The sequence below is a fragment of the Undibacterium sp. Ji83W genome, from assembly GCF_049340385.1.
Taxonomy (GTDB): domain Bacteria; phylum Pseudomonadota; class Gammaproteobacteria; order Burkholderiales; family Burkholderiaceae_D; genus Undibacterium.
Window position 1 is genome coordinate 115,344 of sequence record NZ_JBMPOZ010000012.1, and the last position, 57,671, is coordinate 173,014.

Consider the following 57,671-nt stretch of genomic DNA (forward strand, 5'->3'; position numbering starts at 1 on the left):
ACAAGGTGCTGGCTTTCGCCGTATCGACATAAAAATTCCCATCTGCAAACTTCACATAATCTGCCGTACTGATATGCAAACCTGCAGGCACATCGATGGCAGCACCTGCACCAACAATCACACCAGCAGGATTGATGAAATAAAAATGCGGCTGGTTACCAGAAGAGGCACTGAGCTTCAGCAAACCATTGATACTCGAGGCTGCGCCACCAGTGACACGGGCTATCACATTTTGCAAAGCCGTCGTGGTTGTGAATGTGGCGGACTCACCATTTTCTATACTGAAGTTTTTAAAGCTGTGAAATAAATTAGCACCCTTGGTCGTACCCAGACTTTGTGGCACGACGAAATTGCCACTCAGGTTTTGTACGGCACCAACCGTGCCATCGGTCGTGGCACCAGCCCAGGCAAATGCAGGAAAAATCCCAAAAGCCATGGACAGGCTTACTCTGAGAAGGCTTAATCTGAGCAAGCCCATCTTATGTAATTGCTTAGTCTTCATAACCAGCTCCCTACCATGATGAATGGTGCCCAATAAAATGGATGACTGAACTGATTATTCTTCATCAATTCCAATTGTGCTTTTTGCAAAGCCTGCGCCTTGCTCGTGGCAGGTTCTGCAAGGCGGCGGTAAAACTGACCCATCAGCAAAGTTGCCGCATCATCGGATACTGGCCACAATGAACCCAGCGCACTCCTGGCCCTGGCTTTTAGCGCTGCGCCGCTCAAGCCCAGCGGTGCCCTGTCATCACCCTCTGCCGTTTCGCAAGCCGACAAAGTCAATAATTCCAACTCCTGGTTTTTCATGCCACCTGCCCGTAAAAAACCTTGCAGATTATCCATGGTGATCAGATCATCATGCGCCATGACAAAGGTGCTGTCGGCATTGCCGCCAAACACACCGTGTGAAGCGATGTGCACAATCTGGTAATCACCTGTTTTGACTTTTTGACTGAATGCTGCAACGGTAAATTTCGCATTCAACAAAGTCTGACTGCTGGTCAGTTTTTCCAGTGTATGGATTTCTTCGTCAACGCCAGCGAGAGCCAGCATCTGCTGCAATTGCTGATGCTGTGCTGGCTTGTTCAGGATAACAGCTTCGCCTACTTTGGGGATGTTACGCAGGCTACGCGTCAGCACAGCCCTGGCAACTTGTCTGCCATTTGCAGTCGTTTGTGGATTAGCTGCCAGCAGTTGCTCAACCATGGCACCGGGCAGTTTATCAACTACAGCCCCCGGTTCACTCATGCCTGCCAGCAGCGTTTTGTATGTCACCCCATCGCGACTTCGTGCACTGGTATTGGTCAAACTCAAAGCTGGTACTACAGCGATCGCATATTTTTCTATGGCAAATTGCTGGCCATCATGCAGGGCTGCAAAAGGTAAAAGGCGCAATACGCCATCTGGGACGATAACCAGTGTGCGTATACCTTGCTGCGTCAATTCAGCATCAACTGGTGCCAGCAAGGCCTGGTAAAGACGCTTGGCCTGAGGCTTGAAAGAAAGATTGTCTTTCAGGATATTGCCAAAATCCAGCACGTCGACGCGCATCTTTGCGGCAGACATAGATATGCTATGGCTGTACATACCCTTGCTCGTTTCCAGTAAAAGCTCCAGCCTGTCGGGCAAGATGATGGGATAGAGTATCGCTGTATCGTCAGCTATCACATCACTCTTGCCAGTCTTACGATTGGCCCTGGCGGTATCAACAGCGCAACGGTCGCCCAGATAATCTTGCAATTCAGTTTGCTTGAGCAATTCCAGCACATCGCGGGCGCGACGCAATTGTGCATTTTTTTGTACTTCATTCAATTGCGTGGATGTCTGCAGTAACAAATCCGCCAGCCCCAGATACACAGGCTCCAGTGTTTCGCGGAAAGAAGAACGGCCATCCTGATATTCGACTGGTATGTCGGTGCGTATGGCTTCTATATGATCGAGTGCTCTTTGATAGGCGGCGATTGCCTCGGTATTTTTTGCTAGTGCCCACAAGATGCGGCCATGCCGCCATTCGACATTGATGAGCAGGTCATGCGCTTCCTGGCCCTGTGAAGCCAATAATGCCTGATCAGTCAAGGCCAGCGCATCATCGTGGCGATGTGCTTCTTCGTAAAGCTGCGCAAGCTGATCAAGTGCTTCCAGTTGCAATCTTGCCTGGCCCTGCTTTGCGGCGAGTTTGCGCGCATGGTCGAATGCCTGGAAAGCCAGGTTCTGCCCTTCTGCGCCCAAAGCCTTGGCTTGCACACCCAGATTCAGACTATAGCTGGCAGCTTGCGGCTGCTCTCCAGCTTGCATCAGTCGCTGCCACAGCGCCTGCAGGTTTTTAAGGTTGACTGCAGCGGTTTGTTTTTTTGCTTCCAGCTTTTGCCGGTTAAGTCCTGCGCTGATGGCGATTGCGGCATCAGGTCCAGCAAGTTGCAGCGCAGTATCGTAGTAATGGCGGGCCTGTTCTGCATGCCCCTGTTGCTGCTGCCAGTTGCCAAAGTCAATCGCATAGCCAGCCTTGTCCAGCTTATTGCTGGCATGATCAAAGGCATAGGCCAAATAGGGCTCTGCCTTGGCAGCCTGATGCGTTTGCATATAAGTCTGCGCCAGTGCAGACGCTGCCTTGACTTTATTATCTGCTGTCTGATCAGTCCTGGCATAAGCAGTTTGCAAGGCCGACAGTGCCTGGGTATAGCTACCACTGGCACACTCACGCAAACCCTGACCCAGCGCAGCATCATTTGCAAATGCAGAGCTCTGAACTGAAAGTGCCAGCAGGCTGACGATCAGTATGTGTTTGGCTGGTGAAGCAAATTTGATACGCATATGCCGCACTCTCAAAATAAATGGTAAGTCAATTGGGCGTGCACACCATGGTCTTGCAAGTTGCCACTGCTCTGCCCCGGCAGGTTGATGAGTTTTCTGGCCAGGAACAAGTCCACAGCCCAGTTTTGCCATTGCCAGTTCATGCCCACACCTATCGAGGCCAGTTTTTGCGCTGCTTCACCCTGGTTGCTGGCTGTCGCCAGATCAGTAAAACCTATGAGCTTGAGTTTATGTCCCGTGTCCAGCAAGATGGGCAGAGGATAATGGTATTCTGCATTCAATAACCAGGCGCGGTCGCGCACGACAGCGTTTTCTCTGTAACCGCGAACGGTAGCGACGCCGCCCAGGGAGAATCTTTCCATGGGCAATAAGCGGTCAGGTGTTTGCTGTGCAGAAGCGCGCAAAATTATTTGATCACCGGCCTTGCCGAGATTTTTCACATACTGCAATTGCCCAGTCCAGATACGGTAATGCTGATTGGGCACCTGAAAACTGGTATCGCTACTGTCTATGTTATTGCGGCCAAAAGCAAACACACTGCGCAAGGCCAGCGCCTGGGTTTCCCAGCGTTCTGTCCATTCCTGGGAAAAGCGTACTACTTTGGTTTTTGAATAACCGTCAGGCTCACCAGGTGTGAAGGAAAACGCCTCACCCAATAAACTGGTCTGGCTATCGCGCTGGCTATAGCTGAGGCCGAGTTCGATTTTTCTTTGCAAACTATTCACCAAGGTCTGGCTCATACCCAGTTCATAACCCGAGCTACGGCTTTTGATATCGATAGCCGTCAGGGATTCACCAACAACCGATGAACTGCCTTTATCAAGGCTGAGTTTCAATGCGGTGCCACGGCTATTGACAGGCATAGTCCAGCCCAGATGTACGGGGTCAGCGCCTTCACTATGAGCGATACTGGCGTCCAGATAATCACCATAGCCACTCAGATTGCGCACCCAACCTGAAATACCCTGCACTTCTGATCCTATCGATGGTGCGCGGTAGTTATTGGCATAGATATTCAAGCCATAGGCCCTGGCACGCACAACATCAATATCCAGTATCGCAGTACCGGGCTTGTCACCGGGGATGATGCGGCTATTGATTTTTTCAAACAGCGGGTCAGTCAGCAAGAGCTGGAAACGCTGCTGCAAGACTGGCATATTGAACACTTCGTCGTCCTTGAGCAAGCGCTGTAGCAGATAAGCTGGCCGCAAGTTGCCTTCTCCTTTTACCCTGACTTCCGAGATACTCCCTTCAATCAAACGTATGCTGACTATGCCTGATGGAAAAGGCTCGCTACCCTCTGCCACGACCAGGACTGCGCCAGAATTCAGATAACCACGTTCCACATACAGGCGTGAAATGCGGGTCCGTAACTCTTCCAGATCAGCATAAGTGGTGCGCTTGCCAAGATAGGCTGCCGACATGTCCTGCAATTCTGCAGTACTGATAACGGCGTTACCACTGAATTGAAATTCTCTTACCACCACATCCCTGGCAGCAGTTTGTACCATTGGCAAATCATTTGCGAAAACGGAGTCTGGACTCAACCAAGCCAACGCAATACAGGTCGCGATTAGTGAGGTACCTGACACTGCAGGCCTTGCAAAAAAAGAATCCCACATGGTTATTGGCCGCCAGTACTGATATATCGATGTGCGGTCATAGTCTGAAGAATGAGTGACATGGAGATGGATGAAATTAAACGAAGCATGCTGCTGCAGTACAGACTAACAGTGCAGACCCGGCATGATAAGTCTATTGCCAAATCATTACAACGATACCAAGGTATGGCTTACATTTGGACACATCTGAAACAGGCGGACAAGGCTTTGCAGCAAGCTTGAATGAATATACACAGAATTGTCATGGTGAATTGACCGTGGCAGCACAGTGTTTTGCAAAGAAGTGTACCGGTACACTTGACCTGTCATGCTCTAAGATGAATCTTAATGAAGATTCAGGAGCAGCAAAAAAATGCAAACAACAGGTTCACACCCCATGCAAAACTATCAGGGCAGTTGTCATTGTGGTGCAGTGAGATTTGAAATAGAGACCGATTTTCCTGAGCTGACAATGTGCGATTGCTCTATCTGCCGTCGCAAAAATGCCTTGATGGTCAAGGTGCATGAAAGCAAATTCAAGCTGCTGTCTGGTGCCGAATCATTGAGCGAATACCAGTTTCACAGCAATACTGCCCATCATTATTTTTGCAAGACTTGTGGCATTTACCCTTTTCACCGCAAACGCGTGACGCCAGATAATTTTGGCATCAATGTGTATTGCCTTGAGGATTTTGACCCTGCCGGTATCCCGGTAAGGCAAGCCACTGGCGCAAAGATGGCATAGGACGATATTTTTAATCAATACAGGAATTAGCGATGCAAACCCAAACCCTGCTTGCCTTTACCGCCATCGCCAGCCTGGCGATACTCAGCCCCGGCCCTGCCACCTTGCTGTCTTTAAAAAACGGTGCGAGTTATGGCACGCGTGCTGTCATGTGGTCAGCCTTTGGCAATGTATGCGGCATCTTTTGCCTTTCTACTACTGCATTTCTAGGCCTGGGCGCTTTGCTGAATTCATCAGCCATGCTGTTTGCTGCCGTCAAGATCATAGGTGCGCTCTACCTGTTCTATATCGGTGCCAAGCAGTTGTTTGGAAAAAGCAGTGCACTGACGCATGACGCACAGAACGTGCAGGCAGATAGCAAGCCACGTCCTCGCAAATTATTTTCAGAAGCCTTTTTGACAGCGGCTACCAATCCCAAGGCCCTTATGTTTTTTACAGCCCTGTTCCCGCATTTCATCACACCGGGTGAAGCTTTGGCACCGCAGTTTTTTGCATTGATGGCGATCTTCATGAGCCTGTCTTACCTGACCCATCTGATGTATGCGCAACTGGCAGCACGTGCCATGCATGTGCTGGTCAAGCCGCGGTTTGTGAAGTGGATTAACCGTATAGTCGGTGCGGCCTTCATCACATTCGGGACGATGTTGCTGAGCTTGCGCAGGCAGACAGCTTAAGATTTCATGTAGATAAAATCTTTTCCATGAACACGCTCAAGGGGTCTTCTTCATAATCAGCAAAAGCAGCCCGTTCGGCATAACCGAGGCGAAAGTATAAGCCCAGCGCCTCGGGCTGTCTGATACCGGTTTCCAGTCGTGCTACACGTATATCCTGGTCCAGCAAATGATCTTCCAGTGCGCGCATGATGTGCTTGGACAAACCCCTGCCGCGAAATTCATCCGACACAAACACGCGCTTGATTTCACCGTAACTTAGCTGTTCCTCATCATCAAACAGGATAGTCACTGCACCACAGGCAGCCAGTTGTCCGTCTATGTGACAACCGAGAAAAATCACATTATCTTGCACTAATGCGTCCACGCTTAACAAGTGATTACTCTCGGCTGGATACAAGGCAGCCATATAAGCATCAGACATGGCTATCAATCTGCCTGCGGCTTCTGAAGCTGGATCTATTCTCTCTACATTCATAATCTTTTATGTGACTTTTTCCTGCATGTTGAAACTGATCATTTTCTTGAGTTCTGGCACGCAAGAACCGCAATTCGTACCGCATTTGAGTTTGCTCTGCAAACCAGTCAGGATATCGGCAGGCAAACCATCCATGCCTGCAAGTGCTCTATTAATTTCGGTATCAGTCACATTCAGGCAACTGCAAACCACTTTGCCACGGGCGGCAAAACCCTGTGGCGCTGTGGTGCTGGGCATGAGCAAGAGGCGACCCAGTCTGGCGACTGGTTCCTGCGCTTGCAGGAAGTCTTTGAGCCAGCCTTCGGCAGACACATCTCCTGCCAGTGCCACAGCAGCCAGACCGCCTTCTTTCACCAGGATATGCCTTGAAACACTGCGGCGCTTATCGTCATAACGCAAGACATCCGCCCCCTGTATGCCAAACAGCTGCTCGATTTTTTCCAGTACTTCAGTAGCTACCGCCTCTTCATTGGCAGCGCGGAAAACCACGCCCACTTTATCGCGACCAAATGGTGTGCAGGATGCATAGGCAAACTCGCGCATGTAAGGGCGCAAGGCAGTTTGGACGGCATAAGCTTCTTCACTATCCAGCCAAGCGAATACCACAAAACGCCATGGCAATTCTGCCTTCAAAATCTTGACGGCAGCAGCTTTCAGTTCTGGTTGTTTTGAGCTGGGATCTATCGCCGGTGAAGTCAGGGCATTCACCCCATAGCTGGCATTCCTGGCATGGCCACGGCCAGATACATATTCTTCACCCCAGTGCATGGCGATGAAAACCTGGCCAGCGCGCTGCTCATCGCTCTCAACTACCGGCAAAATGACAGTACCACGACGGCTGCTGACATGCACCAGATCACCTGACTTCAAGAAGCGCCTTTGCATATCTGTGGCTTCCATGCAGATGCCAGGTTCAGCCACGTGGGCAAACAACTGTGCCACAGTCCCCGTGCGGCTCATGCCATGCCATTGATCACGCAAGCGACCGGTATTCAAGGAGAATGGGTAGCGTGCATCAACTGCGTCCTTGACAGGCTGATACACAGTATTGATGAAGCGTGCACGGCCATTTGGTGTAGGGAAGATACCGTCTTCATACAAGCGCTGTTTGCCAGTGCTGGCGCCAGCCGGATAAGGCCATTGCTGTGGCCCCTGCTGCTCCAGTATGGCGTAGGATAAACCGGTGATATCCAGGTCACGTCCACGTGTACTGTCGCGGTGCTCGTTCCAGACTTGCTCGTCGCTGTCGTACTTGAAGTTTGCGGGTGATTTGCCCAGCAAGGGGGCAAGTGCTTGCGCAAACTGGCTGGCGATTTGCCAGTCGTGCCTGGCTTCACCCGGTGCGGGTATGACGGGGCGCACGCGGGATATACGGCGTTCTGAATTGGTGACGGTACCAGTCTTCTCTGCCCAGGTGCTGGCTGGCAAAAGTATGTCTGCATACGGCACGGTAGCCGTGCTTGCATACGCTTCCTGCACGATCACCAGCTCGGCTTTTTGCAGGGCTTCGCGTATCAGGTTTTGCTCAGGCATGGATTGGGCGGGATTGGTGCAGACTATCCAGATGATCTTGATCTCACCCTGCCTGACTGCCTCAAACATTTCCACTGCGGTTTTGCCAGGTGTTGCAGGCACATCATCTACACCCCAGTAGGCGGCTATTTCTGCCCTATGTTCAGCATTGGCAAGGTCGCGGTGACCCGACATCAGGTTGGCCATGCCACCGACTTCACGACCACCCATGGCGTTTGGTTGCCCAGTCAGGGAAAACGGCCCTGCACCTGGCTTGCCGATTTGATGGGTAGCCAGATGCAGATTGATCAGGGCGGCATTTTTTGCAGTGCCGGCAGATGATTGATTGAGCCCCTGGCAATACAGCGACAGACTGGCTTTGGATTGCCCAAACCAGCGCGCTGCCTGCACCAGGTCAGCTTCCTTGATGCCACAGGTCTTGGCGACAGCTGCAGGTGTGTAATCACGCACGGTTTGCTTGAGCTCGGCAAAACCTTCGGTATGCTCCTGGATATACGCCAGATCGATCAGGTCTTCCCACAGGCACAGATGCAGCATGCCATTGAACAGGGCGACATCGGTGCCTGGCAAGATAGGCAGGAATAAATCTGCTTCACGCGCAGTATCAGTACGGCGTGGATCAGCAACGATCACTTTCAGGTTTGGATTTTTTTCTCTCGCCTGCTCCAGGCGGCGATATAAAATCGGATGTGCATAAGCCGTGTTGGAGCCTACAATGAAAATAACTTCCGCCAGGTCTATATCTTCATAACAGGCAGGTGGCGCGTCCGCACCCAGTGTTTGCTTATAGCCAGCAACCGCACTGGACATGCACAAGCGTGAATTACTATCGATATTATTAGTGCCTACCAAACCCTTGGCAAGTTTATTGAAGACGTAATAGTCTTCTGTCAGCAACTGACCGGAAATGTAAAAAGCCACGCTATCTGGGCCGTGTGCCTTGATGGTGTCAGCGAACTTGTCCGCCATGCTGGCAATGACAGTATCCCAGTCACTGCGCTGACGTGTTTCTCCGTGCGTTTCGTCACGCATGGCTGGATCACGCATTTCTGGATACAGCGCCCTGACTTGTTGCTGTATCTTCGCATCCGCCGACAGATGCAAGGTACTACCCTTGCTGCACAGGCGACCAAAATTGGCTGGATGATCCGGGTCACCACGTACCCCTACAACCTGCCCGCCTTCGCTTTCAATTACTACACCGCAACCAACGCCGCAATAACAACAGGTAGATTTGGTTTCAGTCATACATGCCTTTAAATACACGCCGTATAAGATTTTTCAACGGCGTGGTGTTATGGGACTTACGCAAAATTGTCCCAGCAAGGCGCAGCGACGAAGACAGTACTTTAGTACCGAATTTTACTAACTGCTGGAGCTGCAACCATGCTGGGGCGGTTTTGCGTATGTCCTGCGCCCTACGCCTCTATTGCAAGTGTACGCAACTCATGCGCATCCAGATATACCTGATCTGCATCCACTTTCAAGCTGAATTTTTGCGTACAACCTTCGTCGGGTGCAATTGCGCAGCCAGAAGCCAATTCGATATTCCAGTTGTGCAAGGGGCAAGCGACTTTTTCACCAAAGACGATGCCTTGTGACAAAGGCCCTCCTTTATGCGGACACTTGTCCAGCAGCGCAAAGACCTTGTTTTCTGTATTCCTGAAGATAGCCACATCCGGCTTGGCGGCACGGGCTACTACCCGTGCACCCAGTACGGGGATATCTTCAACGCGACAAATAACTTGCCATTCCTGACTCATGTTTTTTCCTCTCAAAAATGGCGTTATGCTGGCAAGCGTTCAAATTGACGCGTATCGACCTGGGCTTTTTCTGGTTCATGCCACGGATCAGATTCACCTTCCAGTGCAAACAGCAGACGTTGATACAAGTCTTTGCGACGCTCGTCATCTTCCAGTATGATTTTCTTCACATAGTCCAGACCGACACGAGCAAGGTAATGCACAGTACGTTCCAGGTACCAACCTTCTTCACGGTACAGTTGCAAGAATGCACCGGTATATTCCATGACTTCTTCGTGGGTTTTCAGTTTGACCAGGAATTGCGCAACTTCGGTTTTGATACCGCCGTTGCCGCCTACATAAATTTCCCAACCGGAATCGACCCCAATCACGCCAACGTCCTTGATACCTGCCTCGGCACAATTACGCGGGCAACCGGATACAGCCAGCTTGACCTTGTGCGGCGAATACATGCGCGCCAGTTCACGTTCCAGCTGTTGCCCCATGAGAGTGGAATTTTGCGTACCAAAACGACACCATTCACTGCCCACGCAAGTTTTTACGGTACGCAAACCCTTGGCATAAGCCAGGCCAGATGGCATGCCCAGGTCTTGCCATACTGCGCGTAAATCTTCTTTCTTCACACCCAGCAGATCGATACGCTGGCCACCGGTGACCTTGACTGTCGGTATCTTGAATTTATCAACGACGTCAGCAATCCTGCGCAATTCGCCGGCATTGGTTTCACCGCCCCACATACGCGGGATGACGGAGTAAGTACCATCCTTCTGGATATTCGCATGTGAACGCTCGTTGATGAAACGCGATTGCGGATCATCCCTGGCTTCACGTGGCCAGGTAGAGATCAAGTAATAATTAATGGCCGGGCGGCAGCTGGAGCAACCGTTAGGTGTGCGCCATTCCATGAATTCCTGCACGCCGGATACTGTCAGCAACTTGTTGGCCTTGATGGCATCACGCACTTGCTGATGGCTATGATCAGTACAAGCACACATGGGTTTGACTTTAGAAGCAGTCGAATAATCACCACCGGCAGTAAACATGATGATTTGTTCTACCAGCCCAGTACAGGAACCGCAGGATGCCGATGCCTTGGTATGCTTGCGCACATCGTCGAGTGTGAACAGGCCTTTTTCCTTGATGGCCTTGACGATAGTGCCTTTGCAAACGCCGTTACAGCCGCAGACCTCGGCCTCGTCCGGCATGGCGGCAGCCTTGGTGTGTCCTTCATGGCCGACGTCACCAGTGTTTGATTCACCAAACATCAGGGAATCGCGAATTTCAGAAATATTCTTGCCTTCGCGCAGCAGCTTGAAATACCAGCTGCCATCCACGGTATCGCCATACAAACATGCACCGATGAGCTTGTCGTCTTTCACCACCAGCTTCTTGTAGACACCACCTATGGGGTCGGACAAAATGATTTCTTCTGTGTCTTTACCACCCATGAATTCACCGGCAGAAAACAGATCTATGCCCGTCACCTTCAACTTGGTAGATGTGACTGAACCCTGGTAACGGCCTATGCCAAAATTCGCCAGATGATTGGCGCAGACCTTGGCCATTTCAAACAAAGGTGCAACCAGCCCATACACTGTGCCACGATGATTAACGCATTCGCCAACAGAATAGATACGTGGATCATAAGTCTGCATGGTGTCATTGACGATGATGCCGCGATTGCAATACAACCCGGCAGATTCTGCCAGCGCAGTATTGGGGCGTATGCCAACTGCCATGACGATGAGTTGTGCCGGGATTTCCAGGCCATCGGTAAAGCGTATGGATTTGACATGACCATCATCATCACCAATGATAGCTTCGGTATTCTTTTCCAGCAGGAAGTTCAGGCCGCGGTCTTCCAGGGATTTTTGCAACATCTTGCCAGCAACAGGATCAAGCTGACGCTCCATCAACCAGCCAGGCAAATGCACCACAGAGACGCTCATGCCACGCATTTTCAAGCCATTGGCCGCTTCCAGCCCCAGCAAGCCACCACCAATGACAACAGCATGCGTATGCTTTTCTGCTGCGTCTATCATGGCATTGGTGTCATGAATATCGCGGTAGGCAATCACGCCCTTAAGGTCTTTGCCAGGCACGGGCAGCATGAAAGGTGTAGAACCTGTCGCCAGCAACAGACGGTCGTATTCAGTTTGGGTGCCATCTTCGGCGATCACCAGGCGGCGTGCCCTGTCTATCTTGACGATTTTTTTGCCCAGATGCAGAGTGATATTATTTTCTTCATACCAATCCACATCATTGAGCATGATGTCTTTGATGGTTTGCTCGCCTGCCAATACAGGTGATAACAGGATACGGTTGTAATTGGCATAAGGTTCTGCACCAAATACGGTAATGTCATACAGGTCGGGTGCGATCTTGATTAATTCTTCCAGGGTACGCACACCTGCCATACCATTCCCTACCATCACTAGCTTGAGTTTCTTCATGGCTGCTCCTTTGCTTGTCTCCCCAGACTCTAAGCAAGAGCAATGCCAGTTCATTTTCTTGAGAGCGAAGACCTGCCTGTTTTTATAAGCCTGCACCAATTTGACTACGCATTAATATGGTTTTCACAGCGAAAAACTGACAATTCCCCAGTTGGCGGCAAGGCTAATGCCACTTCTTGAAGCATGCCCCCAAAATCCTCACTAACCTCAAACAAAATCCAGCCATTCTGGTGCATTGCACCATTTAATTCAGATCACGCACAGTTTTCGCGCAGTAAGTTTTGTTTTTAATCATAAAGCAGGGCAAAGGCATGCACATTTTGATGGCACGTCCCTTGCAAGTGGCATGCGTGTTCACTATTGGAGCGATCATGCAAAAAACTTCCTTCTGGAAAGCCGGGCACACGCCCACCTTATTGGCATCTTTCTTTTATTTCGATCTGAGTTTCATGGTCTGGGTATTGTTAGGGCCACTCGCCATCCAAATTTCCAAAGACCTCGGCCTGACTGCTGCACAAAAAGGCCTGATCGTTGCTACGCCATTATTAGCTGGTGCGCTGTTGCGTATCGTGATGGGCGTATTGGTAGACCACCTGAAACCCAAGAAAGCTGGATTGATAGGACAAATCGTCGTGCTGATAGGTTTATGCTGGGCGTGGCTGGGTAATTTGCACACCTATGAACAACTACTGTTCCTGGGCGTGATCCTGGGTGTTGCTGGCTCTGCCTTTGCCGTGGCATTGCCGCTGGCATCGCGCTGGTATCCGCCTGAACATCAGGGTACGGCTCTGGGCATAGCGGGTGCAGGTAATTCTGGCACCGCTTTTGCCGCCCTGTTTGCGCCAGCATTGGCAATCGCCTTTGGCTGGCCAAATGTGTTTGGTCTGGCGCTGATCCCCTTATTTATCGCGCTGGCGGTTTACCTGATTTTCGCCAAGGATGCACCGGGCGACGCACCAAGCAAATCCCTGACTGAATATCTGGCCGTTTTGAAAGACAAGGACGCATGGTGGTTCATGTTCTTTTACAGCGTCACCTTTGGTGGTTTTTCTGGTCTGGCATCTTCCTTGACAATTTATTTCAACACGCAATATGGTTTAACGCCAGTGACAGCTGGCTACTTCACTGCCGCCTGTGTATTTGCCGGTTCGCTGGTGCGCCCTATGGGTGGTCGTATTGCCGACCGCATAGGTGGTATCAAAACCCTGTCTGTCATGTACACCGTCGCTTCGGCCTTCTTGTTTATCGCATCCATAGGCTTACAGTCGGCGACGGCAGCAGTATGCGTATTTGTGGTTGCCATGCTGGCTCTGGGCACGGGCAATGGTGCGGTATTCCAGCTGGTGCCGCAGCGTTTCCGTAAAGAGATGGGTGTCATGACTGGCCTGGTAGGCATGGCTGGTGGCATAGGTGGTTTTTACCTGGCGGCCAGCATGGGTTATTCACGCCAGATCACCGGTAGCTATCAAATAGGTTTATCGATTTTCGCCAGCCTCGCCATCGTCGCCTTGCTGGGTTTATCATTGGTCAAGAAACGCTGGCGCACGACCTGGGGTTCTGCCGCCATGACTACTGCAAAAATTTAAATAACAAATATGCCACTCACCGTCAGCACCGGACATCACAGCGTCGCTGGCTTGCGCCCGCGCAATGAAGACTTTGTCGGCATGGTCACGCCGGGTGAACCCGAACTATCCTGCAAGGGCATGGTGCTGGCAGTAGCCGACGGAGTCTCTGGCAATGAAGGTGGACGTGAAGCGGCTGAATATGTAGTGCGTGGTCTGCTCACCGATTACTATGCCACGCCCGATACCTGGGAAGTGACGACAGCGCTGGACAAAGTGCTGGTCGCCATGAATAGCTGGGTGCAGCAGCAAGGCACGGTACGTCGTGAGCTGGCAGGCATGGCCACCACCATGACTGCACTGGTCTTGCGCGGACGCATGTATTACAGCGCCCACGTGGGCGATACCCGCTGTTACCTGTTACGTGATGGCGTGCTGCAAAAACTGACCCAGGACCATGTCTGGGACAGGCCAGAGATGCAGCATGTGCTGACCCGCGCCATCGGTCTGGACAGCCACCTCGTCATCGATCATGGCATGGGTGAATTGCGTGTCAATGATGTCTTCCTGCTGGCCTGCGATGGTATCTGGGCAAGCCTGACAGAATATGATCTGACAGATTTTTTGAAGCAAGTCAGTGCGGGCAGCCTGGGCAGTGAAGCTGCCTGCGAAGCGCTATGTGCAGCCGCACTGAAAGCGGGGTCGCAAGACAATTGCAGCGCAGTGATAGCACGCGTAGAGACCTTGCCTGAAGGTGAACTGCGCGATGCCATCAGTGAACTGCATGCCCTGCCCGTGCCACCGCGCATGAAGCCCGGCCAGACCCTGGATGGCTATGCGATAGAAGAAGTCATGCATACCTCGCTGACGACAGTACTGTATCGTGTCAGCGAACCTTCCCATCACCGGCAACTGGTGTTGAAAACCCTGCACCCGGACAAGGCCAATGATGCACAAGAACGCTCGGCGTTTGCGCATGAAGCATGGCTGGCAAAACGCGTCGTGGCACGCTTCTTCCCACAGGTGATTACCCCCGATCAAAGAAATTACCTGTATTACCTGTCGACCTGGCATGCCGGTGCATCGCTGCAACAGAGGCTGGAAGCCGGCCAGCATTTCACCATACCAGAAGCAGTTGCCTATGGCGGCAAACTGGTACGCGCCATCGGTGCCCTGCACAGGCGCAGCATCTTGCACAGGGATATCAAGCCCGCCAATGTTCATCTTGGTGAAGATGATGAGATTCGCATTCTTGACCTGGGTGTCGCGCAATCCGGCTTTGATAGCCAGGATGGACAGGGCAATGCCAGCCACACCATGGCAGGCACGCCCTCATTTTTAGCGCCGGAACAGTTCCAGGGTGCTGCACCTTCAAGGTCTACGGATTTGTATGCCACCGGGGTCACGCTCTACTATTTGCTGACGCGCCATTATCCCTATGGTGAAGTGGAACCTTTTCAACGCCCCAAATTTGGTGAGGCGGCATCACCAGGTCGTTATCGCCCCGACTTGCCACACTGGCTGGAAAATGTCTTGCTCAAAGCCGTGGCGCGTGACGAAGCCGAACGCTTTGAAACAGCAGAAGAATTCTTGCTGGCACTGGAACGTGGTGCCGCCCACCCCCTGCCTGCACCGCAAGCCAAGCCCCTGGCCCAACGCGATCCGCTGGCCACCTGGCGCATGCTGGCAGTCCTGTCCATCGTCGCTAATGTGCTGATGTTGTATATACTGATAGCACGCTGATCCGCCCCCTCTGACATCGCTCCCTCACAATAGTATTGCCCTCGCTGTTAATAGTGCATTAACATAAGCCTGTAGTAGCAGGCCGTTGCCGTGCCTGTGGCTTTTGCATGAAGCAAAAAAAGCGCCTTCTGTAGCGGGCTCAGACCACATACCGACCATATTTATGTCTAACAGCTTTAATCGCCTGATTCAGCTTTTGCGCTTGCGCCGTATAGGTATGCGGCTGGCGCTCAGCTATGGTTTGCTGCTGATTTTATTCAGCATAGTCTTATTATTGCCAATTTCACAAATTCGCAACATGACTGCACGTAACGAGCAATTTGCCCGCAAAGAGGTGCAAAGTCTCTTGTATGTGCAAGAACTCAGCGTGGCAACAGAAAACGTCGGCAGGGCCCTTTTGCAATTCCTGACTGTTCCTTATGAACAACGTGTTCCTGAATACACCATCGTCGATGAAAAAAATCGCCGCATAGATCGCCTGATCAGCGATCTCGAAGCCAGCCTCAGTGATGATGAGCAATTAAAAAGCCTGAAAGTTCTCAAGCAAAAGCGGGCAATCTACAATCAGCACTATCTTGATACCGTCAATCAATTGGAAGACGAAGGCCAGGATGCTGCCAAGGCCAGTTTTATCACGCGGGTGAAACCTGCGCTGGATGCCTTGCTGGATCAGTCTAAAACTTTCCTCAAGCGCGAGCAGGAATTAATCCAGGCGCATCAGGCAGAAGCACAACTGGAATTGGAAGAAACTGGCAAGATGGTGGCCATGCTGTCAGTATTCGGCGTGATCCTGGCTGCGGTATTGGCCTGGCTGACTACCCGTAGCGTGGTCAGGCCGCTGGCACGTCTGGAAACCAGTGCCTTGCAAATTGCCAGAGGCGATTACCAGACCCGCTTCATCCCCAGCAAAACTGAAGAAGTGGCACGTGTCGGCGAAGCCCTCAATACCATGGCCGAAGCCATAGGCATACGCGAACAAGCTGTCGAACGTCTGGCGTATTACGACAGCCTGACCGGCTTACCCAATCGCACCCTGCTACTGAAAACCCATGAAGGCCAGGGCCTGCCACATCAGGGCTTTATCCTGATGGACCTGGCGCGTCTGAAAGTCATCAATGAAACCCTGGGTTTTGATACTGGCGACACTGTCATATCAGATGTGGCCCTGCGTCTTAGAACCGTTATCGGCGGCGATAATGCGCCACAAAACCCCTGGCTGGCCAGACTGGCTGGCGGCGCTTTTGCCATACTCTGCCATGATAGTTCCAAAACTGCTATTGAAGACTTGCACCAACGTATAGATGCCGCCATGGCCGATCCGGTCAAGTGTGGCCAGCATTCTGTCGATGTCAGCCTGGTATATGGCTTTGCCATCACTGCAGCCACACCGCTGCCCTTGATGACCCTGATCAGAAATGCTGAAGTTGCCCTGTACGCGGCCAAACGCAGCGCCAGCTCATCTGCCTGGTATACCGATGCACAAGAAGCTTCGCGCCTGACTCATCTCAGTTTATTGTCTGACTTGCGCTCTGCCGTCAGGGAATCAGAATTGCAAATGTGGTTGCAACCCAAGCTGTATCTGCAATCTGGCAAGGCTTATGGTTTTGAAGCACTGGTGCGCTGGCAACATCCCGTGCGCGGTTTTATTTCGCCTGCAGAGTTTGTCCCCTTTGCAGAACGCACAGGCTATATCAGCATGCTCACCATGTGGATGCTGGAACAAGCCATCGTCACCCTCAAAAACTGGCAAGAAAAATATCCTGGCCAAACCATTGCCGTCAATGTCAGCACCCATGATTTGCGTGATACCAGCTTCCCGGACCAGATTGCAGCCCTGTTGCGCCAGTATGACCTCAACCCAAAATTGCTGAAGCTGGAGATTACCGAAAGCGGCATCATGGAAGACCCCAGCAGCACCATAGAACTGCTGAACCGCCTGCGTGCCATTGGACTCGATTTGTCTATCGATGATTTTGGTACCGGCTATTCTTCCCTGTCTTACCTGCAACGCCTGCCTGTCAGCGAACTCAAGATAGACCGCAGCTTTGTCATCGATATAGACCAACTGCCAGCGACCCAGGGGCTGGTCAAGGCCATCATAGAAATGGGCCATGGCCTGGGCCTGAGCGTGATTGCCGAAGGCATAGAAACTGCGGCAGAACGAGAATGCCTGCGCCAGCTCGGTTGTGATTCCATGCAAGGCTATTTCGCCAGTAAGCCCTTGTATGGCGAAGGTCTGCAAAAATGGCTGGACGGTCTGGCAAGCCGGTCTGGCGACTGACTAACATCCATGCAAGCACCTGACTTTCCTGTCGATGAAATATTGCGCCTGCAAACCCTGCAAGCCTGCGCCATACTCGACACGCCTGCAGAAGAACGTTTTGACCGCCTGACGCGACTGGCACGCCACCTGTTCAATACCCCGATTGCCCTGGTGTCCCTGATTGATACTGACCGTCAGTGGTTTAAATCAAATCAAGGTTTGGACGTCAGCGAAACCAACAGGGATATCTCTTTTTGCGGGCATGCAATCCTGAAGCCGGATGTGTTGTATATCGCCGATGCCAGCCAGGATACCCGCTTTGCGGGTAATCCCCTGGTCAGCAGCGCTCCCTATATACGTTTTTATGCGGGTGCCCCTTTGCGCGCGCGCAATGGCCAGCGCCTGGGTACCTTATGCATCATCGATACCAAACCACGCATACTAGGCGCTGCAGACCTGGCAGCCTTGCGTGACCTGGCGGATTGCGTAGAGAGTGAATTCTCCCGCGAAGAACAGCAAAGACAATTGCATGCCTTGCTGGCCTTAACTACCATCACCTCACTGTCATATCAAAACCCTGACGCAGCATTGCAACAAACCCTTGCCATGGCCTGCGACTATCTGGGTATGGCATGTGGACAGATCAGCCGCGTGCAGACTGGTGGCAAGGTCAGCCCGGCATACCAGTCAGGTGACTCGCTGCATCCCGAAGTAGCAACTTCAAGGTCTATCCCGCTGTGCATCTTGCCGGATGATGCAGGTAAAGGACTCATCCATGCTGCCGATCTATCAGCCAGCAAATACCGGCACGCTGTACTGATGCAGGCGCAAAGCCTTATTGGGCTTCGCCTGCATATCAACGCCAGTGATGATGCCGCGCTCTGCATCTGGCATGCGGAACCCCGGCTCTTTCCATTTTCAGAAGTTGAAATAGAATTTGTACGCCTGCTGGCCGACTGGATCACCGGCGTCATGAAAAGACAGGAGCTTGACCGGCAACTGCAAAGGCAACGCGCACTCAGCGATGCCATCGCCATGGCACAGGCTCTGTTCATACGCGAGACCGACCAGGAAAAAGGTTTTGAGTCACTGCTGGCAGCGATCTTGAAACTGACAGCCAGCGCCTATGGTTTCATTTGCGAAGTCAAGAATAATACTGTCAGCAACCCTGCCCTGAAGAGCATGATGCTGGCCTGGAATACGCTGAGCTCGAATATTTCCAGCACCAGCCTGGACACCGTCGCCAGGGATATCGCCTGCCTGCAATTAAAATCCAGGTATGGTGCAGCCCTCAGATCAGGGCAAGCAGTCATCGACAATGCTGCAGATGCGCTCGACAAGGTTTTTCCTGCACATTTCGAAGCCTTGCAATGCTTCTTGTGCATACCCGTGCAATACGACGGCGAATTGATCGCCCTGGTTGGTATCGCCAACAAGCCAGATGCTTATGATCAGCAAGTCACAGAATTTTTAAAACCCCTGTTCAGTACCCTGGGCCAATTGATCAGCGCAGCGCGTGTGCAAAAACACAGGTATGAAACTGAGCGCCAACTGGTCAATGTCATCAAGGGTACCAATATCGGCACCTGGGAATGCAATATCCTCACCGGTGAAACCATCTACAACGAACGCTGGGCCGAGATGCTGGGTTACACCCTGGCAGAGCTGGAGCCCACTACCGTAGATACCTGGCTCAAACTATGCCACCCCGAAGATCTGCGGCTCACCAGTGCCATGATAGAGCAGCACTTCCGGGGCGAAATCGAATACTTTGACCTCAAAAGCCGCATGCGCCATAAAGATGGTCACTGGATCTGGATACATGACCGCGGTTGTGTCGTCAGTTGGGGGCCAAATGGTGAACCACTGATCATGTCAGGCAGCCATGCCGACATCACCAAGCAAAAAGAAGCGGAAGCAGAACTCGAACACGCCTATGAATTACTGGAAAAATCCAATGCCGCCGCCCGCATAGGTACCTGGGAATTTGAAGTCAAGTCACGCAAACTACACTGGAGTAAAGTCACGCGGCAGATACATGAAGTTGATGAGACATTTGAATGCGGCGTTGACAATGCCATTGCTTTTTACAAAGGTGCAAAAAACCAGCAAGAGATTCGTGAATTATTTGTCAGGGCGATACGCGAGAATATTTCCTTTGACAGCGAATTTTGCATACTCAGTGCCAAGGGCAATGACAGATGGGTACACGTAATCGGCTTCCCGCAATTTGAAGAAGGTGTCTGTGTACGTGTCTACGGTACCTTCCAAGATATCAGCGAAAGAAGAGCCGCCGCAGAAGACTTGCAAGACCAGGCAGCCCATACCAGCGCCGTACTAGACAATGTGCTGGACGGCATCATCACCTTTGACGACCAGGAGATCATCCTCAGCGTCAACAACGCAGCAGTAAATATTTTTGATTATGCTGTTGATGAATTACTGGGTCAGAATATACGCCAGATCATCCCCTATCCCGTGCAAGACAGCGATACAGCACAAGCGCAACAGCCTGGCATACAAAGCATCATAGGCATAGGGCGCGAAGTGGAAGCACGCCGTAAAGATGGCAGTTTGTTCCCGCTTGATTTGTCGGTATCCACCGTCTCAAGATTAGGACAACCACTGTTCATCGCTCTGATGCGCGATATTACCGAGCGCAAGCGTACTGAAACTATCAAGAATGAATTCATCTCCACAGTCAGCCATGAATTACGCACCCCACTCACCTCGATCTCGGGCGCACTCGGCCTGATTTCTGGCGGCGTCTTTGGCAGCTATCCAGAGCGCATGAAACAGATGCTTGATGTCGCCAACAAAAATTGCCAGCGCCTGACCTTCCTCATCAATGACTTGCTGGATATGGAAAAACTCACAGCAGGCAAGATGACATTCCGTCCTGAAACGATCGCCATACGCGAATTGCTGCAACAGGCGGTGGATGCCAATCAAACCTTTGGTTCAGAGCGCGGGGTCAGTCTGCGGCTGGCAAAACAAATGCCGGATATCAGTATCTCTGTCGATACCCAGCGCTTCATGCAAGTCTTGTCGAACTTGTTGTCGAATGCCATCAAGTATTCACCTGAAAATGAGGTGGTCAACATCGAAGCAGAAAAGCGCGGACACAAACAGTCAGTGCTGCGTATTAGCGTCATCGATCACGGCGTCGGCATACCGCATGAATTCCGCGACAGGATATTCCAGAAATTTGCCCAGGCAGATTCTTCAGACACCAGGCAAAATGGCGGCACCGGCCTGGGCCTGGCCATCACCCGTGAACTGGTAGAAAGAATGGGCGGCACCATAGGCTTTGAATCAATACCCGGACAAGCTACCAGGTTTTATGTGGATTTGCCGATTTCTTGAAATGCCTTGTAGCATTGCACTTCATTTCGTCAACGCATTAATTCGCGACCTCATTACTTCATCATTACTTCCTCGTCACTGCAGCACTGCATGAGCGCATCAATTTCCACTCGCCAACGCATTGTCATCAAATGAAAATTTTTCGTGCATAGATAAATAAAGCACTACCATAATTCTTGCTTTTTAGATATGCTCACTACATATCTTATGCGATTTGTTCTTTGCCAGATTCATTGCTTCACTTCTTCCACCGCGTCACCCACCAAAACAGGCGGACCAGGCAATGCGTGCGACCAGGAATGTTCAGTTCTATATCTACATCTCATACTTCTTCACAGCCCTGATCCTCATCTTTGCCATTGCCATGGGCACCGTGCAATTCAGCCGCATGAGCCAGATCATATTGGCGCAGGCCAATAGCAGCTATGCCCTGATAGGCAATGAAGTCGCCAGCAATGTCAAAGATATTTATGAACCCGTAAAAAACCAGACAGAGATACTTGCCCAATCCCATCCAATTACGGGCAAAGACCTGAACGAACGCCTGACCCACGTTAACTATCTGGCCAAGGCCATCATCAGCGTCAAATCTGCGACTTCAGCTTATGTGGGTTTTGCCAATGGTGAATTTTTCCTGTTGCGCCAGTATGCCAAATCCAATGGTGGCCAAGATGTATTCAAGGCACCGGCAAAGACTACCTGGATAGTACAAAGCACCAGCATGGATGCGGGCAAGATGGTCGAACACCTGGTGTATCTGGACGACAGGCTCAATGAAATCAGTCGCCAGCAAATTCCCCTGCGCAATTATGATCCGCGTCAACGTGGCTGGTATGAAACTGCCATGAAAAACGCCAGCCAGGCCAATGTCAGCGAACCCTATTACTTTTTCACGACTGGCCAGATCGGTGTCACCTATGCACAAAAAATTGTCGATGCCGATGCGGTCGTTGGCATAGACATAGAAATGCCCACTATCCATGAAACCATCAGGAACAGCAACGTCACCCCATCTACCAGAATCGCCCTGATAGATAGCAAGGAACAATTGCTGGCCTGGCAAAACGGCAAACAACCCGCCTACAGACCGCAAATCGTTACCAAACTGGATGGCACCCAGGGCATGCCCACCCTGGCAGAACAAAATGCGCCCGTCCTCAATAAAATCCGCGAACTCGATAGCAGTGCTGGCAACAGTAGCCAGACACTGGATGCAATCGATAAAACCTGGGCGACCTATCAGGGCAAGATACAAATTCCTGGCGGCCAGAATTTGCGCATACTCATCGCCAGCCCACATGAAGAATTGCTGGCCGATATCATCAGAATGCGCCAGCAAACGAGCTTGTTGTTCCTGGTGATGCTGATGATAGGCATAGCTGTCACCATTTATTTCTCGCGCCTGGCATCCAATCCGCTGAAACAACTCAATGACGAAGCCAGCAAGATTGCCCGCTTCGATTTCAAAAGTCCCATCAATATCCAGTCACGCATCAAGGAAATTGCCGACCTCAGCAATTCCATGCGCGGCATGAAGGCGACCATACGCTCCTTCCTCGACATTGCCAGCAGCCTGGCGTCAGAAACCAATTACGACAAATTGCTGGCGCGGGTACTCAAAGAAATGTCAGAAATCACCGAGGCCAAATCCGGTATCCTCTATCTCTATCAGCCGCAAGACAAGGCCATGCAAACCGTGCAAACCTATGTCGATCACCAGGTGCTGGAAACCATAGCACACAGCATCAGCATGGCCGATGAGACCCATCCCGTCATACAGGCCTGCAAATCCCGCAGCAGCATTTGCCAGTTGCAGGCAGCAGATCTGGCGCGCTACTTCAGCACCCTGCCCACCACCGACCACGCCACTACCCTGATCGCCATTCCCTTAAAGGATAGAAACAACACACTGGTCGGTGCAATCGCCCTGGTGATAGATGATGCAGACATAGACCCGGGCAGGCAAGCCATGGCCGAGGCAGTATCTGGCGCAGCAGCGGTAGCCATAGAAAACCAGCGCCTGATACAGGAACAAAAAGCCCTGCTGGAAGCCTTCATACAACTCATTGCCAGCGCCATCGATGCCAAGAGCCCTTACACTGGCGGCCACTGCCAACGCGTGCCGGTACTGACCAAATTATTGGCCCAGGCTGCCTGCAAGGAAACCGAGGGGCCCTTTGCCGGCTTCCAGCTCAGCGAAGCAGAATGGGAAGAACTGCATATCGCCGCCTGGTTGCATGATTGCGGCAAAGTCACGACGCCAGAATACATCGTCGACAAAGCCACAAAACTGGAAACCCTGTACGACCGCATCCATGAAATACGCATGCGTTTTGAAGTCTTGAAACGCGATGCCCAGATCGATTACTGGCAAGCGCTAGCCAATGGTGGTAATGCGACGGAACTGAAAACCCAACTCGACGCAAATATCGATAAGTTGGACAGCGATTTCGCCTTCCTCGCAGAATGTAATGAAGGCGGTGAATTCATGGCCCCAGACAAAATCGCCCGCATACAAGACATCGCCGGACGCCACTGGCTCAGGACCCTGTCCGACCGCATCGGCATTTCGCACGATGAAAAAGAACGCAAGAACCGCACAACAGAACCGAGCTTGCCAGTGCAGGAACAACTGCTGAGCGACAAGCCTGAACATATCTTCACAAGATCACCACGCGACACCATCACACCCGACAACCCCTGGGGCTTCAAGGTCAAGGTGCCCGAACATCTTTACAACCGTGGCGAGGTCTATAACCTTACCGTGGCCCGTGGCACCTTGTCAGAAGAAGAGCGCTACAAGATCAATGAACACATGATACAAACCATCATGATGCTGGAAAAACTGCCCTTCCCGCGTCACCTCGCCAGAGTGCCGGAAATCGCCGGTGGTCATCATGAAAAAATGGATGGCACCGGCTACCCCAAACGCCTGGCCGCCGCCGACATGAGCATCCCCGCCCGCATGATGGCGATAGCCGACATCTTCGAAGCCCTGACCGCCGCCGACCGCCCCTACAAGAAAGGCAAGACCCTGTCAGAAGCCATCAAGATCATGAGCTTCATGAAAAAAGACCAGCACATCGATGCAGAATTGTTTGCCCTATTCCTGAAGTCAGGTGCGTATCTGGAGTACGGGAAAACGTTCATGAATCCTGAGCAGATTGATGAGTTTGATATACATGCGTATGTGTGAATCTGTTCCAGGCGAGTTGGCGCAAAACATGAGAGATACATTGATCCAGTAGCGCGGTCACACTGGCTATCATGAAATACCGCCTGGTCCAGTTTTCATAAACTATCGAATGGTGAAGTCATCCGACGATGTAGCCGTAGCTTCAATCAACATCATTGATTCAATTTTTCTGCAAGAATCGACTTCAGGATGTTTTCTGAACGACGCTGGCCATAGCCTTTTCCATAGGCGCTGGAGGTGACGACGACGACAGCATGAAGAGATGGGATGACGTAGATTTTATTACCGCCGTTGCCAGAGGCAAAAAAGACAAGAACAGTCTTCCCTTTGATTATCTGTGTTTTCGAATACCAGAAATAAGCATAGTTGTCGGCATAATTATCTACATCAGCAATGCTTACCTGTGGTGTCAGCATGGCCTCTATCCAGGCAGCGCTGATGACACGCTGGCCTTGATACATCCCCTTGTCGAGCACCAGTTGACCAATTTTGGCGAAGTCACGCGCAGTCAGTGACAGATTGCCCTGCCCTTTGGGGTGCCCCGCTACATCGCGACCCCACTGCCAATGGCGGATACCCATTGGCTGGAACAAGCTTGTGCGGGCGAATGACTCCAGATCCTGTCCGGTGGCTTTTTCGACTGTAATGCCAGCCAGATAGGCAGTGACGGAGTTATAGCGGTAGCTTGTGCCAGGAATGCCATCTGCTGGCAATGCGAGCATAAAAGCGAGCGGATCAGATGCAGCATCGAGCTTTTCTTCATTGCCCGGAGATGCCTGGTCAGCATCATAGGCAGCCAGGCCGGAACGCATGCTCAGCACGTGGGCCAGGGTCGCCTCGCCTGCCACACTGCCTTTGCTGGCAGGCCAATAGTGCCACACTGGCTCGTTTATGCTTCGTATGCTGCCACGGTCCACGGCAGCCCCAAGCAGCAAAGATGTGATGCTTTTGCCGACAGAGCGGGCATCATGCAGAGACGCTGCCGTTGCGCCGTTGTAATAGTGCTCGGCGATCATTTTTCCTTGCTGCAGGATCAGGACGCTACGCAGGTCCTTATGTTCGTCCTGATCCCATTGCGTCAGTATGGTATTGAGTTCTTTATCAGGCCGGGATTTTTGCGCGTGCGCTGGAGAAAACAGCAGCATGAAGCAGATGAGGACGAAAACAAATTTCGCTCGTGAGCACAGGTAACATTTCATGACAGGTATCAGGACAATCAGATGATAAACCATGATTATGGCGACTATTTGCCTAGCCTGATTGTATCGGCGAAACATCCTGCTCTGCCCGCCATGAGCGCCAGTCACCAGGGGTTAGGCCAAAGGTTTGGTGAAAGCTGCGGGTCATGTGGGCCTGATCGACAAAGCCAGTCGCGCAGGCAGCATCTGCCAGGGAAGCGGTGGCAGCGCCGATGACGGTGGCGACCCTTTCCAGCCGCCTGCCACGCAAATATTCGCCCGGAGAACAATGCAGATAGCGACGAAATACACGCGCCAGGTGAACCGGGTGCACGCCGGCAAAGGCGGCGACATTGGCAACGCTCAGATCGGAATCGTCGCTGGTAAAAATCATTTCAAAAGCATCCCTGAGCCAGGCAGGTGGTTGAGATGCGCGCCCGCTTTCGTCAGTAGTCAAAGGGCTGCACGCGGCCAGCAGTTGTTGCGCACTTCCTTCCAGTTGTAACTGGCTAAGATTTTGCCTTTCAAAATCAAGCGCTACACGTTTAGCCACCTGCAAAGCATACAGATCACGCAAGGACGTGGCAAAACCAAAACCCTCGGTGTCGCCTCCAGAAATAGCGAGAAAACGTCCACGCCCACCCAGGAACCTGTCTCGATGCGTCGTACCTGCGGGGTTGAAAATCAACAACGGTGTATTTGAAATGACGGGAGCATGCTTGGCCGACGACATGTAGGCCCCGGACAAAACCAATACAAAATGCGCCTCTTCATGCATATGCGTTTGCACTTCATCTTCGGGCGGATTGGCTGCCATCAGGTGAAAGCTGAAGCCCGGCGTTTCAAGCCTCTGCGGGTCTGTGCCCCAAAATTCGGTACGGGTACGTCGGATGACCATGGTTTCGCTAACGCGTGTGAATTAAATATGAAGATAAACCTGAGGAATCTCTGATGAAGTTACTGCGCGACGCTATTTTGGGCCTGCGATGCTCCCCGTACAGTCGTACGACTATGCTTCCAGGTTTTCAATGCGTAAACTGGCGCCGCTCGCTACACTTAAGCAGATGTTACCTAAATATATATCAATAGTGTCCAAGGTTTTCACATCAGACGCTGGTAAGTCAATGATTTATTTGCATAAATTAATATTTTTATCTGGTCTCGATTTGAACGTCGAGGCACAGAATTGGGATTTTTTACAGATACTAGCCGAAGGCTCCTATGCGTCAGCGCAAACTCGTTTCCCCGCAGGTCATAACGTCTTCGCCGCTGACCACCTTTCGACGATACGTCGCAGCCCAGAGGGGCGAACACAAGAGATGCAGGTAACTCGACATCATCCACCTGGTGTTTCCATCCAGACGATGGATGAGACCAGCCGTGCGCAGCCTGATTGATATGCCCTATGCGAGATTTAAGGATTTGCCAAATAATTAGGAAAATCAAATCCCAGGGAAATGCCTTTACCACCCGTAGGAGCGGCCTCAGCCGCGAACAACCGCCCATATACACATAATGGCGATTCGCGGCTGTTGACAATCACTACCCTAGCGTTGGCGAAAAGTTCGTCGCGGAGCCTCAATTTCAAACAACAATTCTCTTTGCTTTTCCAACAAAACCAGGCGTTTGAAAAAGGCTTTTCTCCCTTGACTAGAACCACCAATTTCAGCAAACAATTGACAACGCTGTATATCAGCGTTGATTTCTTCCAATGACATGCCAGAGAACTCTTCTGAACTTTCTGCTGTCCCTGATCGTGATCTTCGTTTCATACTCTTCTTCTTGTGCTTGCAAAGTGCAATGCTATCTGATTTGATATCATTCACTTTAACTTTAAACTCTCATTATTTGAGATAATTTTAAAAAAAATTAATGCCTGAATCCATTTCATCTGATCTTACTGATATAACGAAACTTCCCTCAAATACCAGTGCCAGAAAAAACCTGCGCTACGGTCTGTGGGTATTCCGCAAACCACTGAATTTCAATCATCCTTATATCTGGAAAGAAACCGACGAATCCTATTTCTTGCCTACGCCTTTTCAACGCGACATAGGCATACGTTATTATGGTCAAAGACCGTATCGTTATCCTGATTCCAAAGGTACTTATACAGGATTAGTAAAACGCACAAACCCAAAATCCATACAGCAACTGCTGAAGGGAATGTATTCCAAACACTTGCCCAGGCACCGACTGAAAATCTATCCTGACGGCACGCGCCATATCGCAAAATGCACAGGCTTTGCGCTACTCTGGGCACCACACTTGCGCCTGCGTTCAAAAAACAAATATGTACGTCTGATCGCAACGATACGGATAGCTGATAGTATTTGAATGCGCGGCTGTTCTTGCTCAGGCCTTCAGGCTATGTGGCCACACCAGCAGGCGAACATGCACTGGCAGCCGCCGAGATGATGGAAAAAGCCTCAGACAAATTGCAGCGCGAAATCGCTGTAATAGACAACCGCCTCTCAGGCGTAGTGCGCGTTGCTACGTCAGATACCATGGCCAGCCACTTCGTCATCCCCGCCATGCAAAAGCTGCACGCCAGCCACCCCGACATCCGCATCGTGCTGAGCACCGCAACACAACTGAGCAACCTCACCAGACGCGAGGCAGATATAGCAGTGCGCCTCATCAGGCCCACCGCCCCCGGCCTCATAGCCCGCCACCTGACCAAGCGCAAGCTCGGCCTGTTCGCGGCAAAAACCTACCTGGAAAAACACGAAGTAACAGCAGAGAGCAAAGGCCTCGACGGCCACGACATCATCAGCTACCAGCACCGTATCGCACCCCGCCACGCAGAAAAAATCTGCGGCCTGCCCATCACCAACGCCCGCGTCACCATTGAAGTCAGTAGCGCCATGATGATGCTGGAAGCCACCCGCGCCGGCATGGGCATAGCAGAACTGGCAGTCCACCTCGCAGAAAACGACCCCCTGCTCACGCGCCTGTGGCCAGACCGCCATGAAAGCTACGACGTCTGGTTGGTCATGCATGGCGACCTTGCCCGCACTGCGCGGGTCAGAGCGGTTGCTGATGCGATTGTTGGGTGTTTTCTTGGAAAGAAAAGCGGTTAAGCGTAACAACATGATCGATCGCCCGGCAACAAACAGCTATATTTGTTTGAAATTTGTTATTTTCAAATATGCAATCACTCACCACTCAATGCAATACGAAATTGAATTGAAATTAATGCAAATTCGTATTTTAATGTATAATACCGCATCAGGAGTTATCGGGTTTTGCTATGAGCGCCCGATTGTTTATGGAAACAAATTACACCATGCAATTGTTGCCGCAATAACAATTGCATGCTAATGAAAAAACAAAAGATTTCGATGTAGATTAGATTATTCTTTTTTTTCATGATAAAACTCTGAGTTTCGTACTTAACTTTATCTGATGTTCACGATTCATACAATTCCACCGGATGCTGCTGAATTTTCTGAGCAGATGGGAACCAAGTACAAATTTTGGTTCAAAATAGCTGACACTCACCATCTTTTTAAAGAAGGAAGGCCGAATACTGGGGAGAATTGGGCTGAAAAATTAGCGTGTGAGTTTGCAGAAATGCTTGGCATTCCACACGCAAGCTATGAACTTGCTCAATATGAAAAAAAATTTGGAGTTTTATCGCCATCATTTGTGCCACCCTTAGCACAACTATTTCATGGAAATGAACTTGTACTAGGAAGAATCACAGGCACAGATGGGAATGATAAACGTAAGTACTATACCGAACGAAGTCATACGGCTAGTCGTGTTTTCGAATACTTCAAACAGAATATTGACACAATTTCTCCACCAATTGGATTTAAAGCTTTTGATGGAGTTACATCTGCCTTAGATATTTTTGTTGGTTATATTTTATTTGATGCATGGATAGCAAATCAAGATAGGCACTCCGAAAATTGGGGCGTTATTAAAACAACAAATGGACTATTTCTTGCGCCGTCATATGACCACGGTTCTAGTATGGGGCGGAACGAAACTGATCAAAAAAGACTTGAAAGATTGACTACTAAAGATCAAGGTCAATCACTAAATGCATATATTCTTAGAGCAAGGTCATCTCTTTTCCCTAACGCGTCGTCAGACAAAAGAATCAAACCATATTCTACTTACGAATTATTTGAATTTTTTTCGAAAGGTCAGCCTGTTGCTGCGAACGCGTGGCTCCGCAGATTAAGCGAGATATCAATGGAAAAAATTAATACCACCATTAATATGGTACCTGAAGAGCATATGTCATTAGTAGCGAAAAAATTCACTGCACAATTACTTGAATTAAATATTAATCGATTGTTAGCATTAAAAACATCATGAAAAGTACTCTATTTGTCGCATGGCAGCAACCAGATTCACTAGAGTGGATTCCGATTGCAAGCTTGATCTATGAAAATAATAAATATCTTTTTTCTTACACTCAAGGCGTTTTTCGCGCAAAAGGGTTTGCGCCTTTTGGTCGAATGGACAAGTTGGACGTTGTGTATGAGTCAGATACACTATTCCCGCTTTTTTCAAATCGATTAATTAATAAATCAAGACCTGAGTTTCGAGACTACCTTCGTTGGCTCGGGCTAAATGATGCGCCAGAAGATAATATGAGCATGTTGGCTCTAACTGGAGGAGTTCGTGGAACGGACTTAATTGAACTTTTTCAACCGCCTATTTTGACAAGTGATGGATTTTATAAACTGGAATTCTTTGCCCGGAGTTTGGTTTATCTACCGAAATCAACAATTAATCTAATTTCGGAGCTAAAAATAGATTCTAGATTGTTCTTGATGAAAGACAGTCAAAATGAGTTTGATCCAATGGCTTTAGCACTACGCAGTGAATCACCCAAAGCCCTATTAGGCTACTGCCCTAAATACTACGCTCAAGATTTAGATGCATTATTGCATGCTGAAAATAGCGATTTAAAAGTGCACGTAAAGTGTATTAATTTGGATGCGCCTTTGAATATGCGCTTACGCTGTTCAGTGACTGCAAAAATTCCATCTGAATTTACTCATTTTGAAAGTGGTATTGATTTTAGGCCAGTCATTGACAGCACTCCGGAGCGATAGGATGAGTGGGTTGGACGTTCTACCGAGGTTTCATAATATGAATTAAAAATACTAGCAATCTTTTACGTCTCCGTTCCAATTGCAATAAAAAGATGCCCGCTCCGACGCTGGATTCGGTCAAAGAGACCCTCCTGATCCGCAGCGAGCATCCATTCAATCTTACCTAAATCATTTCAACCGAAACATCTACCCCAACATCGCATGCAACAACACATTGCATCCCGCCTCCAGGTGTTCTGACTTCGCATCTTCAATTTCATTGTGGCTGATACCATCCTTGCAGGGCACGAAGATCATGCCTGAGGGGCCGCGTCTGGAGGTGTAGATGGCGTCGTGGCCTGCGCCTGATACTACGTCCATGTGCTATAGCCCAGAGTGGCTGTGGCTTCGTGTACGACGTTGACGCAGTCTGTGTGGAAGGGGATGGGGGATAGTAGGATACGCGTTCTACGCTGATACTTAGGCCACTGTCCTTGCTGGTCTTATCGACGAAGGCGAGGATTTCATTGTGCATGGTGTCTAGCAATTCTGAAGACACATTGCGCAGGTCTATGTTGAATTTGGCTTCGCCGGGGATGAGGTTGCGGCTGTTGGCGAAGACCATAGCCTATAAAGATCAGCGGATAAGTATAGGATATCAATAAGCAAAGAAACATACGCATGTGATGTCATCACATATGTCCACTCAAGAATTCGCTTCATAAATACCGCAGGCATTTTGCAGATTTACACCGACCTGTTTTGCACCTTAGTTTAGAAATGCATCTAGTGCTTGAGTCGGTTTTCCTGTGTTACCAAAAGCACCGAAGGTATAGCCTTTCCAGTTTTTATAGGATTGGGCTTCCCAATACATCACCCCCAGGCCTCTGTTTTGACTGACCGAACGGACCTTGGCGATAACATCACTCAAAATGGCTTTCGCCTGCGGGTGGTCCCAGGGTGCGCCAACTTCTGTCACCATGACAGGCACTTGATAACGATCTGTCATATCATTCAAATTGGCAAGGCAGGCATTGTTTGCTGATTGCCATGTGTGACCGGTGGCTTCTAGCGGATACGATGACGCGCCGATGACATCAAACTTGCCGCCATTGTTTTTCAAACCGTCAAAAATCCAGCGAAACCCTTCGTTATTATGGCAATTGGCCAGATGCACGATGACCAGGGTTGCAGGAAAAACCTGCTTGACTGCGTCATAGGCAGCAGTCGTCAACTCTGCATAATTTTTCATGTTGCTGGCAGATTTGGAAGGCCGTGCACTGTCCCACAGCATGCCGTCATTGGTTTCGTTGCCGACTTGTACCCATTCAGGTGTGATACCTGCATCACGCAGGGCAAGCAGGGTCGCAGAGGTATGTTGCGCGATGTCTGTGCGCAACTCAGCAATACTGTGCTGACTCCATGCGGCTGGCTTGGTCTGGTGTCCGGGGTCGGCCCAGGTATCGCTGTAGTGAAAATCGATCATGATGCGCATACCCGCCTGTTTTGCCCGTTGCGCCTTGGCCAGTACATCTGGCAAGCCATTCCAGCCATCTGCAGGATTCACCCACACCCGCAAGCGCACGGCGTTCATGCCTTGTTCTTTTAAAGTCAGGAAAATATCCTGCTTGACGCCTGCCTTACTAAAAAATTCATAGCCAGATGCTTCCATTTCTGACAGCCAGCTAATGTCCGATCCTTTGGCAAAGTTTTTCCCTGTTTTTACTGAATCAGCAGATGTAATTTCCATCGTAGTCGTGTCTGACACATTTTGTGGGCTGGCGTTGGCATAGCTCACCAACACCAGGCACACCACAGAAAAAAAATGGGAATACTTCATGACCTGATAAATTTTATTGAGAGAAAAATTTGTAAAAAAAAAGGGCGATTTTCGTCGCCCTTCTTCAGCAAAAAATTACATCTTGTAAGTAAGTCCCAAATTAAAACGACGGCCAAATTCGGTCACTTCTTGTTGGTATGGATTATTTGCACTGGTATAAACGACTTTCTGGTTAGTCATGTTGTCGATACCAAATCGCACTTGTAACTGCGGTGTGATCTGCCTGGACAGATTCAAGGTCAGGTAAGTCTCGGCACCATTCAGTATCAGTTGACCAGCAGCCCAGGTCGGGTTGCGAACGAAAGCACTATGGTAGTTGGCAGAGAGTCGTGCTTCATAACCAGCTTTTTCGTACCAGATAGTGATACCGCCATTGTGTTTCATCAGACCTTCAATAGGGAAAGGATTCACTGAAGGCATATTTTCTTTGATGTCACTTTCAGTGTAGGCATAATTACCGTGTACACCCAAACCATCGAATGGCGCAGGCAAGCCGGTAAATGCTTGTTGATACACAAGTTCCAGGCCTTTGACATTGCCACCGCCACCATTGACTGAACGCGTGATCAGCGCACTGCGGCCATTGATGCTGGTCTTGTCCTCGGTAATGCCTATATAGCGTGAAACCTGTTTATAGAACACGCCAGCCGATGCCAAAGCACCTTTGGCAAAATACCATTGATAAGCCAGATCCATTTGATTCGACATCATTGGCTTCAGTTCAGGATTACCGGTATTGCCTGTCAAAGGCTGTACAGGATTGGGGTCGACATTCAAATTACGTGATGCACGCATTTCATCCAGCGGGGCACGTGACATGGCACGTGCCAGACTGAAACGCACCTGCTTTTCCTGTTTGTCGTCCATAGAAAATATCAGATTCAGACTAGGCAAGATCTCTGTATAAGAAGTCCCACCCTGCACTGGCGTTGGTGCTGCACCACTCAATGATTGCATGCCTTCGCCAGTTTGGCTGGTGTGTACGACGCGCACGCCAGCATTGCCGCGATATCCTGTTCCCAGGACCGTACCATCGAGATCAGCCTGCGCATAGAGTGACGAACTACGCTCTTTGACTTTCCAGCCCGACAGTAAATCATTCTGTGTTTGTGGACGACCGTTGGCATTGAATGCATTTGCACCAAAGACGGCGAAAGAAGAGGCATCAAAATTTTTCAGTGCAATGAATGGCGCAAAACCGTCAACGCGTATGGTTTCATATGCCGAATCGGGTATCGTTCCTGTTGGAGATACACTCCATGTCGTTTGGTTATATGATTTTTCACGGTCAGTAAATCGGGCACCAAACTTGATACGGCTTACTGCACCCCAATCAACACCACGGGCTGCATTCAGATGGAAGCCATTCAATTCATCCTTCAAGTGGCCGTCAGTATCAACATACATCGTTGGTGCGCCAAATGCTGCCGGGTTTCCTGAGTCTTGCCCCAAAGCGTAAACCTGACGGTCATCCCCGGTAAACGACCAGGTGAGTGTGCTATTGTTTTTTGCAAACAGGCGTAGGTCACGCCACTGGCTGTCACGTTTCGCGCGTGACGTCGACAAGTCTGTTTCTACCTTCCAGTCGCCTATCGTAAACTTGCCATTGATACCACCAGCCACATTGGTATTGTCTTGCACCCACTTATAGTCATTGGTGGTCAGGCCAACGTCTTTTACTGTCGCGCCCACCACATAGCCATTGCGAATATCGATGTTGCTGTAATTGGCTTTTTGCCAGCCATCCCAGTTACCGACATCGCCGGTCCAGTGCTGTAAACCCGGCTCGTCAATGGCTGCTTTTGCATAATAAACGTCACCGGTAATCAAGGCATTGGGGCTGGCTTTCCATTCGACTTTGCCAAGCAGGCTGGTGCGTTTATCTGTACCGCGTTTGACATCGTCACCAAAGCCCCAGGGCGTTTTATCTATTTTGCCGTCACCATTCAAATCTGCGGAATGATCTTCATTAAAACCCCAATGTCTTATATTTTTTTGGAGTGAAGGCTGGTCCTGATAACTGAAAGCCAGCGCTACACCCAGGGTATTATTATTGAATTGATCGATGTAGACACCGCCAACACGCGGCGTTTTACTTTTTGCACCGGGAATTTGATCGCCCATAGGATAATACAAAGCATCCGCCCTCAGAGAAATCTGGCGACCATTGAATTTCAGTGGCTGTACTGTCTGCAAATCTATCGTTGTCGCAATCCCGCCTTCTGTGATTTCAGCAGATTGTGTTTTATATACGGTTGCGCCACTTAAAGATTCTGACGGGAATTGTTCAAAGCGCACCGCACGGGCCGGTTCAGTGGATGCCAATTCACGACCATTGAGTGTCGCGCCAATAAAGCGTGGGCCCATGCCGCGCGCCACAATCTGACTTGCATTACCGCGATCCAATCCTGACGACAGACCAGGCAAGCGTGCCAGTGACTCTGCGATTGTTGTATCCGGCAATTTCCCTATATCTTCTGAAGCAATGGCTTCAATCATGCTGTTGGACGCTTCTTTGCTTGCGAGCGCATTACGTACCGAAGCACGGATGCCACTCACAGTGATCTGTTGCACTTCCTCAGTTGCTGCTGTTGCTGGCGCTGCCGGTTTTTCCTGGGCAAAGGCAGTCGCACTGATTGCTGGCATCATGAACAAGGCATGAATAATCCAACTGATTTTCTTTTGCTTCATTTTGTCTCCTGAATTTTTTTATAGCACTGCCGGAATAGCGGCAGGATGTAACTCTTTCTAAGTTCCAGAGTTTTTTGAACTCGTTTCATCCATCAGAATAAATAAGGCCCCTATTGATGAAATGAATTTCAATCATCTTATTGATCGAAGTCATTGCAAGCTAATGAATTATTTCGCGAATACTATGTGAAATTCATATACCTGATCTGGTCGCAATAAATTCATCTGAAATGGCCGTACGATCACTGATGAAACGTGATTTTTTCGTATTTATTTTCTAAAAAATTTTTGAATCACTTAAACATCACCATCATCAAAAAGCGTGTCAGGCATACCATTGAATATAGTTAGGCCCCCTCTTTTTCACTTTGTGCTTAAACGCAACTGATAAACGGGAATCACACGCAAATTACGCAAGCTTGCGATTTGTGTCTGTCCATCAAACTGGGGACGGTGCTCTTTCGGTAAATAAATGGGCGCATCAGATCGTAATGGAAGCACGTTCAGCGTCAGCCCCTGATCCAGGGAAGCGCCGAGTGATTTCAAATTGATTTGCCATTTCTGGCCGTTGTAATACCAGTCATCCAGCATGCGTGTGCCAGTAAACAATCGCCCGATATCACCCACAAAATCGATTTCCAGCAATGCATCATCCAACCCTTTTAATTGTGCTTTTGGTGCGGATATTTGCCATGTCGCAGCATGGCTGAAATTTTCAGGGATGGGCTGCATGGCTGCCTTGGCCAGACCACCTATCATGACTGCAGGCATTTTTCGTGCCGCCCTGGTCTGCTTGATACTAAGGTCCGCATGCAATTTTGGGAAGTGCGCTTCAAATACCTGAAACACACCATCATTCGCTGCGGCAGCCAGTGTCTGATTGGCCGCAGGTTTGCTGGCAAGGGCAGGATAAATCGCTACCCTGAAATTTTCTTGCCCTGCGGATCGCAACTGCAAACTGTCCGCATCAAAGTAGGCATCCTGTTCACTGATGACCAGACGCCGTTGGCCACCCAGCACGCCGATATTCAATTGCTGCACCTGTTCTGGTGTCAGTACCAGAATTGTCACTGGTTTTGACCCGGGACGATTGATCGTCAGGGTTGCCGATGTTCCCGGAGTTATTTTGTCGACTATAACGCGATTCGCCAGCTTGCTCAGTTTGGCAGATGGCGCATTCAGGTACGGTGCCACATCAGCGTTAAACGCCAGTTCCACAGGTATCCCTTTTGCGGCAGAAAATACATAGAGCACGCCATCTTTGCCATTGTCCAGACGGGCTACCGGCTGTGCTGTGGCGTAGCTCAACAGCGTGCCATCAAGATCAAAATTAATCGGCCAGATGAAATAACTACCGTCGGCAACATCAACGCCCTGCTGCGGGAAAACCAGTGTTTCATGCGGCAACTTGACGGAAAACTGCAAGCCGGATTGCAAGGGCATCGCATATTGGCGCACGTGGTTGTTCACAAACAAGAACGCGCTGTCACCCTTGCTTCTTACCGAGAAACGCGGGGTGGTCAATTCCTGCGCTGATGCAGGTACCAGTTCTGGCTTGCGTACGGTCATTGGTGCCAGGCGTGTACCAAAGTCATGCAAGAAATAATGGAACGGGCGCAAGCGTGTCAGTACAGGCCGTTGCTGGCCATCAGGGCCCAGGGGGGCATTAAAGTCATAGGTAATCTTTGGGGTATCGTTATAGCCGCCACTGAGCGTGCTTTCTTCCATTGATGGCTGACTGACAGGATTGCGCCCGCCGTGATACATGTAGTAGCCCATCAGGTTCACACCGGAACCTAGCTGCACCGGCAACATGGATGCAATATCATCTGGTGAGACCAGGGTGCGGCGGCGATACATCGCGGGCAGGCCTGCACCATATTCGGCACCCAGGAAAGGCGTGAGTGCAATGTCGGTTTCTGCGGTACCAGGCGCAGTGGCTGCTGTTTGCGCCCCCAGATCGCCACTGACACGGCTATCGAAACGGAATGCATAGGTTTCCTTGGGCGGTAATTCCTTGGTACTGACACCCCAGGGTTCATCCGGATAACCACCAAATACCGGGGTTACTTCACCTGACGGATAAACGGTGCCATCCCAGCCTGTTACCGTATATAAGGGAACATCCATTCCCGCTTTCAGCGCCAGGCGTTTGAGTGCCAGGATATGTCCTTCCCCTTCGCCAGGCCCACGCAAGTTGTATTCGTTTTCCAGCTGGACACCGATGACAGGGCCACCGTTTTTCCATAACTGACCTTGCACCTGCTGCCCGATCTGTGCATACAGGCGCTCAACAAAATGCATGTATTGCGGATCATCACCACGCGTCGGCATGGCATCCACAACCCAGTCAGGTATGCCGCCAAAACGTGCCTCTGCATGCGCCCATGGGCCAACACGTACCACGACATTCAAACCAACTTTGCCGCACAATTGTATAAAGTGCCGCAAATCGCGGTTAGCTTTCCAGTTGAACTGACCTTCATGCTCTTCATGATGGTTCCAGATCACATAGCTTGCGACAATATCAATGCCGGACGATTTCATCTTGCGCAGTTCGGCTTCCCAACTGGCTGCAGGGCTGCGTGAATAATGGAACTCTCCCATCACTGGCAACCAGGCTTGTCCATTGCGCGTCAGGTACTGGTTATTTGCCCCCAGCCGTTCGCCTTTGGGTGAAACCGCAGTACCCATTTTCAGATGACCCGATACCGGATCCTCTGTCAAGCCGCTTGCGTCTATCTTCAGCAAATTAGCTGCTTGTGCGTGTGAACATGCCAGCCAGAGTGAGCACATGGCAAGCGCAATTTTTGTACGCTTGCCCATGTCGGAAAATGTTTTTTTGATTTCGTTTTGTCTCATATTATTTTGCATTTCCATTTCCTGGTTGTTATCTTCGCTATCTTCGTTATCGTCGTTAATTTGGGTATTGATGCAAGTGCGCTGACAATTGACAGCCCGCAGCACGGCAGCAGCGTTCAGCCCCAGCTATACAAAGCGGATCCAGAGTAAAACTGGCAACGCCAGCTTTTACGTCATCACGTATTTTGTCAGGAGTAATTCTGACAACAGATAGCAGTCGCAATGAAGGCGGTAGCACACCAGGTAAGGCATGAACGATCTGTGCTGCGATCAATTCAGCAGAAAATTTTTCCGCTTTAACACCAATGTGTAACGGTGCAAATGTTTCTGTCAGCGTAAGGGCTAGCATCTCCGGGGCAGTCGATACATAATCAATCTGATGATTTTCATGACGAAATAGCTGAATAAGTGAAGTAATGAGTGTATGGCGACAGGTCCAATTAAAAATATGAATAAACTACGTCTAAGTATATGAATTTGGAATACCAAAGCCGCATATAAATATAATATCTGCATGTATTGCCGGACAACTTATGAAGGATATGGCTAACCCCTCTGTTTAAAAACCACCCGATGCACATCAATCAGTCCTAAAATCAAGACAGGGATAAGCTGAATTACAAACTTGAATACAAATTGAAGCACGAGCACAGATCAAGCAGTAATCAAAGCTTGTCACAATTCATTGATACGGTAGCTGTTCCTCAACAATCTGATCTGAAGGAATTGGCGTGAAAGCAATATTGACCATTCTGGCAATTTTTGCAACACTGGCATTGTGCGCGGCTGCCAGGGCCCAAACCCCGTTACATATTGCCCGTATTGAAAAAATACCAGATCAGTTCGTCGGCGGTGAAATTCTCAAGGTCGTCTACAAACGCTTGAATATTCCTATGGAGCTGGTTGATCGCCCGGCAAAAAGAGCGCTTATGGAATCAAGTACCGGCATGCTGGATGGTGAAGTACAAAGAAACATCCATGTCGAAAGCCAATACCCCACACTGAAGGCAGTGCGCCCCGCCATCAATTATATTGAGCCCTCTGTATTCTCAGCGAAATATCAATTTGAGATCAAAGCCTGGGACGACATCAAAGACTATAGTATCGGCATCGTGCGGGGAGTTGGTACATCAGAGGATGGCACCAAGGGAATGAAAACCGTGTATATGGCAAATAGTCTCGAACAACTCATGATCATGCTCTCAGAAAATCGCATGGACGTTGCCGTGTCAGACGCATTTAGTGGTCTTGTTGTCATAAAAAAATTGGGTCTTGAAAACAAAATCAGATTATTGACACCACCTTTACAAAGAACCGAGATTTATCATTTTCTGCATGAAAAACACAAAGACCTGATACCCAAAGTCGAGCAAGTCATCAGAACCATGCAAGCCAGTGGCGAGCTGGAAAAATTGCGCAAACAAATTATCGAAAAATACCTTAGCCAGACGGACATGCATCCATAATTACTCATACTGCCCAACAATGAAAAAAGCATGAAAATCAGCTTGCCATTGCAGTCATCCTGGTAATAACGATCTACACCAAAATCACTATCTTTGTCGTGGCACCGATCGGCCCTCTGCCCGAAGGCAAGACCCTGTCAGAAGCCATCAAGATCATGAGCTTCATAAAAAAGGACCGGCATATTATTACGGAATTGTTTGCCTCGTTCCTGAAGTCAGGAATCTATCTGGAATACGGGAAAACGTTCATGAACTCTGTGCAGATAAATGAGTTCGATATACATACGTATATATGAAGGAAAGCATCCATACAACTTAAAGATCAGGATCTATGGGCTCTGCGGGACTGCACCAAATCTCAACGCCTCTTTCTAAATCGCGTGTGAATTCATCCATCGCAACAAGCAAGATCATATTTCTAGGCTTATGTGAAGACCAGCAATTGCGCATATATTCCGCATCGAGAAGAGTAAGCGGAAGAAAATCTGAATTCTGTTTTTTTGCAAAAATGATGTTGGTCTTTGCAGGAAGAGTCAATTCTTTATTGTCTGCAATACCAGCCAAGGCCAGACCTTTTCCTTTAATCTCAAAAAAATCATCAAGCTTGAACAGTTTGTACATAATTTATGAAAAAAAGAATCTAAATAATCGGCTGCTTGACTTCAAGATTATCATCACCGACAAGATAACTATTGCATCGCTTCAGGTAAGGTAGGCGTAATATTCCTGGCACTGATTCTGGAATCACCACGCCCCACACATATCCGCCGGGGTCACAGTATAAATTTGCAAAATCTTCATCTCTCGCCCGGATATATTTTGATGGATGCGTCAGATACTCTTTCAGCAGGAATTTTATTCTGCTGGCACCAGTGATCATTATTTCAAATGATACTGGCAGTTTTTCAGTTTCTTCATTCATGGCATTAATAGCGGAGGTTATTTTAAAAAACTTGCTTACAGTATAGTGTACTGATCCATGCTGTCTGGAATTCGCTTGATTGAAAGACTTAATAAATTAAAGCTTACAAGCGTATTATATTAAAGCAAGCTTGAATGACTTCTTAGCGCGGATTTATTGAGATTGAACAACAGAAAACAGATGGATAACCGGCGCAAAAAATGACACTTACAGTTACCGTAATTTATGTGGATGAATTGACAGGCAAATTGTTAGATGAAATACCGCTACAATCAGGTGAGCATTTAGCTGGACTTGAACAGTGGCGTAGCACAGTATATGGATCGCCCGAAAGCGCGAAACTTGGACTTTCTTTATTATGTTCACTCAAGCATCAGGATGTTCTTGCGCTTGGTAGCGACGTGGCCAAGTTGAAGGAAGAGGTCACTACATTGCTGCATGCTTTAGATAATGCCTATCCTTACAGTCATAGACTGGGTAATATTATTCGCGCCTGCGATCTTGCTATAGCGCGCAATGCAGCAGTATGGATTTCATAAAAAATGCCGTTGAGACTAAGAGATAATGCTCATTGAAAAACTGGATCAAATCAAGATTTTCCAGTTCCGCAATGAGCATCAATTCATATCTTGCCAGAGTCGTCTCGCGTGAAGTTACTATACCGCCCCCGCCCTCCCCAACATCGCATGCAACAACACATTGCACCCTGCCTCCAGGTGTTCTGATTTCGCATCTTCAATTTCATTATGGCTGATACCGTCCTTGCAGGGCACGAAGATCATGCCGGATGGAGCCAACCTGGCGGTGTAGATGGCGTCGTGGCCTGCGCCGGACACTACGTCCATGGTGCTGTAGCCCAGGGTGGTGGTGGCTTCGCGTACGGCGTTGACGCAATCCGGGTGGAAGGGGCATGGGGGGTAGTAGGAGACGCGTTCTACGCTGATGCTCAGGCCACTGTCCTTGCTGGTCTTGTCGACGAAGGCGAGGATTTCATTGTGCATGGTGTCCAGCAATTCGGACGATACATTGCGCAGGTCTATGCTGAATTTGACTTCGCCCGGGATGACGTTACGGCTGTTGGGGAATACCTGCACCATGCCAACCGTGCCACGGCCATAGGGCGGGTAGCGGTTGCCGATGTTGACGACTTCCTGCATGATTTTGGTGGAGATTTGCAAGGCGTCTTTGCGCAGGGCCATGGGGGTGGGGCCTGCGTGGGCTTCCATGCCGGTGACGATGCAGTCGTACCATGAGAGGCCAAGCACGCCAGGGACGACGCCGATGACTTTGTCAGCATCTTCTAGTACCGGGCCTTGTTCTATATGTGTTTCAAAGTAGGCACCTATGGGGTGCTGGCCTGGTACTTCTGTGCCTTTGTAGCCTATACGTTCGAGTTCATCGCCTACGGTTTTGCCTTCGGTGTCTTTGGCGGCATAGGCTGTTTCCAGCGAGAATGCACCACAGAATACGCCTGAGCCCATCATGACTGGGACGAAGCGTGAGCCTTCTTCATTGGTCCAGAAGGCGACTTCTATCGGTGCTTCTGTCTCTATGTTGTGGTCGTTAAGGGTGCGCACGACTTCCAGAGCGGCCAGCACGCCGTAGTTGCCGTCGAACTTGCCGCCTGTGGGCTGGGTGTCGATATGGCTGCCGGACATGATGGGTGGCAGTGCCGGGTTCTTGCCTGCCCTGCGCATGAAGACATTGCCTATCTGGTCTATGGTGACGGTGAGGCCAGCCTGTTTGGCCCAGGAAACAACGAGGTCGCGGCCTTGTTTATCAAGATCAGTCAGGGCCAGGCGTTTGACGCCGCCTTTTGGGGTGGCACCGATTTGTGCCAGTTCCATCAATGAGGCCCAGAGACGGTCGCCATTGATGCGTAGATTTACGGTAGTCATGTTAAATCCTTTGATAATTTCTTAAGCGCGCATTTTGTTCAGCGCTTGAAACATGGGCGAGAAGGACGGACGCTTGATATAGCGCCCTGCTCCCATCTCTGCCATTAATTCACCTTGTTTGAACACCAGTTTGCCACCGCTGATGGTGTGCGTTGGTATGCCCTTGACGGTGCGGCCTTCAAAGACATTGAAATCACCTTTGGAGAATTGTGTCTTGGCTGATAGTGTCTTGGTGCCATTGACATCCCACAGGACGATGTCGGCATCGGCCCCTCCCGCAATCACGCCTTTGCGTGGGTAGATATTGAAAATCTGTGCGCAGTTGGCAGAGGTGACCTTGACGAATTCTGATGGCGTCAGGCGGCCTGTATTCACACCAGCATCCCACAAGATCATCATGCGTTCTTCTACACCACCGCAGCCATTGGGTATCTTGGTGAAGTCATCCTTGCCTGCGGCTTTTTGAGCGGCGCAGAAGGTGCAGTGGTCAGTGGCGGTGGTATGCAGATTGCCGCCTTGCAGGCCTTGCCACAGGGCCTCTTGATGATGACTGCTGCGGAAAGGCGGGCTCATGACATGACCTGCGGACTGGGAAAAGTCCGGATTCTTGTAGACGCTGTCATCAATAACGAGGTGGCCTGCCAGCACTTCGCCAAACACGCGCTGGCCATGGGCACGGGCGCGGGTGATGGCGTCGAGTGATTCCTGGCAGGATACGTGCACGATATACAGCGGGGTGTTGAGTACATTGGCAATGGCAATGGCACGCTGAGCGGCTTCGCCTTCTACCATGGGCGGGCGTGACAGGGGGTGGGACTGTGGGCCTGTCATGCCTTTTTTCATGAGCTCTTGCTGCAGGACATAAACGAGTTCGCCATTTTCTGCATGCACGGTCGGTATGGCACCGAGTTCCAGTGCGCGGGAAAAGCTTTTTACCAGGATTTCATCATCGGCCATGATGGCATTTTTATAGGCCATGAAGTGCTTGAAGCTGTTGACGCCATGTTCATTGACGAGCTTGCCCATGTCGGCATGGACAGTCTCATCCCACCAGGTGACGGCGACGTGGAAGGAATAATCACCGGCAGATTTTTCTGCCCAGCTGCGCCAGATGTTGAAGGCTTCCATCAGGCTTTGTTGCGGGTTGGGGATGACGAAGTCGATGATGCTTGTCGTGCCGCCCGCCAGGCCAGCAGCCGTGCCGGTAAAGAAATCATCTTGCGTGACCGTGCCCATGAAAGGCAATTGCATGTGGGTGTGCGGGTCTATGCCGCCGGGCATGACGTAGAGGCCGCCAGCGTCGATGATTTCAGCACCCGCAGGTGCGTCGAGATTGTCGCCGACGGCGATGATTTTGCCATTGTCGCAGAGGACATCGGCTTTAAATTCGCGGTCTGCGTTGACGACAGTGCCGCCGCGTATCAGGATGGTCATGGCAGTTCCTTCATTAATTCATTGGGTGTGTAAATCACAGGAGTCGTTTCTCGTAGGTTGGGCCGGGCCTCGCTAGGCATCGCTTTATCTGCCCAACACTGGGCTTAAACTAACGTGTACGTTTTTGAAAGCCGAGTGTTGGGCTGATAAACCGTAGCCCAACCTACGCATTCGCCAACCTCATCCTTCAACACCTACTCCGTGATTTTACACATTCAAAATTCAAACCTTTTTACCACTCATCAAACCCATATACACCACGCCAGACAAGGCAAGGCCGACGAACCAGGCGTAGGTGTAAATGGTTTTTAATACTTCTGGAATAGCCGGGAAGCTGGCAGGGAAAGCCGCGTTCAAGAAACCCGGAATATTCGGCAAGACGCCGATCACGAAAGCGATCACGGCGGCCATGTTCCAGCCATTTTTATAGCTGTACTTGCCTTCATCCTGGTACAGGGCATTGACATCAATCTCTGTCTTGCGGATGAAGTAATAATCAATAATCAAAATACCGGCGATGGGGCCAAGCAAGGCGGAATAACCGATCAGCCAGGTGAAGATGTAACCCTGGGTAGATTCCAGAATCTTCCACGGCATCATGATCAGGGCGATGGATGCGGTGATATAGCCACCGGTCTTATACGAAATCAGCTTAGGGTTCAGGGCAGAGAAATCATAAGCCGGGCCAACGAGGTTGGCGGCCAGGTTGACGGATACGGTGTCTATCAGCAAGATCAGCAAGGCGATCAACACGGCAATGCCTGTCATGCGGCTGGCGAGGTCTACCGGGTCCCACAGGGCTTTGCCGTACAAGACAACGGTGGCAGAGGTGACGATCACAGCCAGCAGCGCCAGCAAGCCCATGGGGGCAGGCAAGCCTATGGTCTGGCCGAGGATCTGGTCTTTTTGTGATTTGGCGAAACGGGTAAAGTCAGGGATGTTCAAGGCCAGCGTAGCCCAGAAACCAACCATGGCAGTCAGTGAAGGCCAGAAGGCTGACCAGAATTGCCCGGCTTTTTTACCGCCTTCGACGAACTGGGATGGTTGATCAAGGATAGGGCCAAAGCCGCCTGCCTTGTTATAGACCCAGCCCAGCAGGACGAAGCAGATAATGATTTTGAGTGGTGCAGTATAGGTTTCCAGCTTGCGTATGGAATCCATGCCGTGGAAGATATACCAGAACTGTATGGCCCAGAAAATCAGGAAACAAACCAGTTGCGCGGCATTAATGCCCAGGCCAGCAATATTGTCACCACCGAGAGGATGACCGATCAATACCCCGCCAAGGGTATAAATCATTTGCCCGCCAAACCAGGTTTGTATGCCATACCAGCCACAGGCAACAATGGCACGCATGAGGGCAGGCAAACGGGCACCGCGTACGCCAAAGGAAGTGCGTGCCAGCACCGCATAAGGGATGCCGTATTTGGCACCAGCATGGCCTATCAGCAACATGGGGACGAGTACGATGGCATTGGCAATAAACACGGTCACCACCGCCTGGTAACCCGACATGCCGCCTTCGATAAGGCTGGCTGCCAGGGTATAGGCCGGGATACACATGACCATACCCACCCACAAAGCGGCGAAGTGATACCAGCGCCAGGTGCGCTGTGCTTCTGAAGTAGGTGCTAAATCTTCATTCCAAAGTTGCCCGCTTTGTGTCTGCATATACTCTTCTCCAGGTGGAATATTCGAAAAATTTCAGGTACAAAAGCCTTAGCAAACTTTATTCCAAGGGGTGCATCGTAAAGACCTCTCAACACAGAGGCACAGAGACACAGAGAAAACCATAAGAAAAACAAATACTCTCTTTTGTCTTTCTCTGTGTCTCTGTGCCTCTGTGGTTAATGGTCTTAAGGTTTTTAATTTCCGCTAAGTTAACAGAATTTATACCCCCACTCCCCTCCAAGTACAAGCAATTATTTCAACACTGCACGCGGGTTACGCGGGTCTTGCGTCCAGTTCATATATGGCTTGCCAGTCGCCTGGGGCACCATGGTGATGCACTGTTCTACCGGGCAAGTGATCTGGCAGAGGTTGCAGCCTACGCATTCTTCCTTGATGACTTCGTATTTGCGGTTGCCATTGTCAGCGATCAACTGCGCGATGGACTGGTGCGAGGTGTCTTCGCAGGCGATGTAGCAGCGGCCACATTGTATGCACTTGTCCTGATCGATTTCTGCAATGACGGCATAGTTCATGTCCAGGTATTTCCAGTCAGTGGTGTTGGCCACTGCCTTACCGGCAAAATCGCTGATGCGCTCGTAACCTTTTTCATCCATCCAGCGCGACAAGCCGTCTGTCATTTCCTTGACGATGCGGAAACCATGCAACATGGCAGCGGTACAGACCTGCACTGAACCTGCACCCAACGCCAGGAACTCTGCTGCATCGCGCCAGTTGCCTATGCCGCCTATGCCAGAGATAGGCAAGCCCTTGGTGGCCGGGTCACGGGCGATTTCTGCGACCATGTTCAAAGCGATAGGCTTGACTGCGCTACCGCAGTAACCGCCATGCGTGCTTTGTGTGCCGACGATGGGGCGGGCGATCATTTGGTCAAGATCTATCGAGGTGATCGAGTTGATGGTGTTGATGAGGGACACGGCATCTGCACCACCATTGAACGCAGCGCGGGCTGGTATGCGCACGTCAGTGATATTAGGTGTGAGCTTGACGATGACGGGCAGTGAGCAATACTTCTTGCACCAGCACGTGATCATTTCCACATATTCTGGCACCTGCCCTACGGCTGCGCCCATGCCGCGTTCTGGCATGCCGTGCGGGCAACCGAAATTGAGCTCTATGCCGTCTGCACCTGTAGCTTCTACCAGTGGCAGGATGCGCGCCCAGCTTTCTTCTTCGCAGGGGTACATCAAAGACACGATCATGGCGCGGTCTGGCCAGTCTTTTTTGACCTGGGTGATTTCACGCAGGTTGATTTCCAGACTGCGGTCGGTGATGAGTTCGATATTATTAAAGCCAATGACTTCACGGTTCTTGCCAAAGTGGGCAGAGTAACGTGAAGAGACGTTGACCGGTGGTGGATCTTCACCCAGGGTTTTCCAGACTACGCCACCCCAGCCTGCTTCAAAAGCGCGGATAACGTTATAAGCCTTGTCAGTCGGTGGTGCAGAAGCCAGCCAAAAAGGATTGGGTGCCTTGATGCCGGCAAAGTTAATCGAGAGGTCAGCCATATTACACCTTCGCTTTCAAATCATTATCAATCGCCAGCGCTGCCAGCTTGCCATGTTGGACTGCCTGTACCGTCAGGTCCTGCCCGTCGGCGATACAATCGCCACCGGCATAAATACCGGATACGCTGGTGCGATACTGCGCATCCACATGGATTTTGTCATTCTGCTTTTGCAGGTCTTTTGCCAGGTCGTCTGACAGGCTGCTATTGTCCATGCTTTGGCCGATTGCCTTGAAGATGGCTTGTGCGGGGATGTCAATAGTGGCACCGCTGGCTTGCAATTTGCCACCCACTTCTTTGGTACGGGCAAAGCGCATGCCGCTGACCTTGCCTTCTGCATCACGCAAGACTTCTTGCGGTTGTGCCCAGGTGACTATGCGCACCTGGTTGGCTTTGGCAATGTCTTGTTCATGATGGGTGGCAGACATATGTTCTGCACCACGGCGATACACGAGTGTGACCTGCTCTGCACCAAGGCGGGCGATTTGCACTGCCATATCGATGGCGGTATTACCGGCACCGATAACCACGCATTGTTTGGGCACGGGCAATTTAGTCAGGTCTTCTGCCTGGCGTAGTTCAGCGATGTAATCTACCGCAGCCATCAGGCCGGGTGCGTCTTCACCTGTCAGCCCCAACTGGCGACTGGCACCCAGGCCAAGGCCGAGGAAGACGGCATCATAATCACGCCGCAAATCTGCCAGTTGCAGATTGTGGCCCAGTACCTGCTCATGTTTGACAGTGATGCCGCCAATTTGCAGCAGGAATTCAACTTCACGCTGGGCGCTGTCTTCTGTCAGTTTGTATTTGGCGATACCGTATTCATTGAGGCCGCCGGATTTTTGCTTGGCTTCAAAAATCACGACATCATGACCTAATGTCGCCAGCCTGTGCGCACAGGATAAACCTGCCGGGCCACCACCAACGATAGCGATTTTCTTGCCTGTGCTGGCAGCACGCTGGAAAGGATGTTGTTCGAATTTTGCATTGTCGAGTGCAAAGCGTTGCAGCAGACCAATCTTGACTGGTGCACCTTCTGCATCATGATTGCGCACGCAGGCATGCTCGCACAAAATCTCGGTCGGGCAAACGCGTGAGCAGCTTGCACCAAGGATATTTTGATCGAGAATGACTTTGGCCGCACCATTGATATTGCCGACAGCAATATTCTGGATAAAGCTGGGCACGTCAATTTCTGACGGGCAGATGCGGGTGCAGGGAGCGTCGTAACAATAGAGGCAGCGGTCACTTTCTATTGCTGCCTGGCGCTTGTTCAGTGCGGGATTCAAATCAGTGAAATGCGAACGCAGCGTTTCCTGACTTTCTTCTGCCTGGGGTAAATGCTTAAGGGCTTCCAACATGGTGGCTCCAATCAATCTTGAGAATTCTTTTTACAAGCAATTTTCGTGACAGCTAAACTTCTTTAAAAGGACTTACGCAAAGACGCGATTTTGCGTAAGTCCCGTTTTTATTTATTCTGCGGGAAGGAGAACTCTGCTCCTTTAGAAATGCTGTCTGGCCAGCGTTGCATGACTGCTTTCACACGGGTATAAAAACGCACGCCCTCTGGACCATAGATGTGATGATCGCCAAACAGACTGCGCTTCCAGCCACCAAAACTATGGAAGGCCATAGGCACAGGCAAAGGCACATTCACACCAACCATGCCGACCTGTATCATGCGCACGAACTCACGTGCAGTGCCGCCATCGCGGGTGAATACTGCGACGCCATTGCCGTATTCATGTTTGTTGATGAGCTCTGCGGCGGCTGCCATATCCGGCACACGTACTACGCACAGGACCGGGCCAAAAATTTCCTGTTTATAGACTGTCATTTCTGGCGTTACATGATCGAACAAACTGCCACCGCAGAAGAAGCCTTCTTCGTGACCTGGCACAGTAAAGTTGCGGCCATCGACGACGAGTTTTGCGCCTTCTGCCACGCCATCGCCTATCAGGCTTTCTATGCGTTCCTTGGCAGCATGGGTTATGACCGGGCCCATTTCTGCATCCGGTGCCAGACCGTTATTGATTTTGAGAGATTTAACACGTGCTGCCATGGCATCAACCAGGGCATCAGCAGCAGAACCAACGGCAACCGCGACCGAGATGGCCATGCAGCGCTCACCGGCAGAACCATAGGCTGCGCCCATGAGTGCATCGACTGCCATTTCCAGATCAGCATCTGGCATGACAACCATATGATTTTTTGCGCCGCCCAGAGCCTGCACGCGCTTGCCATTGGCACAGCCGCGTGCGTAAATTGCCTGCGCAATCGGGGTTGAACCGACGAAGCTGATGGCCTGTACTTCCAGATGATCAAGCAGCGCATCGACGACGGTTTTATCACCTTGCACGACATTGAAAACACCGTCAGGCAAACCCGCCTGCTTGAGCAGTTTTGCATGCAGCAAGGATGCGGATGGATCACGCTCTGACGGTTTCAACACAAAAGTATTGCCGCAGGCGATAGCGATAGGGAACATCCACATCGGCACCATGACGGGGAAGTTGAATGGCGTGATACCAGCGACGACACCCAGCGGCTGACGCATGCTGCAGGCATCAATGCCGCGGGCGATCTGTTCGGAATATTCACCCTTCAACAGTTGCGGTATGCCTATCGCAAACTCCACCACTTCTATGCCGCGTGCGACTTCTCCCTTGGCGTCAGCCAGGGTCTTGCCATGTTCCTTGGTCAGCAGATTGGCGAATTCATCGGTATGCTGTTGCAGCAGGTTCAGGTAAGCCATGAGCACGCGGGCGCGTGACAGGGCTGGCGTGTTTGACCATGCAGGAAAAGCCTTTGACGCTGCGGCGACGGCAAGGTTAACGTCCTGCTCGCTGCCCAATGCGACCTGGCCTTGTACAGAGCCAAGAGCCGGATTATAGATATCGGCAAAGCGTGGCTGCATGCTTTGCTGCAGTTCGCCGTTGATGTAATGATTGACTTGATATGTGGTCATGATGTTCGCCGGATTAATCGAGGTGTTTCAAAATGTCGTGCAGTTTGCCGAACAGCTGGTCTACGTGTTTCTTCTCCAATATCAATGGAGGTGACATGGCGATGATGTCGCCCGTCGTGCGTACCAGCACACCTTCGGCAAAGGCTTTCTTGTAGGCGGCCATGGCGCGTGCGCCGACTTTGCCTGGCATGGATTCGAGCTCTATCGCACCGATCAGGCCGACATTGCGCAAGTCTATGACGTGCGGCAAACCTTTCAACGAATGCAGGCCATCTTCCCAATAGGCAGTCATGCTTTGTGCGTGCTCCAGCACTTTTTCTTCCTTGAATACTTTCAATGAAGCCAGGCTGGCAGCAACCGCCAGCGGGTGACCGGAATAGGTGTAACCGTGAAACAGTTCTATGCCTGCAGGACCTTCCAACAAGGCATCGTAGATTTTTTGATGGCTGAACACCGCTCCCATAGGTACGACACCATTGGTCAGGCCCTTGGCGGTCGTCATGAAGTCAGGCGTCACACCAAAGAAGTCAGATGCAAACGGTGTGCCCATGCGGCCAAAGCCGGTGATGACTTCATCAAATATCAGCAGGATGCCATGCTTGTCGCATAGTTCACGCAGACGCTTCAGATAGCCTTTTGATGGCAGGATGACGCCAGCGGAGCCAGCCAGTGGTTCAACGATTACAGCAGCAATGGTTGAAATATCATGCAGGGCAATCAGACGCTCAAGCTCATCTGCGAGGTGGGTGCCGTATTCTGGCAAGCCACGGGTGAAGGCATTTTTTTCCAGGTTATGTGTATGCGGCAGGTAATCAACACCAGCCAGCAAGGTACCAAACTGTTTGCGGTTGGCAGGCAAGCCGCCAAGTGACATGCCGCCAAAGCCTACGCCGTGATAAGCACGCTCACGGCTGATGAAGCGGGTACGCTGGGCTTCGCCACGGCTGCGGTGGTAAGCCAGCACCATTTTCATGGCTGTATCGACCGCTTCTGAGCCAGAATTGGTATAAAACACCTGGCCAAACTTGTGGCCACTGTAGTCTATCAACTGTTCTGCCAGCTCAAAGGCTTGCGGGTGGCCGATCTGGAAGGCGGGTGCGTAATCCAGGGTCGCCACGGCATCTTGTACCGCTTTCACCACAGTTGGATGGGAATGTCCCAGCGGCACGCACCACAGGCCTGCCGTGCCGTCGAGTATCTCGCGGCCATTCTGGTCGCGGTAGTACATACCAGAGGCAGAAGCCACCAGGCGCGGCGCTTCTTTATAGTCACGGTTGGCCGTGAAAGGCATCCAGTAGGAATTGAGTTGTTGTTTGCTGAGCATGGGCTTCTCCTGAAAACAATTTACCAAGTGGTAAAAATATGCTGAAATGCTAAATAAGCATATGCAGTAATGACATATACAGCCAGTTTAATTTCATCCAACCGTATTGGTAGCCAAGGCAACACAGTTATGTGCAAATGCACAATTTGTTGCGTAGCAAGGAGCAAGCATGGACGCCGTAAAAGAAGTGCAGGCAGTAGAGCAAAGCCCGACCTGGCCGCAACTGTCACTGGAGCGCAGCCGCCAGGCCAGCCTGGTCGACCAGATTGTGCAGGAGGTAACCAGGCTGGTGCGCCAGAACGACCTGGCGCAGGGCAGCAAGATGCCATCCGTGCGGCAGTTTGCCAAATGTAACGCCGTCAGTACCTTTACTGTTGTGGAATCTTACGAGCGGCTGATCACCCTGGGCTTGCTGAGTTCACGCCGTGGCTCTGGTTATTTTGTCACCAAACCGGCCTGTACACCGCAGCCCATGGCGCAAGCCGTCATACCCAGCGCGCTGGATGCGCTTAGCCCCGATCTGTATTCTGGCGTGTCCAGCGCCCTGCCGGTAGGTTCTGGCTGGTTGCCGCCTGAGTGGTATGGCGATGATATTTTGCTCGACGCCCTGAAGCAATCCATGCGCATCCCTACCCAGCGCCTGCGTGGTTATGGCAATCCCCTGGGCTTTCCCAGCCTGCGCCAGCATCTGGCCAGCAGCCTGTCCCAAGAACTGTTCAGTGTTGACTCTGAACAGATTTTGCTGACCCATGGTGCTACCCATGGCTTTGACCTTATCCTGCGCACACTATGCAAACCCGGCGACACTGTACTGGTCGAAGACCCAGGTTATAGCAATCTGTTGTCGCTGATACGGCATCACGGTTGCATACCGATAGGCATAGCCCGCGATGAAAAAGGCCTGAACCTCGATAGCCTCATGGAAAAAGCCCTGCTGCACCAGCCCAAGCTGATGTTCGTGAATACGGTATTACAAAACCCGCTCGGCACCAGCCTGAGCCAGGCACAGGCACACCGCCTGCTGGCTCTGGCAGAACAGTTTGACTTCTGGCTGGTGGAAGATGATATCTACCGCGAGCTATGCCCGCGCCCTGAACCATCACTGGCAGCGATGGATGGTTTGCGCCGCGTGATACGGGTCGGCAGTTTTTCCAAGACGCTCTCTCCTACCCTGCGCGTTGGCTCTGTCTGCGCATCGCATTCGCTGATAGGTGAACTGTTGAGGGTGAAGATGCTGGCTGGTTTGACAACATCAGAAATCAATGAACGCGCCGTGCTGCATGCGATCAGCTCACGCCTGTACCGCCGCATGCTGGAAAAACTCAAACGGCAATTGGAAACATCACGCAACGCCAGCATGGACATGCTATTGGCCGCAGGTCTCACGCCCCTGGCAGAACCACGCGGCGGCATGTTCATCAGCGCTGGATGGAAAGACAGCAAGGCTAACGCCAGCAATATTGCCAGACAAGCTTTGCAGGAAGGCATCTTGCTGGCACCGGACGAATTCTTTAGCCTGCATGCCAGCGACTACCCCTGGTTCCGTTTCAATATCGCTTACAGCGATGCGGATACATTGAAAGCCTTTTTGATGAAACAGCGTCATGGATAGAGCACCGGATAAACTCACGCGCTCACGCGATGCGCTGGAAGCCCGCATCATGCAGGCGGCGGTCGAGGTATTTGCCGAGGCCGGTTATGCAGGTACGGCACTGGCATCGATTGCCGAACGGGCTGGCCTGTCAAAACAGAATCTGCTGTACTACTTCCCTACCAAACAAATCCTGTATGAAAAGGTGCTGGACCAGGTACTGGATCAATGGCTGGATCGTATGAACATACTGGCAGACCCCGACCATGACCCGGCAACATTGCTTGGCAATTACATACGGGCCAAGCTACGTTTTTCACGTGAGCAGCCACAAGCCTCACGTGTTTATGCGATGGAAGTCATCAGCGGTGCGCCTGTCTATGCCGAGACCATGCGTAATAAAATCCTGCCACTCTTGCAAAAAGATATAGCCGTTTTTGAAGCCTGGATGGCGGCTGGCAAGATCGCTGCTGTAAATACGACACACCTGTTATTTTCCATTTGGGCGATGACGCAGTCGTATGCTGACTTTGCCGCCCAGATGAGTCTGGTACTGGGGCATAGCCCACTGAATGAAAATGATTTTGAGGAGGCCGAGACATTAATTGTTGATATGGTATTGCACCGCCTGCACTTGAATACTGTTACATCCAGCGAAACCCCTGTCACTAGCACTGCAATGTGAACGTCTGTCAAATACCACATAATAAAATGATGCCTGAAGGCACTTCCCAAGAATTACTGGCATAATAAATTCCTATATTACAGACCGTTTCGATTGATTTTCTGACTACAAACGATGTTGCAGTGCAAATGATCGGGGGAGTGCATGAATCACGAACAGGAATCAGAAGAAGACTGGATCATTGAAGATGAAAGCAATGACAAGTCGCAAGAACAGCTGGAGACCTCATTTGAATCACACCCCTGGCGTCTGCTCATCGTAGACGATGAAGAAGACATACACGCCGTAACCCGGCTGGCCCTGAACAATATCGTTTTCAAGGGACGCCCGCTGGATATATTGTCAGCCCACAGTGCATCTGAAGCTTTTGATATTTTAAGCAGGGAAAACGACATCAACTTGATCCTGCTCGATGTCGTCATGGAAACCGATGATGCCGGTTTGCGCCTGGTAAAACGCATACGCGAAGAACTCAAGAATCAACTGGTACGCATCGTACTGCGCACTGGCCAGCCTGGCCAGGCACCTGAAAAAAGTGTCATTGTCGATTACGACATCAACGATTATAAAACCAAGACCGAACTGACTACCCAGCGCCTGTTTACCACGGTGATAGCCTCGTTGCGCGCCTATGAAGGTTTGCTGTCGATAGAACGCAGCCGTATAGGTTTGACACGCATACTGCAGGCATCCGCCAATTTGTATGAGTTGAAGTCATTGAAGGAATTTGCCTGTGGCGTGTTGAACCAGATCGGTGCCATACTTGATGTTGGTGCGGACGGTGTCTTATGCCTGTCACGCCACGCCGTTGGTACACCGGATGGCAGCCTGCAAGCCAGCATTATTGCCGCGACCGGCACTTACAGTGATTTTTCTGGATTAGATAAATTGCCGCAAGATTGTGAATGGACCGCCATCGTCGAAAAAGCCTTCAACGAAAAGAAAAGCCAGTTCCAGCATCCTGCTGATGTCTTGTTCATCCACACCAGGCAAGGCCATGAATTTGCCATCCTGGTGACGCCGCCCTGGCCGCTGGGACAAATGCAGCGCGACTTGCTGGAATTATTCTGCGACCGTATTGCTGCCGCATTTGATAACCGCTATCTGAACGAGCAATTGCAAAGAGCGCAGGAAGCCTCAGTTGTCGCCCTGACTGATCTGGCAGAATCACGGGATACCGATACAGGAGGCCATGTACAGCGCGTCTGCAAACTGACCAATGCGATCGCCAGCGAGCTCAAGCGGCGCAATAATTTTGCCACTGACCTGACACCACAATTCATGGAAATGGTGGGTATTGCCAGCATCCTGCATGATGTGGGCAAGGTGGCGACACCCGATGCCGTACTGCTGAAAGCCGGTGGTCACGACAAGGAAGAACGCATCATCATGGAATACCATGCGCTGGCGGGTGAAACCGTGCTGGCGCGCGCAGCCACCATGGTAGACGGGGTCAGCTACCTGACTTATGGCTCGCAAATTGCAGGCAGCCATCATGAGCATTTTGATGGACATGGTTATCCACGCAAATTGAAAGGGGAAGATATCCCCTTGTCGGCACGCATCGTTGCCGTGGTCGATGTGTTTGATGCTTTATTGCACCGCCGCCCCTACAAGGAACCCTGGTCACTGGAAGATACCATTGCCTATATCAAAACCAGGAGCGGTACACAATTTGACCCCTTGGTGGTGGATGCGCTGATCCATTATGTACAAACCGAGAAACCGGACTGGGTCGCCAGCGGCGAGCACTGACGAAGAACTTGCTTCAGTGTTGACAAGCTTTCACTTCGTCTGGACTGCTGCTCGCCAGCGCCTGGATAATCGGACACTGCACTTGCTGCGTTGATGATGCGCACTGGTGTATCAACTGTGTCAGCATGTCTTCCATCCTGTGCAAATCAAGCAGTTTGGCTTGTACTTGTAGCAAACGTTCCTGTGCGACATCGCGTATGGCTTGCCTGTCGTTACCATCTTCCAGCATCAGTAAATTGGCGATTTCATCGAGGCTAAAGCCCAGTTCTTGCGCCCTTTTGATAAAGCGTATGCGCTCTGCCAGATTTGCCGGATAAGTTCGAAAACCAGTGGCAACTGCGGGCACAGGCAGCAAATCACGGCGCTGGTAATAGCGTATGGTTTCTACCCCCACGCCCGCTGCCTTGGCCAATTGCCCTATCGTATATTGATCTGCATCAAGCATAGTTAAAAAGTCCTTGACTCTGTTCTTGGGTACGGAGTCTATGATAAGCCAATCAAGCTAATTTTGTATTGGAAGGAAAAACGATGACTCAAGACCACACCAATCACCAGCATAATGGCAGTTGCTGCGGGCACAAGCATGAAGTGCAGCCGGACAGTGACCAAGAAAAAGCGCAGGACAAGAAATTCACAGACCCGGTCTGCGGCATGCAAGTCAGCAAGAACCCGGAGAAAATGGCCCGTTTTCAAGGTACTGCCTACTATTTTTGCAGTACTTCCTGCGTCAGCAAATTCAATGCTGCGCCAGAAAACTATGTCAAGACCAAGAAGATCATCGGGCTAGGCAGCGTTGCTACTGTCAATAGCGATGCCATGCAAAGCGACGCTCAAGGTGAGCACAAGGATCCGGTTTGCGGCATGCGTGTCAATGCGCAAAGCCAGCATCAATTTGTACATGCAGGACAAAGCTATTATTTTTGCTGTAACTCTTGTCTGGAAAAATTCCGTAAAGATCCTGCTGCCTGGTTAGATCCGTCCAGGCGACCTGCCCCAAAAGCCGTGGCCAAGGATGCGATATTTACCTGCCCCATGCATCTGGAGATAGAACAAGTTGGCCCTGGCACTTGCCCGCTCTGTGGCATGGCACTGGAACCCAAGGAAGCCTCGGTAGAAGAAGATACCAGCGAACTGGACGATATGCGTCGCCGCTTCAAGTTCAGCCTGGTGTTGAGTTTGCCGTTGCTGGTCATGACCATGGGTGACATGTTGCCAGGCATGTCTTTTCACAGCCTGCTGGGTATGAGCGTTTTCAACTGGTTGCAATTCATCCTGGCGACGCCCGTGGTGTTATGGGCTGGCCTGCCATTTTTTGAACGTGCGCTGGCATCCTTCAAGACCATGCACCTCAACATGTTCAGTCTGATTGGCGTGGGCACGGCTGCCGCCTATGTATTCAGCCTGGTGGCATTACTGTTACCAGATGTCCTGCCAGCAGCCTTCAAGATGAATGGCATGGCGCCACTGTATTTTGAAGCTGCGGCCGTCATCATTACTTTAGTCTTGCTTGGGCAGGTACTGGAATTACGCGCACGTTCGCAAACCAATGCAGCAATTAAAGCACTGCTTGGCTTGACACCAGCGACTGCGATACGCATTGCTGCCGATGGCAGCGAGACTGAAATTGCACTGGACGAAGTGCTACTTAATGATAGCTTGCGTGTCAAACCAGGCGCGCATATTCCTGTCGATGGCGTATTGCTGGATGGTCATAGCAATGTTGACGAAGCCATGCTGACAGGTGAACCACTACCCGTCAGCAAACGGGCCGGTGACAAGGTCAGCGCTGGTACGATCAACCAGCAAGGCAGTTTCAGCATGCAGGCGCAACGCATAGGTAAGGACACTTTGCTGGCCAGCATCATCTCTCTCGTGAATCAGGCTGGACGTTCACGTGCGCCGATACAGAAACTGGCCGACCAGGTATCCGGCTGGTTTGTACCCGGCGTGATTGCCGCTGCCGTGCTGGCTTTTATAGGCTGGGCTATCTGGGGGCCTGCACCGGCACTGGCGAATGGTTTGATGGCTGCAGTATCAGTACTGATCATCGCCTGCCCTTGTGCGCTTGGCCTGGCAACACCGATATCAGTCACCGTTGGCATAGGCCGCGGTGCCCATGATGGTGTCTTGATCAAGGATGCCGAGGCACTGGAAAGACTGGAGAAAATCGATACCCTGCTGATAGACAAAACCGGCACGCTGACCGAGGGTAAACCAACACTGCAAAACTTTAGCGTCGCCAGTGGCGAATCAGAAGCAGATTTGCTGGCGCTGGCAATGGCACTGGAGCAACGCAGTGAACACCCTGTTGCCCATGCAATCGTCAGCTATGCAGAAACTCGCGATGCCAAGCCCGTTGCCATCAGAGATTTTACGTCCATCACAGGCAAGGGTGTCAGTGCCAAATTTGAAGACAAGACAGTCTTGCTGGGCAATCCGGCGCTTCTGGAAGAGCATGCGATCAGCATGTCTGGTTTTGAGCAACAAGTCGCCGATTTGCAGATGCAGGGGCATACCGTCATGTTGATGGCAGTCAATCAAAAAGCCGTGGCCTTGCTGAGCGTGGCTGACAAGATCAAGAGCAACAGCAAGGAAGCAATAAACCAATTACAGCAA

Annotated in this window: 41 protein-coding genes and 1 pseudogene (2 of these 42 cut by a window edge); 18 read left to right on the forward strand and 24 right to left on the reverse strand. The window is 50.8% G+C overall.

The window, feature by feature from the left end:
• The 3 genes in view from ACO0LD_RS19635 to ACO0LD_RS19645 are tightly spaced (at most 11 nt apart) and all read right to left on the reverse strand, a layout consistent with a single transcriptional unit that may run on beyond the window.
• Positions 1 to 502: the 5' end (the start) of a beta strand repeat-containing protein gene (locus tag ACO0LD_RS19635; protein ID WP_423009862.1), read on the reverse strand. It extends 2,687 nt beyond the left edge of the window; only the first 502 of its 3,189 coding nucleotides appear in the window; its start codon is at positions 500 to 502; its stop codon lies beyond the left edge, outside the window.
• Positions 499 to 2,811: a CHAT domain-containing protein gene (locus tag ACO0LD_RS19640; protein WP_423009863.1), complete on the reverse strand. Its 2,313-nt coding sequence runs from the start codon at positions 2,809 to 2,811 to the stop codon at positions 499 to 501. The genes ACO0LD_RS19635 and ACO0LD_RS19640 overlap by 4 nt, the downstream gene beginning before the upstream one ends.
• Before the next feature lie 11 nt (positions 2,812 to 2,822).
• Positions 2,823 to 4,322 carry a ShlB/FhaC/HecB family hemolysin secretion/activation protein gene (locus ACO0LD_RS19645; protein WP_423009864.1) on the reverse strand — a complete coding sequence of 500 codons (1,500 nt, stop codon included), beginning with the start codon at positions 4,320 to 4,322 and terminating at the stop codon, positions 2,823 to 2,825.
• Positions 4,323 to 4,785: 463 nt separating this feature from the next.
• Here ACO0LD_RS19645 and ACO0LD_RS19650 point away from each other — a divergent pair, with 463 nt between their 5' ends.
• A complete protein-coding gene (locus ACO0LD_RS19650) occupies positions 4,786 to 5,157 on the forward strand; it encodes a GFA family protein (RefSeq protein ID WP_423009865.1) in 372 nt (123 codons plus the stop codon).
• Positions 5,158 to 5,189: 32 nt separating this feature from the next.
• Positions 5,190 to 5,831, forward strand: coding sequence for a LysE family translocator (locus ACO0LD_RS19655; protein WP_423009866.1), 642 nt, complete (start codon positions 5,190 to 5,192; stop codon positions 5,829 to 5,831).
• Between the two features lie 4 nt (positions 5,832 to 5,835).
• On the opposite strand, the gene ACO0LD_RS19660 is transcribed toward ACO0LD_RS19655, so the two are convergent.
• From ACO0LD_RS19660 to nirB, 4 genes are all read right to left on the reverse strand, one after another.
• Positions 5,836 to 6,306 carry a GNAT family N-acetyltransferase gene (locus ACO0LD_RS19660; RefSeq protein WP_423009867.1) on the reverse strand — a complete coding sequence of 157 codons (471 nt, stop codon included), beginning with the start codon at positions 6,304 to 6,306 and terminating at the stop codon, positions 5,836 to 5,838.
• Between the two features lie 6 nt (positions 6,307 to 6,312).
• Positions 6,313 to 9,087: a molybdopterin-dependent oxidoreductase gene (locus ACO0LD_RS19665; RefSeq protein ID WP_423009868.1), complete on the reverse strand. Its 2,775-nt coding sequence runs from the start codon at positions 9,085 to 9,087 to the stop codon at positions 6,313 to 6,315.
• A gap of 170 nt (positions 9,088 to 9,257) precedes the next feature.
• Positions 9,258 to 9,602: a nitrite reductase small subunit NirD gene (nirD, locus tag ACO0LD_RS19670; RefSeq protein ID WP_423009869.1), complete on the reverse strand. Its 345-nt coding sequence runs from the start codon at positions 9,600 to 9,602 to the stop codon at positions 9,258 to 9,260.
• 23 nt (positions 9,603 to 9,625) lie between these two features.
• Positions 9,626 to 12,055: a nitrite reductase large subunit NirB gene (gene nirB, locus ACO0LD_RS19675; protein ID WP_423009870.1), complete on the reverse strand. Its 2,430-nt coding sequence runs from the start codon at positions 12,053 to 12,055 to the stop codon at positions 9,626 to 9,628.
• 371 nt (positions 12,056 to 12,426) lie between these two features.
• Between nirB and ACO0LD_RS19680 the strand changes: the two genes are divergently transcribed.
• The 5 genes from ACO0LD_RS19680 to ACO0LD_RS19700 all read left to right on the forward strand — a co-directional run bounded on the left by ACO0LD_RS19680 (position 12,427) and on the right by ACO0LD_RS19700 (position 24,188).
• Complete coding sequence (locus ACO0LD_RS19680; RefSeq protein WP_423009871.1) at positions 12,427 to 13,641, forward strand: nitrate/nitrite transporter; 1,215 nt, start codon at positions 12,427 to 12,429, stop codon at positions 13,639 to 13,641.
• Positions 13,642 to 13,650: 9 nt separating this feature from the next.
• A complete protein-coding gene (locus tag ACO0LD_RS19685) occupies positions 13,651 to 15,363 on the forward strand; it encodes a protein kinase domain-containing protein (protein ID WP_423009872.1) in 1,713 nt (570 codons plus the stop codon).
• 163 nt (positions 15,364 to 15,526) lie between these two features.
• The gene (locus ACO0LD_RS19690) at positions 15,527 to 17,644 is read left to right on the forward strand and encodes an EAL domain-containing protein (protein WP_423009873.1); all 2,118 of its coding nucleotides are present in this window, start codon (positions 15,527 to 15,529) and stop codon (positions 17,642 to 17,644) included.
• 9 nt (positions 17,645 to 17,653) lie between these two features.
• On the forward strand, positions 17,654 to 20,992 hold the full coding sequence (locus ACO0LD_RS19695; RefSeq protein WP_423009874.1) for a PAS domain S-box protein: 3,339 nt from the start codon (positions 17,654 to 17,656) through the stop codon (positions 20,990 to 20,992).
• Between the two features lie 283 nt (positions 20,993 to 21,275).
• The gene (locus tag ACO0LD_RS19700; protein ID WP_423009875.1) at positions 21,276 to 24,188 is read left to right on the forward strand and encodes an HD domain-containing phosphohydrolase; all 2,913 of its coding nucleotides are present in this window, start codon (positions 21,276 to 21,278) and stop codon (positions 24,186 to 24,188) included.
• Between the two features lie 152 nt (positions 24,189 to 24,340).
• Here ACO0LD_RS19700 and ACO0LD_RS19705 read toward each other — a convergent pair whose 3' ends face one another.
• Positions 24,341 to 25,420, reverse strand: coding sequence for a serine hydrolase domain-containing protein (locus tag ACO0LD_RS19705; protein WP_423009876.1), 1,080 nt, complete (start codon positions 25,418 to 25,420; stop codon positions 24,341 to 24,343).
• Positions 25,421 to 25,439: 19 nt separating this feature from the next.
• Positions 25,440 to 26,264 carry a helix-turn-helix transcriptional regulator gene (locus ACO0LD_RS19710; RefSeq protein ID WP_423009877.1) on the reverse strand — a complete coding sequence of 275 codons (825 nt, stop codon included), beginning with the start codon at positions 26,262 to 26,264 and terminating at the stop codon, positions 25,440 to 25,442.
• 130 nt (positions 26,265 to 26,394) lie between these two features.
• Here ACO0LD_RS19710 and ACO0LD_RS19715 point away from each other — a divergent pair, with 130 nt between their 5' ends.
• Positions 26,395 to 26,763, forward strand: a complete 369-nt coding sequence (locus ACO0LD_RS19715; protein ID WP_423009878.1) for a hypothetical protein — start codon at positions 26,395 to 26,397, stop codon at positions 26,761 to 26,763.
• A gap of 150 nt (positions 26,764 to 26,913) precedes the next feature.
• On the opposite strand, the gene ACO0LD_RS19720 is transcribed toward ACO0LD_RS19715, so the two are convergent.
• Entirely contained in the window at positions 26,914 to 27,138 is a 225-nt protein-coding gene (locus tag ACO0LD_RS19720) for a hypothetical protein (RefSeq protein ID WP_423009879.1), read from the reverse strand.
• 100 nt (positions 27,139 to 27,238) lie between these two features.
• Between ACO0LD_RS19720 and ACO0LD_RS19725 the strand changes: the two genes are divergently transcribed.
• From ACO0LD_RS19725 to ACO0LD_RS19740, 4 genes are all read left to right on the forward strand, one after another.
• Positions 27,239 to 27,703 carry a hypothetical protein gene (locus ACO0LD_RS19725; protein ID WP_423009880.1) on the forward strand — a complete coding sequence of 155 codons (465 nt, stop codon included), beginning with the start codon at positions 27,239 to 27,241 and terminating at the stop codon, positions 27,701 to 27,703.
• Entirely contained in the window at positions 27,700 to 28,449 is a 750-nt protein-coding gene (locus ACO0LD_RS19730) for a LysR family transcriptional regulator (RefSeq protein ID WP_423009881.1), read from the forward strand. The genes ACO0LD_RS19725 and ACO0LD_RS19730 overlap by 4 nt, the downstream gene beginning before the upstream one ends.
• A gap of 325 nt (positions 28,450 to 28,774) precedes the next feature.
• Positions 28,775 to 29,698: a HipA domain-containing protein gene (locus ACO0LD_RS19735; protein ID WP_423009882.1), complete on the forward strand. Its 924-nt coding sequence runs from the start codon at positions 28,775 to 28,777 to the stop codon at positions 29,696 to 29,698.
• A complete protein-coding gene (locus tag ACO0LD_RS19740; protein ID WP_423009883.1) occupies positions 29,695 to 30,444 on the forward strand; it encodes an HIRAN domain-containing protein in 750 nt (249 codons plus the stop codon). The genes ACO0LD_RS19735 and ACO0LD_RS19740 overlap by 4 nt, the downstream gene beginning before the upstream one ends.
• Positions 30,445 to 30,630: 186 nt before the next feature.
• Here ACO0LD_RS19740 and ACO0LD_RS19745 read toward each other — a convergent pair.
• The 4 genes and pseudogenes from ACO0LD_RS19745 to ACO0LD_RS19760 form a co-directional block, all read right to left on the reverse strand.
• Positions 30,631 to 31,045 (reverse strand): annotated as a pseudogene (locus tag ACO0LD_RS19745) (M20/M25/M40 family metallo-hydrolase); the annotation flags it as partial.
• 147 nt (positions 31,046 to 31,192) lie between these two features.
• Positions 31,193 to 32,263 (reverse strand): glycoside hydrolase family 53 protein, encoded by a 1,071-nt coding sequence (locus ACO0LD_RS19750; protein WP_423009884.1) that lies wholly within the window; start codon positions 32,261 to 32,263, stop codon positions 31,193 to 31,195.
• Positions 32,264 to 32,338: 75 nt separating this feature from the next.
• Positions 32,339 to 34,954 (reverse strand): TonB-dependent receptor, encoded by a 2,616-nt coding sequence (locus ACO0LD_RS19755; RefSeq protein ID WP_423009885.1) that lies wholly within the window; start codon positions 34,952 to 34,954, stop codon positions 32,339 to 32,341.
• Positions 34,955 to 35,317: 363 nt separating this feature from the next.
• A complete protein-coding gene (locus ACO0LD_RS19760) occupies positions 35,318 to 37,828 on the reverse strand; it encodes a beta-galactosidase (protein ID WP_423009886.1) in 2,511 nt (836 codons plus the stop codon).
• A 719-nt stretch (positions 37,829 to 38,547) separates the two neighbouring features.
• Here ACO0LD_RS19760 and ACO0LD_RS19765 point away from each other — a divergent pair.
• Positions 38,548 to 39,282: a substrate-binding periplasmic protein gene (locus tag ACO0LD_RS19765; RefSeq protein WP_423009887.1), complete on the forward strand. Its 735-nt coding sequence runs from the start codon at positions 38,548 to 38,550 to the stop codon at positions 39,280 to 39,282.
• A 315-nt stretch (positions 39,283 to 39,597) separates the two neighbouring features.
• Here the strand turns inward: ACO0LD_RS19765 and ACO0LD_RS19770 are convergent, their stop codons facing one another.
• Complete coding sequence (locus ACO0LD_RS19770) at positions 39,598 to 39,903, reverse strand: hypothetical protein (protein WP_423009888.1); 306 nt, start codon at positions 39,901 to 39,903, stop codon at positions 39,598 to 39,600.
• 19 nt (positions 39,904 to 39,922) lie between these two features.
• Positions 39,923 to 40,204: a hypothetical protein gene (locus ACO0LD_RS19775; RefSeq protein ID WP_423009889.1), complete on the reverse strand. Its 282-nt coding sequence runs from the start codon at positions 40,202 to 40,204 to the stop codon at positions 39,923 to 39,925.
• A gap of 200 nt (positions 40,205 to 40,404) precedes the next feature.
• Between ACO0LD_RS19775 and ACO0LD_RS19780 the strand changes: the two genes are divergently transcribed.
• The gene (locus tag ACO0LD_RS19780; RefSeq protein ID WP_423009890.1) at positions 40,405 to 40,743 is read left to right on the forward strand and encodes a hypothetical protein; all 339 of its coding nucleotides are present in this window, start codon (positions 40,405 to 40,407) and stop codon (positions 40,741 to 40,743) included.
• A gap of 117 nt (positions 40,744 to 40,860) precedes the next feature.
• Here ACO0LD_RS19780 and ACO0LD_RS19785 read toward each other — a convergent pair whose 3' ends face one another.
• The 7 genes from ACO0LD_RS19785 to ACO0LD_RS19815 form a co-directional block, all read right to left on the reverse strand.
• Complete coding sequence (locus ACO0LD_RS19785; protein WP_423009891.1) at positions 40,861 to 42,102, reverse strand: Zn-dependent hydrolase; 1,242 nt, start codon at positions 42,100 to 42,102, stop codon at positions 40,861 to 40,863.
• 21 nt (positions 42,103 to 42,123) lie between these two features.
• Positions 42,124 to 43,536 (reverse strand): dihydropyrimidinase, encoded by a 1,413-nt coding sequence (gene hydA / locus ACO0LD_RS19790; RefSeq protein WP_423009892.1) that lies wholly within the window; start codon positions 43,534 to 43,536, stop codon positions 42,124 to 42,126.
• Positions 43,537 to 43,758: 222 nt separating this feature from the next.
• Entirely contained in the window at positions 43,759 to 45,207 is a 1,449-nt protein-coding gene (locus ACO0LD_RS19795) for an NCS1 family nucleobase:cation symporter-1 (protein ID WP_423009893.1), read from the reverse strand.
• 251 nt (positions 45,208 to 45,458) lie between these two features.
• Positions 45,459 to 46,733, reverse strand: a complete 1,275-nt coding sequence (preA, locus tag ACO0LD_RS19800) for an NAD-dependent dihydropyrimidine dehydrogenase subunit PreA (RefSeq protein WP_423009894.1) — start codon at positions 46,731 to 46,733, stop codon at positions 45,459 to 45,461.
• A gap of 1 nt (position 46,734) precedes the next feature.
• Entirely contained in the window at positions 46,735 to 48,093 is a 1,359-nt protein-coding gene (locus ACO0LD_RS19805; RefSeq protein ID WP_423009895.1) for an NAD(P)-dependent oxidoreductase, read from the reverse strand.
• A 107-nt stretch (positions 48,094 to 48,200) separates the two neighbouring features.
• On the reverse strand, positions 48,201 to 49,700 hold the full coding sequence (locus ACO0LD_RS19810; RefSeq protein ID WP_423009896.1) for a CoA-acylating methylmalonate-semialdehyde dehydrogenase: 1,500 nt from the start codon (positions 49,698 to 49,700) through the stop codon (positions 48,201 to 48,203).
• Positions 49,701 to 49,713: 13 nt separating this feature from the next.
• Complete coding sequence (locus ACO0LD_RS19815) at positions 49,714 to 51,024, reverse strand: aspartate aminotransferase family protein (protein WP_423009897.1); 1,311 nt, start codon at positions 51,022 to 51,024, stop codon at positions 49,714 to 49,716.
• Positions 51,025 to 51,193: 169 nt separating this feature from the next.
• Here ACO0LD_RS19815 and ACO0LD_RS19820 point away from each other — a divergent pair, with 169 nt between their 5' ends.
• From ACO0LD_RS19820 to ACO0LD_RS19830, 3 genes are all read left to right on the forward strand, one after another.
• Positions 51,194 to 52,636: a PLP-dependent aminotransferase family protein gene (locus ACO0LD_RS19820; RefSeq protein WP_423009898.1), complete on the forward strand. Its 1,443-nt coding sequence runs from the start codon at positions 51,194 to 51,196 to the stop codon at positions 52,634 to 52,636.
• The gene (locus ACO0LD_RS19825) at positions 52,629 to 53,300 is read left to right on the forward strand and encodes a TetR/AcrR family transcriptional regulator (RefSeq protein ID WP_423009899.1); all 672 of its coding nucleotides are present in this window, start codon (positions 52,629 to 52,631) and stop codon (positions 53,298 to 53,300) included. Before ACO0LD_RS19820 ends, ACO0LD_RS19825 begins: the two co-directional genes overlap by 8 nt.
• A gap of 144 nt (positions 53,301 to 53,444) precedes the next feature.
• The gene (locus ACO0LD_RS19830; RefSeq protein ID WP_423009900.1) at positions 53,445 to 55,055 is read left to right on the forward strand and encodes a DUF3369 domain-containing protein; all 1,611 of its coding nucleotides are present in this window, start codon (positions 53,445 to 53,447) and stop codon (positions 55,053 to 55,055) included.
• Between the two features lie 13 nt (positions 55,056 to 55,068).
• Here the strand turns inward: ACO0LD_RS19830 and ACO0LD_RS19835 are convergent, their stop codons facing one another.
• Positions 55,069 to 55,500 carry a MerR family transcriptional regulator gene (locus ACO0LD_RS19835; protein WP_423009901.1) on the reverse strand — a complete coding sequence of 144 codons (432 nt, stop codon included), beginning with the start codon at positions 55,498 to 55,500 and terminating at the stop codon, positions 55,069 to 55,071.
• Positions 55,501 to 55,583: 83 nt separating this feature from the next.
• Here ACO0LD_RS19835 and ACO0LD_RS19840 point away from each other — a divergent pair, with 83 nt between their 5' ends.
• A protein-coding gene (locus ACO0LD_RS19840) for a heavy metal translocating P-type ATPase (protein ID WP_423009902.1) crosses the window boundary here: on the forward strand, positions 55,584 to 57,671 show its 5' portion. The gene runs 507 nt beyond the window's last position; only the first 2,088 of its 2,595 coding nucleotides appear in the window; the start codon lies at positions 55,584 to 55,586; its stop codon lies off the right edge, out of view.

Coding starts and splice junctions, on each gene's coding strand:
- ACO0LD_RS19640 (WP_423009863.1), bottom strand. CDS start 2,811: ATGCGTATCAAATTTGCTTCACCAGCCAAACACATACTGATCGTCAGC.
- ACO0LD_RS19645 (WP_423009864.1), bottom strand. CDS start 4,322: ATGGTACAAACTGCTGCCAGGGATGTGGTGGTAAGAGAATTTCAATTC.
- ACO0LD_RS19650 (WP_423009865.1), top strand. CDS start 4,786: ATGCAAACAACAGGTTCACACCCCATGCAAAACTATCAGGGCAGTTGT.
- ACO0LD_RS19655 (WP_423009866.1), top strand. CDS start 5,190: ATGCAAACCCAAACCCTGCTTGCCTTTACCGCCATCGCCAGCCTGGCG.
- ACO0LD_RS19660 (WP_423009867.1), bottom strand. CDS start 6,306: ATGAATGTAGAGAGAATAGATCCAGCTTCAGAAGCCGCAGGCAGATTG.
- ACO0LD_RS19665 (WP_423009868.1), bottom strand. CDS start 9,087: ATGACTGAAACCAAATCTACCTGTTGTTATTGCGGCGTTGGTTGCGGT.
- nirD (WP_423009869.1), bottom strand. CDS start 9,602: ATGAGTCAGGAATGGCAAGTTATTTGTCGCGTTGAAGATATCCCCGTA.
- nirB (WP_423009870.1), bottom strand. CDS start 12,055: ATGAAGAAACTCAAGCTAGTGATGGTAGGGAATGGTATGGCAGGTGTG.
- ACO0LD_RS19680 (WP_423009871.1), top strand. CDS start 12,427: ATGCAAAAAACTTCCTTCTGGAAAGCCGGGCACACGCCCACCTTATTG.
- ACO0LD_RS19685 (WP_423009872.1), top strand. CDS start 13,651: ATGCCACTCACCGTCAGCACCGGACATCACAGCGTCGCTGGCTTGCGC.
- ACO0LD_RS19690 (WP_423009873.1), top strand. CDS start 15,527: ATGTCTAACAGCTTTAATCGCCTGATTCAGCTTTTGCGCTTGCGCCGT.
- ACO0LD_RS19695 (WP_423009874.1), top strand. CDS start 17,654: ATGCAAGCACCTGACTTTCCTGTCGATGAAATATTGCGCCTGCAAACC.
- ACO0LD_RS19700 (WP_423009875.1), top strand. CDS start 21,276: ATGCGTGCGACCAGGAATGTTCAGTTCTATATCTACATCTCATACTTC.
- ACO0LD_RS19705 (WP_423009876.1), bottom strand. CDS start 25,420: ATGGTTTATCATCTGATTGTCCTGATACCTGTCATGAAATGTTACCTG.
- ACO0LD_RS19710 (WP_423009877.1), bottom strand. CDS start 26,264: ATGGTCATCCGACGTACCCGTACCGAATTTTGGGGCACAGACCCGCAG.
- ACO0LD_RS19715 (WP_423009878.1), top strand. CDS start 26,395: ATGCGTAAACTGGCGCCGCTCGCTACACTTAAGCAGATGTTACCTAAA.
- ACO0LD_RS19720 (WP_423009879.1), bottom strand. CDS start 27,138: ATGAAACGAAGATCACGATCAGGGACAGCAGAAAGTTCAGAAGAGTTC.
- ACO0LD_RS19725 (WP_423009880.1), top strand. CDS start 27,239: ATGCCTGAATCCATTTCATCTGATCTTACTGATATAACGAAACTTCCC.
- ACO0LD_RS19735 (WP_423009882.1), top strand. CDS start 28,775: ATGTTCACGATTCATACAATTCCACCGGATGCTGCTGAATTTTCTGAG.
- ACO0LD_RS19740 (WP_423009883.1), top strand. CDS start 29,695: ATGAAAAGTACTCTATTTGTCGCATGGCAGCAACCAGATTCACTAGAG.
- ACO0LD_RS19750 (WP_423009884.1), bottom strand. CDS start 32,263: ATGAAGTATTCCCATTTTTTTTCTGTGGTGTGCCTGGTGTTGGTGAGC.
- ACO0LD_RS19755 (WP_423009885.1), bottom strand. CDS start 34,954: ATGAAGCAAAAGAAAATCAGTTGGATTATTCATGCCTTGTTCATGATG.
- ACO0LD_RS19760 (WP_423009886.1), bottom strand. CDS start 37,828: ATGCAAAATAATATGAGACAAAACGAAATCAAAAAAACATTTTCCGAC.
- ACO0LD_RS19770 (WP_423009888.1), bottom strand. CDS start 39,903: ATGTACAAACTGTTCAAGCTTGATGATTTTTTTGAGATTAAAGGAAAA.
- ACO0LD_RS19775 (WP_423009889.1), bottom strand. CDS start 40,204: ATGAATGAAGAAACTGAAAAACTGCCAGTATCATTTGAAATAATGATC.
- ACO0LD_RS19780 (WP_423009890.1), top strand. CDS start 40,405: ATGACACTTACAGTTACCGTAATTTATGTGGATGAATTGACAGGCAAA.
- ACO0LD_RS19785 (WP_423009891.1), bottom strand. CDS start 42,102: ATGACTACCGTAAATCTACGCATCAATGGCGACCGTCTCTGGGCCTCA.
- hydA (WP_423009892.1), bottom strand. CDS start 43,536: ATGACCATCCTGATACGCGGCGGCACTGTCGTCAACGCAGACCGCGAA.
- ACO0LD_RS19795 (WP_423009893.1), bottom strand. CDS start 45,207: ATGCAGACACAAAGCGGGCAACTTTGGAATGAAGATTTAGCACCTACT.
- preA (WP_423009894.1), bottom strand. CDS start 46,733: ATGGCTGACCTCTCGATTAACTTTGCCGGCATCAAGGCACCCAATCCT.
- ACO0LD_RS19805 (WP_423009895.1), bottom strand. CDS start 48,093: ATGTTGGAAGCCCTTAAGCATTTACCCCAGGCAGAAGAAAGTCAGGAA.
- ACO0LD_RS19810 (WP_423009896.1), bottom strand. CDS start 49,700: ATGACCACATATCAAGTCAATCATTACATCAACGGCGAACTGCAGCAA.
- ACO0LD_RS19815 (WP_423009897.1), bottom strand. CDS start 51,024: ATGCTCAGCAAACAACAACTCAATTCCTACTGGATGCCTTTCACGGCC.
- ACO0LD_RS19820 (WP_423009898.1), top strand. CDS start 51,194: ATGGACGCCGTAAAAGAAGTGCAGGCAGTAGAGCAAAGCCCGACCTGG.
- ACO0LD_RS19825 (WP_423009899.1), top strand. CDS start 52,629: ATGGATAGAGCACCGGATAAACTCACGCGCTCACGCGATGCGCTGGAA.
- ACO0LD_RS19830 (WP_423009900.1), top strand. CDS start 53,445: ATGAATCACGAACAGGAATCAGAAGAAGACTGGATCATTGAAGATGAA.
- ACO0LD_RS19835 (WP_423009901.1), bottom strand. CDS start 55,500: ATGCTTGATGCAGATCAATATACGATAGGGCAATTGGCCAAGGCAGCG.